The sequence below is a fragment of the Acinetobacter sp. 766875 genome (assembly GCF_000582055.1).
In the GTDB taxonomy this organism is placed as follows: Bacteria; Pseudomonadota; Gammaproteobacteria; order Pseudomonadales; family Moraxellaceae; genus Acinetobacter; species Acinetobacter nosocomialis.
The window spans coordinates 1-56,682 of record NZ_JEXX01000014.1 but is presented as its reverse complement, the minus strand read 5'-3'; the positions used below and the strand labels follow the sequence as shown (position 1 = coordinate 56,682).

General features: G+C 40.5%; 64 protein-coding genes, 1 tRNA gene and 3 pseudogenes (1 of these 68 only partly in view). 17 read left to right on the top strand and 51 right to left on the bottom strand.

From position 1 onward, the window contains the following. Window positions 1-25, bottom strand: a tRNA-Ser gene (locus J576_RS12700); it reaches 66 nt to the left of the window's first position. A 261-nt stretch (window positions 26-286) separates the two neighbouring features. On the opposite strand from J576_RS12700, the gene rnr reads away from it, so the two are divergent. The 4 genes from rnr (at window position 287) to J576_RS12680 (ending at window position 5,588) form a co-directional block, all read left to right on the top strand. Then, complete coding sequence (gene rnr / locus J576_RS12695; RefSeq protein WP_002049749.1) at window positions 287-2,707, top strand: ribonuclease R; 2,421 nt, start codon at window positions 287-289, stop codon at window positions 2,705-2,707. 133 nt (window positions 2,708-2,840) lie between these two features. Next, on the top strand, window positions 2,841-4,895 hold the full coding sequence (locus J576_RS12690) for a M3 family metallopeptidase (RefSeq protein WP_025467792.1): 2,055 nt from the start codon (window positions 2,841-2,843) through the stop codon (window positions 4,893-4,895). A gap of 40 nt (window positions 4,896-4,935) precedes the next feature. Then, window positions 4,936-5,145 (top strand): YheV family putative zinc ribbon protein, encoded by a 210-nt coding sequence (locus tag J576_RS12685; RefSeq protein WP_002049754.1) that lies wholly within the window; start codon window positions 4,936-4,938, stop codon window positions 5,143-5,145. Window positions 5,146-5,156: 11 nt separating this feature from the next. Next, entirely contained in the window at window positions 5,157-5,588 is a 432-nt protein-coding gene (locus J576_RS12680; protein WP_002049742.1) for a hypothetical protein, read from the top strand. 147 nt (window positions 5,589-5,735) lie between these two features. On the opposite strand, the gene J576_RS12675 is transcribed toward J576_RS12680, so the two are convergent. From J576_RS12675 to J576_RS12655, 5 genes are all read right to left on the bottom strand, one after another. After that, window positions 5,736-7,931: a TRAP transporter large permease subunit gene (locus tag J576_RS12675; RefSeq protein WP_025467793.1), complete on the bottom strand. Its 2,196-nt coding sequence runs from the start codon at window positions 7,929-7,931 to the stop codon at window positions 5,736-5,738. 187 nt (window positions 7,932-8,118) lie between these two features. Continuing rightward, entirely contained in the window at window positions 8,119-8,685 is a 567-nt protein-coding gene (gene rrtA, locus J576_RS12670; RefSeq protein ID WP_002049725.1) for a rhombosortase, read from the bottom strand. 83 nt (window positions 8,686-8,768) lie between these two features. Next, window positions 8,769-9,854, bottom strand: a complete 1,086-nt coding sequence (locus J576_RS12665; RefSeq protein ID WP_002049690.1) for a hypothetical protein — start codon at window positions 9,852-9,854, stop codon at window positions 8,769-8,771. A gap of 767 nt (window positions 9,855-10,621) precedes the next feature. Continuing rightward, window positions 10,622-11,011 carry a hypothetical protein gene (locus J576_RS12660; RefSeq protein ID WP_025467795.1) on the bottom strand — a complete coding sequence of 130 codons (390 nt, stop codon included), beginning with the start codon at window positions 11,009-11,011 and terminating at the stop codon, window positions 10,622-10,624. A 6-nt stretch (window positions 11,012-11,017) separates the two neighbouring features. Beyond that, window positions 11,018-11,275, bottom strand: a complete 258-nt coding sequence (locus J576_RS12655; RefSeq protein ID WP_002049719.1) for an FAD assembly factor SdhE — start codon at window positions 11,273-11,275, stop codon at window positions 11,018-11,020. Window positions 11,276-11,464: 189 nt separating this feature from the next. Between J576_RS12655 and J576_RS12650 the strand changes: the two genes are divergently transcribed. Next, window positions 11,465-12,637, top strand: a complete 1,173-nt coding sequence (locus J576_RS12650) for an acyl-CoA dehydrogenase family protein (RefSeq protein ID WP_002049748.1) — start codon at window positions 11,465-11,467, stop codon at window positions 12,635-12,637. 48 nt (window positions 12,638-12,685) lie between these two features. Here J576_RS12650 and J576_RS12645 read toward each other — a convergent pair whose 3' ends face one another. The 30 genes and pseudogenes from J576_RS12645 to J576_RS12500 form a co-directional block, all read right to left on the bottom strand. Beyond that, entirely contained in the window at window positions 12,686-14,176 is a 1,491-nt protein-coding gene (locus J576_RS12645; protein WP_002049727.1) for a flavin-containing monooxygenase, read from the bottom strand. A 181-nt stretch (window positions 14,177-14,357) separates the two neighbouring features. After that, a complete protein-coding gene (gene rplQ / locus J576_RS12640) occupies window positions 14,358-14,735 on the bottom strand; it encodes a 50S ribosomal protein L17 (RefSeq protein WP_002049717.1) in 378 nt (125 codons plus the stop codon). An 18-nt stretch (window positions 14,736-14,753) separates the two neighbouring features. Continuing rightward, on the bottom strand, window positions 14,754-15,761 hold the full coding sequence (locus J576_RS12635) for a DNA-directed RNA polymerase subunit alpha (RefSeq protein ID WP_002049752.1): 1,008 nt from the start codon (window positions 15,759-15,761) through the stop codon (window positions 14,754-14,756). Window positions 15,762-15,778: 17 nt separating this feature from the next. After that, window positions 15,779-16,405, bottom strand: coding sequence for a 30S ribosomal protein S4 (gene rpsD, locus J576_RS12630; RefSeq protein ID WP_002049716.1), 627 nt, complete (start codon window positions 16,403-16,405; stop codon window positions 15,779-15,781). A 12-nt stretch (window positions 16,406-16,417) separates the two neighbouring features. Continuing rightward, a complete protein-coding gene (rpsK, locus tag J576_RS12625) occupies window positions 16,418-16,804 on the bottom strand; it encodes a 30S ribosomal protein S11 (RefSeq protein WP_001040166.1) in 387 nt (128 codons plus the stop codon). A gap of 19 nt (window positions 16,805-16,823) precedes the next feature. Beyond that, complete coding sequence (gene rpsM / locus J576_RS12620) at window positions 16,824-17,180, bottom strand: 30S ribosomal protein S13 (RefSeq protein WP_000090816.1); 357 nt, start codon at window positions 17,178-17,180, stop codon at window positions 16,824-16,826. 107 nt (window positions 17,181-17,287) lie between these two features. Then, window positions 17,288-17,404, bottom strand: coding sequence for a 50S ribosomal protein L36 (rpmJ, locus tag J576_RS12615; RefSeq protein ID WP_000867907.1), 117 nt, complete (start codon window positions 17,402-17,404; stop codon window positions 17,288-17,290). Window positions 17,405-17,424: 20 nt separating this feature from the next. Then, complete coding sequence (gene secY, locus J576_RS12610) at window positions 17,425-18,744, bottom strand: preprotein translocase subunit SecY (RefSeq protein WP_170318186.1); 1,320 nt, start codon at window positions 18,742-18,744, stop codon at window positions 17,425-17,427. A 45-nt stretch (window positions 18,745-18,789) separates the two neighbouring features. After that, window positions 18,790-19,230: a 50S ribosomal protein L15 gene (rplO, locus tag J576_RS12605; RefSeq protein ID WP_002049750.1), complete on the bottom strand. Its 441-nt coding sequence runs from the start codon at window positions 19,228-19,230 to the stop codon at window positions 18,790-18,792. Window positions 19,231-19,233: 3 nt separating this feature from the next. Next, entirely contained in the window at window positions 19,234-19,410 is a 177-nt protein-coding gene (gene rpmD / locus J576_RS12600; RefSeq protein ID WP_000849088.1) for a 50S ribosomal protein L30, read from the bottom strand. Between the two features lie 6 nt (window positions 19,411-19,416). Beyond that, window positions 19,417-19,914 (bottom strand): 30S ribosomal protein S5, encoded by a 498-nt coding sequence (rpsE, locus tag J576_RS12595; protein ID WP_001141025.1) that lies wholly within the window; start codon window positions 19,912-19,914, stop codon window positions 19,417-19,419. Between the two features lie 2 nt (window positions 19,915-19,916). Beyond that, window positions 19,917-20,267 carry a 50S ribosomal protein L18 gene (gene rplR / locus J576_RS12590; RefSeq protein ID WP_002049741.1) on the bottom strand — a complete coding sequence of 117 codons (351 nt, stop codon included), beginning with the start codon at window positions 20,265-20,267 and terminating at the stop codon, window positions 19,917-19,919. 14 nt (window positions 20,268-20,281) lie between these two features. Beyond that, window positions 20,282-20,815 carry a 50S ribosomal protein L6 gene (gene rplF / locus J576_RS12585; protein ID WP_002049709.1) on the bottom strand — a complete coding sequence of 178 codons (534 nt, stop codon included), beginning with the start codon at window positions 20,813-20,815 and terminating at the stop codon, window positions 20,282-20,284. A 13-nt stretch (window positions 20,816-20,828) separates the two neighbouring features. Then, window positions 20,829-21,224, bottom strand: a complete 396-nt coding sequence (gene rpsH / locus J576_RS12580; RefSeq protein ID WP_002049732.1) for a 30S ribosomal protein S8 — start codon at window positions 21,222-21,224, stop codon at window positions 20,829-20,831. Window positions 21,225-21,235: 11 nt separating this feature from the next. Continuing rightward, a complete protein-coding gene (gene rpsN / locus J576_RS12575) occupies window positions 21,236-21,541 on the bottom strand; it encodes a 30S ribosomal protein S14 (protein WP_002049689.1) in 306 nt (101 codons plus the stop codon). Between the two features lie 9 nt (window positions 21,542-21,550). Beyond that, the gene (rplE, locus tag J576_RS12570; protein WP_002049698.1) at window positions 21,551-22,087 is read right to left on the bottom strand and encodes a 50S ribosomal protein L5; all 537 of its coding nucleotides are present in this window, start codon (window positions 22,085-22,087) and stop codon (window positions 21,551-21,553) included. A gap of 15 nt (window positions 22,088-22,102) precedes the next feature. Then, the gene (gene rplX, locus J576_RS12565) at window positions 22,103-22,420 is read right to left on the bottom strand and encodes a 50S ribosomal protein L24 (RefSeq protein ID WP_002049703.1); all 318 of its coding nucleotides are present in this window, start codon (window positions 22,418-22,420) and stop codon (window positions 22,103-22,105) included. Between the two features lie 9 nt (window positions 22,421-22,429). Further along, entirely contained in the window at window positions 22,430-22,798 is a 369-nt protein-coding gene (rplN, locus tag J576_RS12560) for a 50S ribosomal protein L14 (protein ID WP_001982634.1), read from the bottom strand. A 92-nt stretch (window positions 22,799-22,890) separates the two neighbouring features. After that, window positions 22,891-23,148, bottom strand: coding sequence for a 30S ribosomal protein S17 (gene rpsQ, locus J576_RS12555; protein WP_001291845.1), 258 nt, complete (start codon window positions 23,146-23,148; stop codon window positions 22,891-22,893). Then, complete coding sequence (rpmC, locus tag J576_RS12550) at window positions 23,145-23,342, bottom strand: 50S ribosomal protein L29 (RefSeq protein ID WP_000849928.1); 198 nt, start codon at window positions 23,340-23,342, stop codon at window positions 23,145-23,147. The genes rpsQ and rpmC overlap by 4 nt, the downstream gene beginning before the upstream one ends. Beyond that, the gene (rplP, locus tag J576_RS12545; protein ID WP_002049688.1) at window positions 23,342-23,755 is read right to left on the bottom strand and encodes a 50S ribosomal protein L16; all 414 of its coding nucleotides are present in this window, start codon (window positions 23,753-23,755) and stop codon (window positions 23,342-23,344) included. The genes rpmC and rplP overlap by 1 nt, the downstream gene beginning before the upstream one ends. Continuing rightward, window positions 23,695-24,511, bottom strand: a pseudogene (gene rpsC / locus J576_RS12540) (30S ribosomal protein S3). The gene rplP and the pseudogene rpsC overlap by 61 nt, the downstream one beginning before the upstream one ends. Window position 24,512: 1 nt before the next feature. Next, window positions 24,513-24,842 carry a 50S ribosomal protein L22 gene (gene rplV, locus J576_RS12535; RefSeq protein WP_001982638.1) on the bottom strand — a complete coding sequence of 110 codons (330 nt, stop codon included), beginning with the start codon at window positions 24,840-24,842 and terminating at the stop codon, window positions 24,513-24,515. A gap of 11 nt (window positions 24,843-24,853) precedes the next feature. Next, entirely contained in the window at window positions 24,854-25,129 is a 276-nt protein-coding gene (rpsS, locus tag J576_RS12530) for a 30S ribosomal protein S19 (RefSeq protein ID WP_001138119.1), read from the bottom strand. A gap of 13 nt (window positions 25,130-25,142) precedes the next feature. Next, window positions 25,143-25,967 (bottom strand): 50S ribosomal protein L2, encoded by an 825-nt coding sequence (rplB, locus tag J576_RS12525; RefSeq protein ID WP_002049686.1) that lies wholly within the window; start codon window positions 25,965-25,967, stop codon window positions 25,143-25,145. 11 nt (window positions 25,968-25,978) lie between these two features. Further along, the gene (gene rplW, locus J576_RS12520; protein WP_002049693.1) at window positions 25,979-26,299 is read right to left on the bottom strand and encodes a 50S ribosomal protein L23; all 321 of its coding nucleotides are present in this window, start codon (window positions 26,297-26,299) and stop codon (window positions 25,979-25,981) included. Then, the gene (gene rplD / locus J576_RS12515) at window positions 26,296-26,898 is read right to left on the bottom strand and encodes a 50S ribosomal protein L4 (protein ID WP_002049755.1); all 603 of its coding nucleotides are present in this window, start codon (window positions 26,896-26,898) and stop codon (window positions 26,296-26,298) included. The genes rplW and rplD overlap by 4 nt, the downstream gene beginning before the upstream one ends. 11 nt (window positions 26,899-26,909) lie before the next feature. Next, a complete protein-coding gene (rplC, locus tag J576_RS12510; protein ID WP_002049740.1) occupies window positions 26,910-27,548 on the bottom strand; it encodes a 50S ribosomal protein L3 in 639 nt (212 codons plus the stop codon). Between the two features lie 57 nt (window positions 27,549-27,605). Further along, on the bottom strand, window positions 27,606-27,917 hold the full coding sequence (rpsJ, locus tag J576_RS12505) for a 30S ribosomal protein S10 (RefSeq protein ID WP_000070912.1): 312 nt from the start codon (window positions 27,915-27,917) through the stop codon (window positions 27,606-27,608). Between the two features lie 252 nt (window positions 27,918-28,169). Then, complete coding sequence (locus J576_RS12500; RefSeq protein ID WP_002049697.1) at window positions 28,170-28,898, bottom strand: type 1 glutamine amidotransferase; 729 nt, start codon at window positions 28,896-28,898, stop codon at window positions 28,170-28,172. A gap of 168 nt (window positions 28,899-29,066) precedes the next feature. Between J576_RS12500 and J576_RS12495 the strand changes: the two genes are divergently transcribed. From J576_RS12495 to J576_RS12470, 7 genes and pseudogenes are all read left to right on the top strand, one after another. Next, entirely contained in the window at window positions 29,067-30,257 is a 1,191-nt protein-coding gene (locus tag J576_RS12495) for a PLP-dependent transferase (protein WP_002049687.1), read from the top strand. 43 nt (window positions 30,258-30,300) lie between these two features. Beyond that, on the top strand, window positions 30,301-31,836 hold the full coding sequence (locus J576_RS12490; RefSeq protein WP_002049743.1) for a helicase HerA-like domain-containing protein: 1,536 nt from the start codon (window positions 30,301-30,303) through the stop codon (window positions 31,834-31,836). Continuing rightward, window positions 31,826-31,977: pseudogene (locus J576_RS20645) on the top strand (hypothetical protein). Before J576_RS12490 ends, J576_RS20645 begins: the two are co-directional and overlap by 11 nt. Window positions 31,978-31,979: 2 nt before the next feature. Continuing rightward, window positions 31,980-32,744 (top strand): globin domain-containing protein, encoded by a 765-nt coding sequence (locus J576_RS12485; RefSeq protein ID WP_033855615.1) that lies wholly within the window; start codon window positions 31,980-31,982, stop codon window positions 32,742-32,744. 86 nt (window positions 32,745-32,830) lie between these two features. Then, entirely contained in the window at window positions 32,831-33,268 is a 438-nt protein-coding gene (locus tag J576_RS12480; RefSeq protein ID WP_001176606.1) for an RrF2 family transcriptional regulator, read from the top strand. A 108-nt stretch (window positions 33,269-33,376) separates the two neighbouring features. After that, complete coding sequence (gene yihA, locus J576_RS12475; protein WP_001254456.1) at window positions 33,377-34,153, top strand: ribosome biogenesis GTP-binding protein YihA/YsxC; 777 nt, start codon at window positions 33,377-33,379, stop codon at window positions 34,151-34,153. 123 nt (window positions 34,154-34,276) lie between these two features. Next, window positions 34,277-35,227, top strand: a complete 951-nt coding sequence (locus J576_RS12470) for a metal-dependent hydrolase (protein WP_079378128.1) — start codon at window positions 34,277-34,279, stop codon at window positions 35,225-35,227. A gap of 44 nt (window positions 35,228-35,271) precedes the next feature. Here the strand turns inward: J576_RS12470 and J576_RS12465 are convergent, their stop codons facing one another. After that, a complete protein-coding gene (locus tag J576_RS12465) occupies window positions 35,272-36,537 on the bottom strand; it encodes a dicarboxylate/amino acid:cation symporter (RefSeq protein ID WP_031951088.1) in 1,266 nt (421 codons plus the stop codon). A gap of 108 nt (window positions 36,538-36,645) precedes the next feature. Continuing rightward, window positions 36,646-37,518, bottom strand: a complete 873-nt coding sequence (locus J576_RS12460; protein ID WP_002049736.1) for an acyl-CoA thioesterase — start codon at window positions 37,516-37,518, stop codon at window positions 36,646-36,648. Window positions 37,519-37,793: 275 nt separating this feature from the next. On the opposite strand from J576_RS12460, the gene plsB reads away from it, so the two are divergent. After that, window positions 37,794-40,367: a glycerol-3-phosphate 1-O-acyltransferase PlsB gene (gene plsB, locus J576_RS12455; RefSeq protein ID WP_002049695.1), complete on the top strand. Its 2,574-nt coding sequence runs from the start codon at window positions 37,794-37,796 to the stop codon at window positions 40,365-40,367. A gap of 42 nt (window positions 40,368-40,409) precedes the next feature. On the opposite strand, the gene adeT2 is transcribed toward plsB, so the two are convergent. Beyond that, window positions 40,410-41,396: a putative multidrug efflux protein AdeT2 gene (gene adeT2 / locus J576_RS12450; RefSeq protein WP_025467798.1), complete on the bottom strand. Its 987-nt coding sequence runs from the start codon at window positions 41,394-41,396 to the stop codon at window positions 40,410-40,412. Between the two features lie 79 nt (window positions 41,397-41,475). Continuing rightward, window positions 41,476-42,291: an NAD-dependent epimerase/dehydratase family protein gene (locus J576_RS12445; protein WP_002049691.1), complete on the bottom strand. Its 816-nt coding sequence runs from the start codon at window positions 42,289-42,291 to the stop codon at window positions 41,476-41,478. A gap of 20 nt (window positions 42,292-42,311) precedes the next feature. Here J576_RS12445 and recG point away from each other — a divergent pair, with 20 nt between their 5' ends. Continuing rightward, a complete protein-coding gene (recG, locus tag J576_RS12440) occupies window positions 42,312-44,357 on the top strand; it encodes an ATP-dependent DNA helicase RecG (protein WP_033855614.1) in 2,046 nt (681 codons plus the stop codon). Continuing rightward, window positions 44,350-44,985 carry a ComF family protein gene (locus J576_RS12435; RefSeq protein ID WP_002049745.1) on the top strand — a complete coding sequence of 212 codons (636 nt, stop codon included), beginning with the start codon at window positions 44,350-44,352 and terminating at the stop codon, window positions 44,983-44,985. Before recG ends, J576_RS12435 begins: the two co-directional genes overlap by 8 nt. 2 nt (window positions 44,986-44,987) lie before the next feature. Here J576_RS12435 and J576_RS12430 read toward each other — a convergent pair whose 3' ends face one another. Together J576_RS12430 and J576_RS12425 are read right to left on the bottom strand one after the other, a co-directional pair. Next, complete coding sequence (locus tag J576_RS12430; protein ID WP_002049701.1) at window positions 44,988-45,389, bottom strand: NUDIX hydrolase; 402 nt, start codon at window positions 45,387-45,389, stop codon at window positions 44,988-44,990. A gap of 14 nt (window positions 45,390-45,403) precedes the next feature. Beyond that, window positions 45,404-45,985 (bottom strand): LOG family protein, encoded by a 582-nt coding sequence (locus J576_RS12425; RefSeq protein WP_002049746.1) that lies wholly within the window; start codon window positions 45,983-45,985, stop codon window positions 45,404-45,406. Between the two features lie 157 nt (window positions 45,986-46,142). Here J576_RS12425 and J576_RS12420 point away from each other — a divergent pair, with 157 nt between their 5' ends. Next, a complete protein-coding gene (locus tag J576_RS12420; RefSeq protein ID WP_002049699.1) occupies window positions 46,143-47,156 on the top strand; it encodes a CorA family divalent cation transporter in 1,014 nt (337 codons plus the stop codon). Window positions 47,157-47,229: 73 nt separating this feature from the next. On the opposite strand, the gene J576_RS12415 is transcribed toward J576_RS12420, so the two are convergent. From J576_RS12415 to dxs, 9 genes and pseudogenes are all read right to left on the bottom strand, one after another. Then, complete coding sequence (locus J576_RS12415) at window positions 47,230-47,517, bottom strand: STAS domain-containing protein (RefSeq protein ID WP_000250997.1); 288 nt, start codon at window positions 47,515-47,517, stop codon at window positions 47,230-47,232. 11 nt (window positions 47,518-47,528) lie between these two features. Continuing rightward, complete coding sequence (locus J576_RS12410; protein ID WP_002049753.1) at window positions 47,529-48,170, bottom strand: MlaC/ttg2D family ABC transporter substrate-binding protein; 642 nt, start codon at window positions 48,168-48,170, stop codon at window positions 47,529-47,531. Between the two features lie 26 nt (window positions 48,171-48,196). Next, window positions 48,197-48,880, bottom strand: a complete 684-nt coding sequence (gene mlaD, locus J576_RS12405) for an outer membrane lipid asymmetry maintenance protein MlaD (protein WP_002049738.1) — start codon at window positions 48,878-48,880, stop codon at window positions 48,197-48,199. Then, window positions 48,880-49,656, bottom strand: a complete 777-nt coding sequence (gene mlaE, locus J576_RS12400) for a lipid asymmetry maintenance ABC transporter permease subunit MlaE (RefSeq protein ID WP_001091949.1) — start codon at window positions 49,654-49,656, stop codon at window positions 48,880-48,882. The genes mlaD and mlaE overlap by 1 nt, the downstream gene beginning before the upstream one ends. After that, complete coding sequence (locus J576_RS12395; RefSeq protein ID WP_031951089.1) at window positions 49,653-50,471, bottom strand: ABC transporter ATP-binding protein; 819 nt, start codon at window positions 50,469-50,471, stop codon at window positions 49,653-49,655. Before J576_RS12395 ends, mlaE begins: the two co-directional genes overlap by 4 nt. Window positions 50,472-50,596: 125 nt before the next feature. Beyond that, window positions 50,597-50,737 (bottom strand): hypothetical protein, encoded by a 141-nt coding sequence (locus tag J576_RS20205; RefSeq protein ID WP_162181823.1) that lies wholly within the window; start codon window positions 50,735-50,737, stop codon window positions 50,597-50,599. 137 nt (window positions 50,738-50,874) lie between these two features. Next, on the bottom strand, window positions 50,875-52,728 hold the full coding sequence (locus J576_RS12385) for a DEAD/DEAH box helicase (RefSeq protein ID WP_016804170.1): 1,854 nt from the start codon (window positions 52,726-52,728) through the stop codon (window positions 50,875-50,877). Window positions 52,729-53,150: 422 nt separating this feature from the next. Continuing rightward, window positions 53,151-53,981 carry an inositol monophosphatase family protein gene (locus J576_RS12380; RefSeq protein WP_002052337.1) on the bottom strand — a complete coding sequence of 277 codons (831 nt, stop codon included), beginning with the start codon at window positions 53,979-53,981 and terminating at the stop codon, window positions 53,151-53,153. Window positions 53,982-54,102: 121 nt separating this feature from the next. Next, window positions 54,103-56,008 (bottom strand): annotated as a pseudogene (gene dxs / locus J576_RS12375) (1-deoxy-D-xylulose-5-phosphate synthase). A 303-nt stretch (window positions 56,009-56,311) separates the two neighbouring features. On the opposite strand from dxs, the gene ribA reads away from it, so the two are divergent. After that, window positions 56,312-56,682, top strand: a 371-nt coding sequence (gene ribA, locus J576_RS12370) for a GTP cyclohydrolase II RibA (RefSeq protein WP_033855613.1), incomplete at its 3' end; no start/stop codon positions are given.

Genomic DNA, 56,682 nt, shown 5'->3' with positions numbered 1-56,682 from the left:
ATTTCAGCCACTCATCCACCTCACCGGAACGAGCCGCCATAATACAAACTAAAACCTTATTGTTCAAGTCATCATACTGAAATTTTCTTATTTTTTCGTTCAATGAATTATTTTTTAAGCAATTCCCTTATTATTTTCGTCTTTTTCGATCAAACGCTTGTTAAGATAGATATTATTTCTTCATTAAAATACAGTAGCGCATAACACATTATTGCAAACCTAAACGTGCAGTTCGGGTCTGCATGACTTATGCTAAACTTATCTGCCAAGCGTGAAACCAAAAGACATGACAAAAAACTGGGCTGATCCCGAAGCGAAAGCTGAAGCTGAACGTTATGACAATCCTATTCCAAGCCGTACTCTAATATTAGATACGTTGGAACAATTGCAAACGCCGCAATCTCATGCAGAACTTGTTGACCATTTTCATATTCAAGACCAAAAAAGTATCGAAGCTTTAAGCCATCGCTTAAGTGCAATGGTTCGTGATGGCCAAATCATGAAAGAAGGGTTCAAGTTTCAGTTAGTGGCAGACCAACCAACCTATGAAGCCACTGTCTATATTAATAGTAAAGGTTTAGGCACTGCACATATTGATGGCCAAGATGATCTTTTGCTTCCTGAGCGCGAGTTACGTTTAGTCTTTAACGGCGATCGCGTCCGAGTTCGGCAGACCTCAGTAGACCGAAAAGGTAAACCGTGGGGTTTCATTACCGAGGTTCTCCAACACCGTGTAAAACAGTTAATTGGTAAATTGTCGATACACGAGGGTGAATACTTTATTCAACCCAATAATCCAAATCAGCATCAACCTATCCCATTAGAAAAAGAATTAGTTGCACATGCCAAAGCAAATGTTGGCGATATGCTTCGTGTTGCTATCGATACCTATCCAACCCGCGAAGAGTTTGCTACGGCGCATATTATTCAATCTATGGCCGATAAAGCGGATACAGAAATTATTATCCCACAAACCATTCTTGAGTTTGGCTTGCCTTATGAATTCCCAGATGAAGTTATAAAAGAAGCAGAAAGTTTTAAGGAACCTTCTGCACAAGACCGTGAAGGTCGAGTTGATTTAAGAGATTTAGCACTCGTCACAATCGATGGTGAAGATGCTCGAGATTTCGATGATGCTGTGTATGCAGAAAAACGTCCTGGTGGCGGTTATCGCGTTGTTGTAGCAATTGCTGATGTAAGCCACTATGTACGCCTAGGCTCAGCACTAAATGAAGAAGCAGAAGAACGTGGTACTTCAGTTTACTTCCCTCATTTTGTTTTACCAATGCTACCAGAAGCATTATCAAATGGATTGTGCTCACTTAACCCACACGTAGATCGTTTATGTATGGTCTGTGACTTGAAGCTCTCACGTACGGGCCGCGTAACTGGTTATGAGTTTTATCCATCGGTAATGCATTCAAAAGCGCGTTTGACCTATACACAGGTGGCGCAATACTTTGACGGTGCAACTGACGCAATTCCAAAAGATCGTGATATTCACAAATCGCTAAATACGCTTTTCCAGCTTTATCAGATTTTGAAAAATTTACGTGCTGATCGTCATGCAATGGAGTTTGAAACCATTGAAACGTACATGACTTTTGATGAGCTGGGCGGAATTAAAGAAATTTTGCCACGTACACGTAATGAAGCACACAAACTGATTGAAGAATGTATGTTGCTTGCTAACGTTGCTGCGGCTGAATATGCATTAGAACATGATATTCCAATGTTATATCGCGTACACGAAGCGCCTGAGTTCTCACGTATTCAGAAAGTAAAAGACTTTGTAAAACTTCTTGGCTTACCGTTCCCCGACCAACCAACTCAAGCAGATTATCAAAAAGTTATTGAGGCAACTAAAGACCGCATTGATGCGCCAAGCATTCATGCAGTGTTATTACGCTCAATGATGCAAGCTTACTATGGTGCAAAAAATGCCGGTCACTATGGTTTAGCTTATGAAGCTTATACACACTTCACTTCACCAATTCGCCGCTACCCAGATTTATTGTTACATCGTGCCATTAAAGCGCATCTTAAACAAAAGCCTTATCCGCTTTCTGGTGCGGCTTTAGATGATGCTGGTGAACATTTCTCTCAAACCGAGCGTCGTGCTGATGAAGCATCTCGTAGTGTAACGACTTGGTTAAAGTGCCACTATATGCAACAGCACTTAGGTGATGAGTTCATTGGTATTGTAAGTGCTGTCACTGAATTTGGTCTATTCGTTACTCTTAAAGATCTCTATGTTGATGGCATGATTCATATTAGCCAACTCGGCGATGATTTCTTTATTTATGATCAAGCGAGTCAAAACCTTATTGGACAAAATCGTGGTCAGGTTTTCGGTTTAGGCGATGAAGTTAAAATTCAGGTTGCTGGTGTAAATCTAGAAGAACGTAAGATCGATTTCCAACTTATTCAGCAAGTGACACATGCTGGACGAGTAGTTCGCAGTCGTGCCCCACGCACAACCAGAACAGCGGCACAAGCAACTGAAGAAGTTTTTGGCAAACCATCTACTCCTTCGAATGATGGTGAAAAACCTGTCCGTAAAAAGAAGGAAAAAGGTAAACCTAGTTCATATAGTAAAAAGTCTGGCAAAAAAACCTCTACGAAAACAGAAGCCAAGCCAGAAAAAGTAAAGAAAAAAGCGAAACCCAAAAAGAAAAAGTCGAATGCCAAGTCTAAGGCTGACTAATTCATAGATGTTTCTATTCCCTTTTATTAAGCTCCCAAGCATGGGGGCTTAATACTTTTAAAACGTTTATTTTCAAATTAAGCTTGATTTCCTGCCTAACAATACCTACATCTAATACTATGTTTAAAAAATAATGTGGCTATTAGCAATGACTTTACAGCAAGCGACTCTACCTACTCCCCGCTTTGACCAAATTACATTAGATAATTTAAAACAAGATATTCAACAAGCGATTCAAGCAGGACAAGAGTTCTTAAATACCCTTACGGCTGCACCATCCGAGACAGATCAGCAACTTGCCGTGCTTGAACAAATTGATGCACTTGAAAATAACCTCAGTGAATCATGGGGAGTGTTGTCACATTTAAATGCTGTGATGAGTAATGCTGAAACTAGAGGGGTCTACCAGTCGCTCTTACCTGCTTTAAGTGAATATTACACTCAGCTTGGCCAACATACGGCGCTGTACCAGACTTATCAACACATTCATGATGGTCAGAGCTATTCAACGTTAAGCCCCGCAAAACAAAGTGCGATCCGCCTTGCATTACGTGACTTTAAACTTTCTGGCGTTGCTTTAGAAGGTGAAGAGAAAAAACGCTATGCAGAAATTTCTGCACGTCTTTCACAGCTTTCTTCGGACTTCTCAAACCATGTACTTGATGCGACACAGGCTTATTTTAAACCACTGACAGAAGATCAGCTAAAAGGTCTCCCAGAAAGTAATGTTGAGTTATTAAAACAGTACGGCAAACAGCGTGAGCTTGATCAAGCAGTAGCAACTTTAGATTTCCCAGCTTATTTTGCCATTATGACCTATGCCGATGACCGTGCTTTGCGAGAAGAGCTTTATAAAGCTTATGTCACTCGTGCATCAGATCAATCTGAACAAACAGAATTTGATAACAGCAAGATTATGGAAGAAATCTTGAGCCTTCGCCAAGAGATGGCAAAACTACTTGGTTTCAATAACTACGCTGAATATTCTCTTGCTAGTAAAATGGCTCCAGATGTTAAAACTGTTCATGACTTTTTAGCCGACTTAGCTGAGCATGCACGTACCCCTGCTCTCCAAGAAGTTGCTGAGCTACAAGCCATTGCCAAACAAGATGGGATTGATGAACTCAAACCTTGGGATACCACTTACTATTCTGAAAAGCTTAAACAACAACAGTTCAATTTGTCACAAGAAGCATTAAAGCCTTATTTCCCTGCTCCGAAAGTCATTCAGGGTTTATTCCAGATTGTGCAGCGCCTATACGGTATTAATATTGTTGAACGTGAAGCTCCAGTTTGGCATCCAGATGCACGTTATTTTGAGTTAGAAGACCAAGGCCAAGTGATTGGTGGGTTCTACTTTGATTTATATGCACGTACAGGTAAACGCGGCGGTGCATGGATGAGTGGCTTCCGCTCACGTATGCAAACTGTTCATGGTTTACAAAAACCAATTTGCTATATGGTGTGTAACTTCACACCACCTGTAGGTAACCAGCCTGCCTTATTAACTCATGATGAAGTCATCACCTTATTCCACGAATTTGGCCATGGCTTACACCATATGCTCACTGAAGTAGATAATATTTCGGTTGCAGGTACTCACGGCGTTGCTTGGGATGCAGTCGAGTTACCAAGTCAGTTTATGGAGTTTTGGTCATGGGATAAAGAAAGTCTGGATGTTTTAAGTGAGCATATTGAGAGCAAGCAGACCTTACCTCAAGAGTTACTTGATGCTTTATTAAATGCACGTTTCTTCCAGTCTGGTATGCAAACTTTACGTCAGCTTGAATTTGCATTGTTTGATTTAACCATTCATACCAAAACACCTGCATTAAATAGTGAGCAAATTCAACAGACTTTAGATGCTATTCGTAAACAATATGCAGTGGTTCCAACTGTTGAATACAATCGTTTCCAACATAGCTTTAGTCATATTTTTGCAGGCGGCTACGCAGCGGGTTACTACTCTTACAAATGGGCGGAAGTTTTAGCAAGTGACGCATTTGACCGTTTCGAAAATGAAGGTATTTTCAATACTCAAACAGGTAAAGAATTCCGCCAAGCAATTTTAGCTGTAGGTGGAAAAGACACTGCTCTTGAAGCATTTGTGAATTTCCGCGGTCGTGAGCCAAAAATTGATGCATTGTTACGTCATCAAGGTTGGACGAATGACAATAAAACCGCTTAAACTATGGACCTAAATTGATCGTGTGGTTAGGGTGATAAAGATGAAAAAACGTTTCATTGCTGGAGCTAAATGTCCAAAATGTGAAGCCATAGATCGGATTGTCATGCTAACCACCGCTGAAGACGAATGGATTGAATGTATCGAATGCGGATATAGCGAAAATCGACCGACTCATGTTGATGAGCCCGAAACGCCTGCTATACCTGATGAAGTTGGAGTAATACAGTTCAAGCCTCGTCGTTCTGACTAAAGGTCTTAGACATGCCACTACAAAGAAAACAAAACTCAAAATTATTGTGGATTTTAATTGGGGGCTTAAGCATTCTCGTAGTGCTTTTTTTCGCAGCACAATGGTTTTTCAAAAAAACTGAATCGTCAGCGCCAATGGTTGATCCTCAACCAGCCTCGACACGTGTACCTCAAAAAACGACACAACCATCTGCAAGTTCGGAGCCTGTAGCTCAAACACACACTGCTAATTCGCAGCAACTTGTAAATGAAGATGTGCTCAAACAGCCTGTCCCTGAGCAAGAGTCTTTAGCAAAAGAAGAAGTTTCTAAACTTAATGACATTCATCAGCAGCTGCAAGATCAGGAAGCAACACTAAAAGCCCAGCATGCCGATGCAGACCAACTCATTAAGTTAAAAGAAGAGCAAGTAAAACTCCTTGAAGCTCAGGTTAAACAGCAATAGTATTTATTTAAATCTCATTATGATGCAAAAAGCTAGTTCACTCTGAACTAGCTTTCTATTTATTAAGAATTTTTATATCAAAATAACTACCACATAAAAAAACACCCTCCTTAAAGAGAGTGTTTTTATTGAGCTTACATATTTAGATTATTGGTACCAACCAAATAGTTTGAGTACTAATGGAGCATAAGTAACTAATACCAATGATGAGAACAAAACAATAATTGGTAATAACCAACGTTCATAACGGTAATAGAAACTTGTGTACTTCTCTTTCGCTTCTGCATCGGCAGCATTCACCTCATCATCACCAACGGATAACCGCGTTAATAGATGGTTCAAGGCAACTGGTGGTGTTACATAACCAAATTCGAATGCAACCAATACAATCATCCAGAAGTGAATTGGATGAATACCATTTTCGTAGGCTACAGGTGCAATCGTTGCTGCTACTAAAATTACCGCACCAAATGGATCGGTACACATACCAATAATGGCAAGTAGTAATGCAATAAATGCGAGCGAAATATAAATATTACCCAAATGAGTCGGCAACATTTCAACAATTTCGGTACGCTCGATTAAACCCCCCACACTTGCTGACAATGCCATCAAAATAATAAGTGCACCAATATGTCCAACTGTTTCTGATGTTGCAAAACGCAATGCACCACCAAAACCAAGACGGAACTGCGAACTATGCGGATCGTGTGATTGTAAGAACGGAGATTTTTTCTCATGTTCACGAACAATTGCTTCATGAATATTTAACGCTGGTGCCTCTTTAGGCATAACCATTTTATCGTACAAGATCATCGCAATAAGCACGAGAGGCAGAATCACTGGTGCAGTAAATTCGTTCATTCCTGTATCTAATGCATATTTATAAAATGCAAGAACAACTACTGTAATTAAGATATATGGAATAACAGGTACAAAAGCACGCGCCATACCTGGAAGTGCTACTTTCGGCGAGTTCACGCGGAACTTCTCTTCTGCCAAGAAAAGAGAAACACCCAAGAAAATAAATGCTGTTAGCCAGAAGACATAAATACCATGCCCAAATAATTCATCAGATGTAACATGACGGCTGTCCAACATGGCGATTAAAACCACCAAAAGACAAGGACGCACCACTACACCTAGTGAACCAGACATTGCAGATACAGCGAGTGCATATTGGCGGCGAGCACCAGCATTCCAAACTTCTTTATAAATAATCGCACCGGCTGCGATTACGAAAATTCCAGAAGCACCCGTATAAGCAGTCGGCACAGCAGCAGCGATTAAAATTAACCAAGTTAAAGTTTCTGGGGCCAAGTTCCATGGACGAAGTACGTTTAGGAATAAATCCATAACACGTGTTTGCGTGAGCAACATACCCGCCCAAATAAATAAGGCAAGGTTTAAGAAAATGCCCGAGAATTCTACCAACTGACCTAGGTAAATCCCTTGGCCCATTGGATAGTCCATAAAGAATGTAAAAGCTATACCTGTAATCACAGCCATATACGCATACAAAGGTACACATAATAAAGCTAGGCCAATATTGCCACCCTCACGTTTTGGCGCAGGGGAAACAAATAGCTGATAAAGGCTAATTAAGGTCAGAATGACAAACAAGATCATCCATAACCAATAAATAATGATTGTTTCATGAGTTGGAGAAACCCCTGAATTAATCACAGAACGGTACTGGCTAATTACTGAAGAACTGAGCAAGGCATTACCAAGCAACATAAAGAAGGCATACACTTTGTAGTCCAGCTTTGTTGCAGGGTTACGTAAACCAATATGGTGGAACTTCAACGATGCAGTAATCGCTGAAATCAAAACCATAAAGACCAGCAAAATTGCGCGATTTTCTGTACCAAATTTAAATATACCAAAGAAACCCGTTTCAATCGTACGGTATGTACGTACCCCTGGATGTGCTTCAATATATTTAATGGTTTTATCGTAAGCCAAATATTTATCTTCACATTGCTGCTGTGCTGCTAGTAAGGATGCACGGACATCACTTTCTGAAGCTGCACCAAAGAAGCTTGCGAAATCATCAGATGCATTTGCTTTCATTTGCTCTTTTACTTGAGCATCAATATTTGGGTGTCGATCACAAGATGGTTTTTCAGGCTCAGCACGCAAAAACGAATATTGCATGCCTGAAGCAGGGTCACCATAAAGGCTTTCCCCGATACGTAATAATTGTCCGTGGATCATTTCCCCGGTACCAATTATGAGCGTCATTAATAACAAAATGAGGATCACGAATGTTGAGATCCATTCGTTCCATACATAACCCAGCAGACCTAATCCAGATCTTTTTTCTTGATATTCTTGCATAAATATTCCAATTTTGTTCTCTCAAATCCCTCATAACAAAGGCTTTGAGTCATGCAATTTCCTTGGTCAGGGGTATCGTCCATTCCCCTTCTACCAATCCCTTTATTCAACGATCAAATTTGCATCAAACTTTATCAATAAAGAATGACTAAAATCTCTTTTTTAACAGTTTGTATTGTCAATCTTTCTATTTGAATCTTTGTATTAGCCAATAGCATCCTCCAAAGATTGCACCGCCTATCACCCCATATAAATGAGCTTCAGTTAAAACAGGACTTCCAATCAGCTGTGCTGTGCCTGTTTGACCAAATGTATTTTCCCAAATTAGCTTGGCGATAATTAAACCTAAAACCAGTAATGCAAAATTCCGTTCTTTACGGTATTGCAAATAAACTAAAGCAACAGCCGTATACAGCCCATGGAGCACTCCAGATAGACCGGCATATGCATCGATATAAGGCAAATAAAAATAGAAAACCAAACTAATAAAAGGCGGCAGAAGAAAAAGAAGACTTAAAATATGCCACACTTTGGTATGCGGAAATATGAAGGGCAAACATGCAAATGCCATCATATTTAATAGAAAATGAATCCAGCCGACATGTACCCAGTGTGCTGTCCACAAACGCCAAAATTCACCAAGTAAGCTTTCGCGCCAATAAATAAAATAGTCTGGAAATACCTGTAGACATGCAGAAACAGAAATGCACCCTGCGACCAAAAGCACTTTTTTATTGAGTACATGATCTTTCATAGCACACTCCTTTTAAAACTGAACTCCTTACGATTAATACGAAAATCAGTAGTAACGCAAGGAGTGAGTTTCTTCAGATCTTTTTACTGTGCAGGTGCAGTTGTTGAGTCAGCTGGAACTTCTGATGCAGCCCCACCATCAAATAACTCATCCAATTCTGCTGAACCTTCGTTTTTCTCATCCCAGAAATGAGACATACCACCATCGCCTGTACGAACACCGGTATGCTCAGTCCAGTAACGGTCAGAAATGCCACGAACGATTAAACCAGCCATACTATCAATTAACTTAAAGTTCGGATTAACTGGTTTATCATCTGCTTGAGATGCTGCATATGTTTTTAATGCGTCACGGATTTTTGCATCGTCACCACTCGCCTGAGCAGCTACAGCATAGAGTGCGTGAGACAAACGAACACCTTTTTGTTCACCAATTTGGACTGACTGTTTTAAAGTCTCATACGGATCAGGCTTACCTTCGTTAGCCCCTGGTAATAAAGTCCAGATCACCGCACGTGTTGCATTTGGTGCACCCCAGAACTTTTGGTTATCAAGGCAGACCATGCCACGCTCTACAATAGCAGCGATATCTTTCGGAACATTGACAGAACCACCTGAGTTAATATCATTCGTCACCGCTTGAAGACCGCTGATCATTCCAAGTAGATATACAGTCTGATCAGTATCACTACGCATAGTTGGACATGAGTCACCTAAATGGTACTTATATTTAGATTCCCAACGATCAGCGAATAATTTATAGCCGGTATATTGGCGTTCAGCAGCAATAGCAGCCCAACGCTTCTGCGCAATACGTGCATCTTGAGCTTCTGTAACCTGTCCTGCTTTTGAAGCGCGCAAGTAACGTAACTCCTGTTCTAATGCTTGGTTTTCCGCGCATACACCTGAGGCAGCATACATTAAGACAGCGACACGAGTAGGATCTGCACCCATACCCTTAGTCGACATGATTGCAGGAGTTAAGGCACTACCAGTATTACAAACCATTTCCGCATCTTGCATTGCTAAAATAGGTGGAACAACGTGCTTTTCCGTAAAACCTAAAGCAACATTTGCTCCACTTTTCACGACGTATGAACAACCTGATAAAACTGAAGCTGCAAGAAAACTCATCGCCAAACCTTGGCTTATTTTTTGGACTTTAGACATCTTCCTGTCCTCAATGTAATTTGTTTTTTCCTTTTCAGATGTACATTAGCAGATGCATATCTTGAATAAAAGAGTAATTACTCTAATTGTAGCGCTTATACTTTGACACACTTCACAGCAGATAAAATTGACAGTTTTTCAGGGAAACAAAAATTTTAGGCAAAAAAAAGTAGCATTGCGACGGTTCAGCACATGCTACTTATTAACTGGGATAAGCTTTTAACAGCTTATATTATTGTTGTTCTATATAATCCTTGAGTAAAGTTCCTGCTCTTCCTACTACTACAGCCATAACAACTGCAATTAACAGAAACATCCACATTGAAATCTCCATGAGAGACCTCCTTACTACATTCGCACCCAGTAAAACTGGACACTTGATGAAATTAATCGATTAACCAATTAAACTATTGACTGACCGACGACCTTTGCATCCTCTGTCTCTTAACTTTGCTATAATTAGCTTTATTAAGATGTTCCCTGAGTAAAGTTCCTGCTCTTCCTATCACCACTGCCAGAATGATGGCAATGACCAAGAACGACCATGTTGGCATCTCCATTTGAGACCTCCGACACACTTTACGTTGGTGTTTGTACTTTAACCGATAGAATAATAACCATATTGAGAAATTGTCCGACAATTAACTTTCTTGCTCTTTTTTCTGTATTTTAACTAGACAATTTAAATTTCCTGAAAAGAAATAAATATTAATTATTTGATTTTTAATGCTTTTAAATAAATATACAAATGTAGAATTGTCTAACAATTAATAAAATTTTTCTAAGGTTTTAAGTTGTTTCCACTGAGATAGAGGCATTTGATCAAACCAAATAACAGAAGTTAATGTCTTATGCCCTTCAAAATAGACCACTATGAAAATCTGATAATCAATTATTTTTAAAATCTCTACCCGAGAAATTGTTTGTTCTGAATGAAAGCTAAGTGACCATAATTTTTGATCTAAATGAGCAATTTGAGCGAGCTGTGGCCGCTTTAAAAAGAAAATAAAACTTATGAATAGTAAACTGACCGTAACCAACCACCATAGTATTGGTAGGAGTTGATAAAATAGAACTGCCAAACTTAAGCCAATAAAAAACTGAAATATAATCGCAAAACGGCTATATTTCAGTTTGAAATTCAAATGGTTGATCAAAACTAATCAGCCATGAACATAATGCTTTAATTTATGGATAAAATCACGTAACTCTGTACGTGGCGGTTCAGATACTTCCATAAACCAATCAAGTAAATCAGGATCTTCCTGCTCTACCAATTCAGCAAATAATGCTTTTTCTGCTGGATCTGCCTTTAAATAATAATTTTTCACATACGGGTCAAAATAGACATCAATTTCCTTTAAACCGCGGCGTGCGCGATAAACTACTTTACGTTCTTCCAAGGTCATTTCTTCAGACATTTATTTCCCCATCTGCGTTGATAGTGCGCCTAGTTTACCTGATCACATAAGAAAGTTCGCTAAAAATCTCAAATTGACCAAACTTATCACTTCATAGCTATAAATGAGCATTCATCACATTGTTAGACCTAGTAAGCTTCCCGTATGTTTAGACTTATAACATCAAGCCAAAACCAAGGAAGAAATACAATGCAATCTGGTGCTATTCGTCCCATTCCAAATATGTTACCTCGCCGTCTATTAAATGAAGAACATGAAGCTTTCCGAGAAACTGTACGCAAGTTTTATGAAAAAGAAGTTGTACCAAATACTGAAAAATATGAAAAACAACAACATGTTGACCGAGATCTTTGGAATAAAGCTGGTGCCTTAGGCTTACTGTGCACAACCATGCCTGAACAATACGGTGGCTCAGGTGTTGACCGCCTATACAGTATGATTCTTATTGAAGAACAAGCCTATGCAATGGACTCAAGTACAGGTTTTTCACTGCATTCCGATATTGTCGCGAACTATATCAATAACTTTGGAAACGAAGAACAAAAGCAAAAATGGCTCCCTAAAATGGCGACTGGTGAAACAGTAACCGCGATTGCCATGACCGAGCCAGGAACAGGATCCGATTTACAAGCTGTGAGAACGACTGCTGTTCTTGATGGCGATGAATATGTCATTAATGGTTCAAAAATATTTATTACCAATGGTTATTTGTGCGATATGGCTATCGTTGTTTGTAAAACAGGCAACAGTGATAAAGGCTCTGCCAATTTATCACTTATTATTGTTGAAGCTGATCGTGCAGGTTTTACTAAAGGTAAGCCACTCAACAAAATTGGCATGAAAGGCCAAGATACATGTGAACTTTTCTTCGACAACGTCCGTGTTCCTAAAGAAAATCTTTTAGGCATGGAAGGTATGGGCTTTATTATGCTCATGAAAGAATTAGCATGGGAGCGTATGTTGGTGGCAATTATCTGCCAAGCTGGTGCAGAAGCAGCGTTTGCTCATACTGTTCAATATACAAAAGATCGTAAAGCATTTGGCAAGCCAATTAGTGCTTTCCAGAATACACGTTTCAAACTCGCAGAATTACGTACAGAAATTGATTTCTGCCGTACCTATTTAGATCGTTGTATGGAATTACAACTCGATGAAAAATTGAGTGTTGAAGCAGCTGCAGCTGCAAAATATAAAATTTCAGATATGTTCTCAAAAGTTGTAGATGAATGTCTTCAATTACATGGTGGTTATGGCTATATGCTGGAATATCCAATTGCTCGCGCTTACATCGATCACCGAGCAAACCGTATCTATGCAGGTACCAATGAAATTATGAAAGAACTAATCTCTAGAACTCTTTAATCTTCACGATAAAAAGGAGGCTTATAGCCTCCTTTTTATATTTGAATATCAAGATACTAATTTGGGTTTACGTGTAGTAACTTCTGAATGCTTATGAAAGCGTAGAACACCATCATCAAATTTTGCATTTTTTAATGATTTTCGGTCTTCAAGATAATTATTAGTTACCTGCCATGGTGCTTGTTTACCTTGTTTAGGAATCACGTCAGCAGCACGACTAATATAACCAGATGATAAGCTACCCATGACTGTGTCCTCTTCCATCACAGTCTTATCACCAGATGGGATGACTTCATCATAATTATTCTTATCCATATAGTTTAATAAACGACAGATATAATCTGCTGCAATATCAACTTTTAATGTCCACGAAGCATTTACATAGCCAATAATCATCGCCATATTTGGTACATCGCTGAGCATCACGCCGTTATAAAGCATGTGTTCAGATGATTTAACTGGCTCTCCATCAATAGTTGCCTCCACACCGCCCATGATTTGAACCTGTAAACCAGTTGCAGAAACAATGATATCTGCATCAAGATGTTTACCTGATTTTAATTGAATACCGGTCTCAGTAAATTTTTCAATTTGATCAGTTTCAACACTCGCCTTACCTTCACGAAGAATTTTAAATAAATCACCATCAGGTACCACACACAAACGCTGATCCCAAGGGTTATATGAAGGTGTAAAATGTTTCATATCTACTTTACCCTTAAGCTGCATTTCAATTGCTTTTAAGAGTAAACGACGAACTGTCTTCGGATGCTTTTGAGACAATGCATAAATTGCCCGTTGCATACCAATATTACGTGCACGTGTAAATTTATAAGCCGCCTCTTCAGACATAAATCTACGTGTTTTTTCATAGATGAAATCAATAGACGGAACAGAAGCAATATAAGTCGGTGAACGTTGTAGCATCGTCACATGACCTGCGCCACCTTTTGACATAGCTGGTACTAAAGTAATTGCAGTAGCTCCACTACCAATAATTACTACTTTCTTACCCGTGTAGTCTAAATTCTCTGGCCAATGCTGCGGATGAATAAGTTGACCTTTGAAAACATCTTGATTTGGGAATGTCGGCGCATAGCCTTGATCATAATTATAATAACCTGTACAACCTACAACAAAGTTGGCTACCCAAGTCTGCTGTTTTTTATTACTGTCTTCGACAACAACATTCCACTTCTTAGATGAAGAATCATAATTTGCAGAAAGTACACGATGACCAAAATGAATTTTTTCTTTTAATTTAAATTCATCAATAACTTCGCCTAAATATCCTTTAATAGAAGCTCCATCAGCCAATACATTTGCTTTACGCCATGGTTTAAAGTTGAAACCAAAAGTTGACATATCTGAGTCTGAACGAATACCAGGATAACGAAAGAGGTCCCAAGTCCCACCAAAAGATTCACGACGCTCTAAAATTTCAAACTGACGTTGTGGAGAATTTTTAGATAAATGGGCAGCCATTCCGATTCCTGAAATGCCGGCACCAATGATTAGAATATCAACTTGCTTTTCCATTTTATTTTTATACCCATTGTTGAGAATATGACTTTATTAAAGCACAATTTTGACAATACACAATGTCAAGTTTGACCGTTTATCCGTTTTTTTATGTCACTTGAGGACAATTTTTAAATTTTCCATTTTTCAAAACATAAAAAAGACCGGCATAAAGCCGGCCTTTTTCGAATAATATCAATTATTCAGCTGAAGTGTTCACTTCACGATCTACAAGCTCAACGTAAGCCATCGGTGCTGCATCACCAGCACGGAAGCCCGCTTTAAGAACACGTAGATAACCGCCGTTACGTTCTTTGTAACGAGGGCCGAGTACGGTAAATAATTTACCAACAGTTGCAGCATTACGAGTACGAGCAAATGCTAAACGACGATTTGCTACAGTATCGTTTTTTGCTAGAGTGATTAAAGGCTCAGCAACACGACGTAATTCTTTAGCTTTAGGAACAGTTGTTTTGATCAACTCGTGTTCAAATAAAGAATTAGCCAAGTTTTGGAACATCGCTTTACGATGGCTGCTTGTACGGCCTAATTTCACACCACTATTACGATGACGCATGGTGATAGTCCTACTTAATTAACGGCTACGATAGGCAAAACGGTCGTCCATACGAAGACTAGCTGGTGGCCAGTTTTCAAGACGCATACCGAGTTGTAAGCCTTTCGAAGCCAAAACATCTTTGATCTCTGTTAACGATTTTTTACCAAGGTTAGGAGTTTTTAACAACTCAACTTCAGTACGTTGAACGAGATCACCAATGTAGTAAATATTTTCTGCTTTCAAACAGTTAGCAGAACGAACAGTAAGCTCTAGATCATCTACTGGGCGAAGCAAGATTGGGTCAACTTCTTCACGAGGCTCTTGAGCAACTGGAGTTTGGTCTTTCTGAAGATCAACAAAAATTGCAATTTGTTGTTGCAAGATTGTTGCCGCTTTACGGATTGCTTCTTCAGGATCAACCGTTCCATTTGTTTCAAGGTCGATTACCAGCTTATCTAAATCGGTACGTTGTTCAACACGCGCATTTTCAACGGTGTAAGAAACACGTTTAATTGGGCTATAAGAAGCATCTAATTGCAAACGACCTACAGGACGTGTTTCACCTTCAGGGAAACGAGAATCAGAAGTTTCATAACCACGACCTTGAGCAACTTTCAAGCGCATTTTTAATGAACCTGAAGCACTCAAAGTACCGATTAAATGATCTGGGTTAACCACTTCAACATTATGAGGTAAACGAAGGTCGGCAGCAGTAATATCGCCAGGACCTTGTTTTTCTAATGTTAAATAAGCTTCATTTTGATCGAACAGCTTAATAGACAATCCTTTTAGGTTCAGCAAGAGCTCGACGATGTCCTGCTGCAAGCCTTCTAAAGTACTGTACTCGTGCTCGACACCTTCTATCTCTACTTCAACCACAGCAGCGCCAGGTAAAGAAGACAATAGAATGCGACGTAAAGCATTACCTAGAGTATGGCCAAAACCACGCTCTAAAGGTTCTAGAATCACTTTTGCCGAGGTCCCGCTTACCGCTTCGACCTTGATCGCTTGCGGAGTGAGAAACTCGTTTGCAGTACGCGTCATTATTGCTACCTCAAGGATTATTTAGAATACAATTCTACAATCAAGCTTTCGTTGATTTCAGCAGGTAAATCAGAACGATCTGGTGCAGCTTTAAACGTACCTTCAAGTTTAGAATGATCAACATCAATCCAAGCTGGAATACCACGTTGAGCAGCTAATTCAATCGCGTTTTTGATACGCAATTGTTGTTTAGCACCTTCGTGAACCGCAATTACATCACCCGCTTTAACTTGAATAGATGCGATGTTTACACGACGACCATTCAAAGTAATGCTACGGTGACTTACTAACTGACGAGCTTCTGCACGTGTAGAACCAAAACCCATGCGATAAACAACGTTATCAAGACGGCTTTCAAGCAATTTCAACAAGTTCTCACCAGTTGCGCCTTTTACACGAGCTGCTTCTTTATAGTAGTTACTAAATTGACGCTCTAACACACCGTAAATACGACGGACTTTTTGTTTTTCACGTAATTGTAGTGAATACTCAGATTGCTTACCACCGCGAGCCTGACCGTGTTGACCAGGTGCTTTGTTAGCTTTTTTTGTTTTGACGTCAAATGGTTTAACGCCAGATTTAAGTTGCAGGTCTGTCCCTTCGCGGCGAGAGAGTTTGCATTTTGGACCAATATAACGAGCCATGAATGTTTCTCCTTACACGCGACGTTTTTTAGGTGGACGGCAACCGTTGTGAGGAATTGGAGTCACATCGGTAATGCTGTTAATCTTATAACCCACTGCGCCTAATGCACGAACCGCAGACTCACGACCTGGACCAGGACCTTTTACAAGGACGTCAAGGTTTTTCAAACCGTAATCTAAAGCTGCTTTACCAGCAACTTCAGCAGCTACCTGAGCAGCAAACGGAGTTGATTTACGTGAACCACGGAAGCCTTGTCCACCTGAGGTGGCCCAAGCCAATGCATTACCTTGACGATCGGTAATCGTAACAATGGTGTTATTAAAAGACGCGTGAATGTGTGCAACACCTTCAGAGACGGTACGAGTGACCTTCTTGCGTGTGCGAGTATCTTTAGCCATCTTTTAGCTTCCAGAAATCTTACTTTTTAATCGGTTTGCGCGGACCTTTACGGGTACGTGCGTTAGTTTTGGTGCGTTGACCACGGACAGGCAAGCTGCGACGATGACGAAGGCCACGATAGCAACCCAAATCCATTAAACGTTTAATGTTCATGGAAATTTCGCGACGTAAGTCACCTTCGGTAGGAACCTTAGCAACTTCTGCACGAATCGCATCAAGCTGAGCATCGTCCAACTCACGAATCTTAGTAGTCTCAGTAATACCAACTGTAGCTAAGATATTCTTAGCAGTGTGGCGACCGATACCAAAGATGTAAGTGAGGGAGATAACAGCATGCTTGTTATCCGGAATGTTTACACCGGCAATACGAGCCATTCACTTTTCTCCAAAAAGGCAGTAGAGATAATCAACCGCCCCACAAAAATCTTGAGGGGCGGATATTAACCCAATTCGCCTACTGAAATCAACAGGTCTTGATTAGATTAACCTTGACGCTGCTTATGACGAGGTTCTGCGCTACAAATCACGCGAATAACCCCATTACGACGGATAACTTTACAGCTACCACAAATTTTCTTTACAGAAGCTTGTACTTTCATGATGAAACCTCTAAGTGCGCTTATCCCTTAGGATGAGCAGTCGTTTTTCTCATTAATGTTTGATTGTCATATTGATGAGATGTTAAATGCGCTTGTAGCTGAGCCATAAAGTCCATAACAACAACAACTACGATCAGTAATGAGGTACCACCCAAATAGAATGGAATACCAAAAGAACTTTGTAGAATCATTGGCATCAAACAAATGACTGTAATATAAATCGCACCAATAAACGTCAAACGATTAAGAATATGATCTAAGTAACGAGCAGTTTGCTCACCTGGGCGAATACCAGGCACATAAGCTCCGCTGCGTTTTAGATTTTCTGATACTTCCTTAGGGCTAAATACTAAAGCCGTATAAAAGTAACAGAAAAAGATAATTAACGCACCAAAGAGCACCAAATACAAAGGCTGTCCAGGCGACAATACCAAAGCTAAATCTTGTAAGCTACGTTTAATTAAACCAGCATTCGGATCTGCACTACCCACCCATTGTCCAAGACTTGCTGGGAACAATAGTAAAGAACTTGCAAAAATCGCAGGAATCACCCCAGCCATATTAATTTTTAATGGTAGATGTGTTTGCTGAGCTGTAAATATACGACGACCTTGCTGCTTCTGCGCATAGTTTACTGGAATACGACGTTGTGCTTTTTCAATAAACACAATCGCAGCCAATACACCAAGAGACAAAAGACCAAAGATAACAAGACCAATTAAACTTGTTTGACCATTATCTACAGATGACACTGATTGCATAATTAGCTTAGGCAAACCAGCTACAATACCTGCAAAAATAATCATTGAGATACCATTACCGATACCTCTTTCAGTGATTTGTTCACCTAACCACATTAAGAACATAGTTCCAGCGATAAGTGATGTAACTGCAGGTATATAGAATGCAAGTCCTGTAGACAGAGTAATACCCTGACCAATAAGGCCTGCACACATACCTACTGCCTGAACCACTGCAAGTAGTAATGTACCTTGACGCGTATATTGATTAATTTTTCGCTTACCTTGCTCCCCTTCCTTTTTCAAGGCTTCAAGAGAAGGAATCACTGTTGACATTAACTGCACAATAATAGATGCAGAAATATAAGGCATGATCCCTAAAGCAAGAATCGACATTCGCTCTAAAGCACCGCCAGAAAACATATTGAATAGCCCAAGAATAGTTCCTTGGTTTGCATGAAATAAATTTTCTAACGCAGCATTATTAATGCCTGGTACTGGAATATGCGCTCCTAGTCGAAAGACCAGCAATGCACCGATTAGAAAACTCATCCGGCGAATAATTTCACGGTATTTCACATGAAATGGCTGACCTTTCATCATGTTGACATGACCTGAAGAACTAGGAGACATAGACACTCGAGATTACTCCTCGACTTTACCGCCAGCTGCTTCAATTGCAGCTTTAGCGCCTTTAGTCAATGCAACACCTTGAACAGTGAATGCACGAGTGATTTCACCAGAAAGCACGATACGAGCACGAATTTGATCGCGACGAACAACATTCGCAGCTTTTAAAGTTTCAAGGCTAACAATGTCGCCTTCCACTTTAGTTAACTCAGACAAACGTACTTCAGCAGTTTTTAAAGCGATTTGGCTAGTGAAACCGAATTTAGGTAAACGACGATAAATCGCTGTTTGACCGCCTTCGAAACCTGGACGAACGCCACCACTTTTACGTGATTTTTGACCTTTGACACCACGTCCACCAGTCTTACCAACGCCAGAACCGATACCACGGCCTAAACGACGGTGTTCACGTTTTGCACCTTCTGCAGGTGCAAGCTCATTTAAACGCAGAGTCATGGCTTATTCCTCTACACTAACCATATAGTAGACTTTGTTGATCATACCACGGTTAGAAGGCGTATCTTGCACTTCTACAGTATGACCAATACGACGCAGACCTAAACCTTGTAAGCAAAGCTTGTGATTTTTCAAGCGATGTGAAGAAGATTTAGTCTGGGTAACTTTAATCGTTTTCATGATTGATTACCCTTGAATTTCTTCTACTGATTTACCACGTTTCGCAGCGACTTTCTCAGGAGAAGTCATATCACGCAAACCTTTAAAAGTTGCGTTTACTACGTTAGCAGCATTTGTAGAACCATAACATTTAGCAAGTACGTTATGTACACCTGCAGCTTCAAGAACGGCACGCATTGCACCACCAGCGATTACGCCAGTACCTTCTGAAGCAGGTTGCATGTATACACGGCTTGCACCATGACGAGCATTCACAGGGTGTTGTAAAGTAGTACCAGCAAGGTCTACAGTGATCATGTTGCGACGAGCAGCTTCAAGTGCTTTAGAAATAGCAGCAGGAACTTCACGTGCTTTACCACGACCAAAACCAACACGACCATTACCATCACCCACAACAGTTAATGCTGTGAAAGAGAAGATACGACCGCCCTTAACAACTTTGGCTACACGATCAACGGCAACCAGCTTTTCAACAAGACCTTCGTTTTGTTCAACTTTAGCCATGATTAGAACTCCAAGCCGTTTTCACGAGCAGCATCAGCCAAGGCTTTGATACGACCATGATATTTAAAACCAGAACGGTCAAATGCAACTTTAGTTACACCAGCTGCTTTCGCGCGTTCTGCGATTAAAGCACCTACTTTAGTAGCTGCATCTACATTACCTGTAGTACCGCTACGTAAAGATGCATCCAAAGTTGAAGCTTGCGCTAAAACTTTGCCACCATCTGCTGAAATAACTTGAGCATAGATGTGACGCGGAGTGCGGTTTACACACAAACGAGTCGCACCCAATGCACGAATGTGCAAGCGTGTGCTTTTCGCACGACGCAAACGGGATTGTTTCTTTTCGTTCATAAGAACCTCGCGCCTTATTTCTTCTTAGCTTCTTTACGAAGAATGACTTCATCCGAATAACGAACACCTTTACCTTTATATGGTTCAGGAGCACGGTACGCACGGATTTCTGCCGCTACTTGACCTAACAACTGCTTGTTTGCTGATTTCAAAATGATTTCAGTTGCAGTTGGAGTTTCCGCTGTTACACCTTCTGGTAAAGCGTAGTCAATTGGGTGTGAATAACCAAGGTTAAGGTTTACAACAGTACCTTTAACCGCAGCTTTATAACCAACACCAACTAGCTGTAACTTACGTTCGAAGCCTTCGCTAACACCTTTTACAAGGTTGTTCAATACAGCGCGAGCAGTACCAGCTTGCATCCAAGCATCTTTCGATTCTTTAACTGGAGCAAGTTGAAGTTTACCTTCTTCCTGTTTTAGCTCGACCAGCGCATGCAGGTTGAAAGACAATGTACCTTTGCTGCCTTTCACTTCGACCTGCCGGCCGTTCTGAGTAACTGCTACACCATTAGGTACAGTTACTGGGGCTTTAGCCACACGAGACATGAGGAATCACCTATTAAGAAACAAAAGCAATAACTTCACCACCAACGCCTGCAGCACGTGCAGCGCGATCAGTCATGATGCCTTTGCTTGTAGAAACAATTGCAATACCTAAACCTTGCTTAACGCTTGGAAGTTTATCTTTACCACGGTATTGGCGAAGACCTGGACGGCTTACGCGCTTAACCATTTCGATAACTGGTTTGCCTTCGAAATATTTTAAAGTAATTGTCAAAGTAGATTTTGTCTCTTCTTGAGCAACTTCTACATTTGAAATATAACCTTCTTGTTGAAGTACGTTTGCAATTGCAACTTTCAACTTAGAAGAAGGCATAGAAACAGTTTGTTTCTTAGCCATTTGTGCGTTACGAACACGTGTTAGCATGTCGGCAACGGTATCTTGCATACTCATTTAGTCGCTCCTTACCAGCTTGCCTTAACAACGCCTGGTACATCACCCTGCATTACTGTGTCACGTAATTTGTTACGGCTTAAACCGAACTTACGGAAGTAACCATGAGGACGACCAGTTAAACCACAACGGTTACGAAGACGTACCGGAGATGCATTACGTGGCAATGCTTGTAACTTTAACATCGCTTCGAAACGCTCTTCTTCACTTGCGTTTACGTTTGCAATTGTAGCTTTTAATTCAGCACGTTTTGCAGCGTATTTAGCAACTGTTTTTTCGCGTTTCAATTCGCGATTAATCATACCTTTCTTAGCCATATCGACCTCTTATTTGAACGGGAAGCCGAATGCACGCATAAGCGCACGGCCTTCGTCATCGGTGCGAGCAGTCGTAGTAATGGTAATATCCATACCACGAATACGATCAATCTTATCGAAATCGATTTCAGGGAAAACGATTTGCTCTTTCAAACCCATTGAGTAGTTACCACGACCATCAAATGATTTCGAAGAGAAACCACGGAAGTCACGGATACGAGGGATTGCGATAGAGATCAAACGGTCCAAGAATTCGTACATTTGGTCGCCACGTAAAGTAACTTTACAACCAATTGGCCAACCATCACGGATTTTGAAACCTGCGATAGATTTACGAGCAAGTGTAATTACTGGTTTTTGACCAGCAATTAATTGCATGTCGACTACAGCGCCATCTAATAATTTCTTATCAGTTGCAGCTGCGCCTACACCCATGTTTAGGGTAATTTTTGTGATGCGTGGAATTTCCATCACGTTCTTAATGCCAAGTTCTTCTTTTAACTTTGCTTTAAGTTCATCGTTGTAACGTGCTTTAAGTCTGGCCATTGCCTTTTCAACCTATTACTTCGCTACCGCCACTGATTCACCATTTGATTTATAAACGCGAGTTTTCACGCCATCAATCACTTGGTAACCAACACGGTCAGCCTTCTGGGTTGTAGCATTTAAAATTGCCACGTTTGAAATATGAAGCGAAGCTTCTTGAGTAACTACACCGCCTTCAGCGCCAGTTACACGGTTAGGCTTTTGATGCTTCTTCACTAAGTTAAGGCCTTCAACCTTAACGCGGTCTTCAGAAACAGACAACACAGTACCCTGTTTGCCTTTTTCTTTACCTGCGATCACGATAACTTGATCGCCTTTTTTAATCTTAGCCATGATTGCCTCTTATAGAACTTCAGGAGCCAATGAAATGATTTTCATGAACTGTTCAGTACGAAGTTCACGAGTCACTGGTCCGAAGATACGAGTAGCAATCGGAGCTTTGTTGTTGTTCAAAATAACTGCAGCATTATCATCAAAACGGATCACAGAACCATCTGGACGACGAATGCCGAATTTAGTACGAACTACAACCGCATTCATCACGTCACCTTTTTTAACACGTGCGCGTGGGATTGCTTCTTTTACAGTAACTTTAATAATGTCGCCAACAGAAGCATAACGACGATGTGAACCACCAAGTACTTTAATACATTGTACGCGGCGAGCACCACTGTTGTCTGCTACGTCGAGCATAGTTTCGGTTTGAATCATTGCCCTACTCCAAAACCGAGCATCACCGGTCACAATTTCGAAAGGCTCAAAGAGTACTCGAAATTGACCGATGATGCAACAAGAACGTCGAATTACTCAGCAGCTGCTTCAACTACTTCCACTAAAGTCCAAGCTTTAGTTTTAGAAATTGGGCGGCTTTCTTTAATGGTTACAACATCACCAATTTTAGCAACGTTGTTCTCATCATGAGCGTGTAACTTAGTTGAACGGCGAATTGACTTGCCATACAACGGGTGTTGAACGCGGCGTTCAATAAGAACAACAATAGATTTATCCATTTTGTCACTTACGACTTTGCCGGTTAACGTGCGGACTGTTTTTTCACTCATTGTCCGTTCCCCTGTTTTTCGGTAAGGAGTGTCTTAATACGAGCAATTGTCTTACGAGCAACTTGCACTTCGTGCGATTTACCCAACTGACCAGTTGCTTTCGCCATACGAAGACGGAATTGGTTAAGCTGCTGCTCATCAAGCAAAGCTTTCAACTCTTCTACCGATTTTTCACGTAGATCTTTAGTTTTCATTACATTACCGTCCGAGTCACGATAGTGGTTTTAAACGGAAGTTTAGCAGCAGCTAAAGCAAATGCTTCACGCGCTAATTCTTCGTTCACACCTTCAATTTCGTACAGGATCTTACCTGGTTGGATCTGGCAAACCCAGTATTCCACGCTACCCTTACCTTTACCCATACGCACTTCAAGAGGCTTTTGAGTAATTGGTTTATCCGGGAATACGCGAATAAAGATTTTACCACCACGCTTAATACGGCGGCTAATAGTACGACGTGCAGCTTCAATCTGACGCGCAGTCATACGACCACGTTCAGTTGCTTTAATTGCAATCGAACCAAATGATACTGTACTACCACGATGCGCTAGACCAGTGTTACGGCCTTTGTGCACTTTACGGAATTTGGTACGTTTAGGTTGCAACATGGATTATTCTCCCTTGTCAGCAGCACGGTCACCGCGACGACCACGACGCTCTTGACCTTCACCACGACCACGACCACGTTTAGCTGGACGATCTTCAGCAGGAGCAGGGTTCATGACTTGTTTCATGCCACCTAAGATCTCGCCACGGAAAATCCAAACTTTAACACCAATCGTACCGTAAGTTGTTTCTGCACGCATAGTTGCATAGTCAATGTCTGCACGTAATGTATGCAAAGGTACACGACCTTCACGATACCATTCTGTACGAGCAATCTCTGCACCACCTAAACGGCCAGACACTTCAACTTTGATACCTTTAGCACCAGCACGCATAGTGTTTTGAACCGCACGCTTCATAGCACGACGGAACATAACACGCTTTTCTAATTGAGAAGCAATTGCTTCAGCAACTAAACGCGCATCTAAGTCTGGGCGATCAATTTCGTTGATACTTACTTGCGCTGGAACACCCATAATGCTGGTAAGTTCGCGCTGTAATTTCTCAATATCTTCGCCTTTTTTACCGATTACGATACCAGGACGAGCTGTGCTAATAGTTACTTTAGCAGCGCCTGATGGACGTTCGATAAGAATATTGCTTACCATCGCATTCTTAAGTTTTTTAGTTAAAAACTCACGAACTTGAAGATCTTTAAGCAAGTATTCAGCGTATTGTTTCGGATTCGCATACCAGTTAGCGTTATGACGTTTCACAACACCTAGGCGGATACCGATTGGATGAACCTTCTGACCCATATCAAACCCCTACCTTAACGGTGATGTGACAAGTACGCTTAGTAATACGATCTGCACGGCCTTTAGCACGTGGCATAATACGTTTAAGGCTCATGCCTTCATCAACGTAAATCGTAGAAACTTTAAGATCGTCAACATCTAAACTGTTATTGTGTTCAGCGTTTGCAATCGCAGATTCCAATGCTTTTTTTACTAAAACAGCAGCTTTTTTATTGCTGAAGTTTAAGATGTTTAAAGCATGCGCAACAGATTTGCCGCGAATAAGATCTGCAACCAAACGTGCTTTTTGTGCCGAGATAGCGGCACCGCGTAATTTAGCAGTTACTTCCATCATGACACCTATTAACGTTTAGATTTCTTGTCAACACCGTGACCACGATAGGTACGAGTTGGCGCGAATTCACCGAGTTTATGACCAACCATATGCTCAGTAACAATTACTGGAACGTGATTACGACCATTATGAACAGAGATTGTTAAACCAACAAAATCTGGAAGGATCATCGAACGACGAGACCAAGTTTTGATCGGCTTGCGAGAGTTACTAGCAACAGCCGCTTCAACCTTAGCGAACAAGTGCGCATCGACGAATGGGCCTTTTTTCAGAGAACGAGGCATTAGTCAGATTCCTTTACTTGACGCGACGGTCGCGAATAATCATCTTAGTCGTACGCTTATTGGTACGTGTCTTGTACCCTTTAGCTTTTTGACCCCATGGGCTTACAGGTTGAATACCTTTGTTACGCCCTTCACCACCACCGTGTGGGTGGTCAATCGGGTTCATCGCCATACCACGTACGGTAGGACGAACACCACGCCAGCGTGAAGCACCAGCTTTACCCAATGAACGAAGGTTGTTTTCTTGGTTAGAAACTTCACCAATTACAGCGCGGCATTCAACATGCACTTTACGCATTTCGCCTGAACGAAGACGAATAATCGCGTAAGAACCATCACGACCCAACAACTGAACAGAAGCACCAGCAGAACGCGCTAATTGTGCACCCTTACCAATTTTAAGTTCAACGTTATGAAGTGTAGAACCGATCGGCATATTACGAAGTGGCAAGCAGTTACCTGGACGAATTGGAGCATCGTTACCAGATTGTACTTTATCGCCAGCACGTAAACCTTTAGGTGCAATGATATAACGACGCTCACCGTCAGCATATTTCAATAAAGCAATATGGGCTGTACGGTTTGGATCGTATTCAATACGCTCTACAACAGCTGGGATGCTGTCTTTGTTACGTTTGAAGTCAACGATACGGTAGTGTTGTTTATGACCACCACCAACGTGACGAGTAGTAATGTGACCGTTGTTATTACGACCACCAGTACGTTTTTTAGCTTCAACCAACGGTGCGTAAGGAGCGCCTTTGTGAAGATGGTCATGAACCACTTTCTCTACAAAGCGACGTCCTGGAGACGTTGGCTTACATTTTTGAATCGGCATAATTTTCGTCCTTATTCCGCTGCGCTTTCAGCGGTATCGCCCAAGTCAGCCATTTCAACATCTTGGCCGGCTTTCAGGGTGACGTATGCTTTTTTAACATCAGAACGACGTCCTAATGTACGACCAAAGCGCTTAGTCTTACCTTTAGTAATAGTTGTGTTAACTTTAACAACTTCTACACCAAAAAGTTTTTCAACTGCTTTTTTGATTTCAAGTTTAGTAGCATTGATGTCCACTTTAAATACTTGAACACCAACAGTATCACCTAAAACTTGTGCCTTTTCTGAGAAGACTGGTCCTTTAAGGACTTGATAGATACGTTCGTTGTTCATCCGAGTTCTACCTCAATTTTCTTAGCAGCAGCTACAGACATCACAACTTTATCAAACGCGATCAAGCTTACAGGATCGATTGCAGTTGCATCCACCACATCTACATGTGGAAGGTTACGTGCTGCAAGATATAAGTTCTCATCTACAGCGTCAGTAACGATTAATGCACGAGCAGCATTTAAGTCGTTAAGTTTTGCAAGCAATTCTTTAGTTTTTGGAGCTGCAACAGCAAACTCTTCAACTAATACAAGGCGATCTTGGCGAACAAGTTCAGCTAAGATACATTGCATTGCACCGCGGTACATCTTACGGTTTACTTTTTGAGACCAATCTTGTGGACGAGCAGCAAAAGTTTTACCACCACCAACCCAGATAGGGCTACGAATAGAACCCGCACGAGCACGACCAGTACCTTTTTGACGGAATGGTTTTTTACCACCGCCAGAAACGTCTGCACGCGATTTTTGAGCACGAGTACCTTGACGACCACCTGCTAAATAAGCAGTAACAACTTGGTGTACAAGAGCCTCGTTAAATTCACGTCCGAAAGCAACTTCAGACAATTCAACAGCAGAGCCGGAAACAGTTTTCAAATTCACGGTATTTCCCCTCAGGCCTTGATGGTAGGACGTACAATTACGTCACCGCCAGTTGCACCAGGAATTGCACCTTTAACAACTAAAACAGAACGTTCAGCGTCAATAGATACGATTTCAAGACCTTGTACTGTTACGCGTTCATCACCTAAGTGACCAGCCATTTTTTTGCCTTTGAACACGCGTCCAGGAGTTTGGTTTTGACCTGTAGAACCTAATACACGGTGAGAAACTGAGTTACCGTGAGTAGCGTCTTGGGTACGGAAGTTCCAACGTTTAACACCACCTTGGAAACCTTTACCTTTTGATTGACCAGTTACGTCAACAATTTGACCAACTGTGAACAAATCAACGCCAATAGTACCGCCAACTTCACGACCTTCAAGCTCAGCTTCAGTAACACGGAATTCTTTAACCAAGCGACCAGCAGCAACACCAGCTTTCGCGAAGTGACCTTTCTGAGCGTTAGTTACGCGAGATTCGCGACGTTCACCAGTAGTTACTTGAACAGCTTGATAACCATCAGTTTCAAGTGTTTTGATTTGCGTAATGCGGTTTGGATCGACTTCGATGACTGTAACAGGTACAGAAACACCAGCATCTGTAAAGATGCGAGTCATACCACATTTGCGACCGACTAAACCAATAGCCATGTGCATAAACCTCTAAAAAAGCGGCCTAATTAACTAATCGTTAATTAACCGAAAGCCTTAACCCAAAGCGATCTGAACATCAACACCAGCTGCAAGATCTAACTTCATCAATGCATCAACAGTTTTATCTGTAGGTTGAACGATGTCGATCAAACGTTTGTAGGTGCGGATTTCGTACTGGTCACGCGCATCTTTGTTAACGTGCGGTGAAGTAAGAACGTTGAAGCGTTCGATGCGAGTAGGCATCGGAATTGGACCACAAACTTGTGCGCCGGTACGCTTAGCGGTTTCTACGATCTCTTGAGCAGATTGATCAATCAGACGATGATCAAAAGACTTAAGACGGATACGAATTCTCTGGTTAGACATACCAGTAAACTCCAAGCCAAATATATAAAGAATCACCTTTGACGCATCTCACCTATTGGTAAGTGTCAAAGGCAGTGATAATCACCAAGGTCGTGATCGATGCCACGACTGTAATGCACATTTACTACTTTCTTCGCAGTAAATGCCCTCTTCTTGAGGGTCGCTCATTATAACGATTGTTTAAGTCTTATGCAATTCTCTTTTTCTATTTTTTGCTCAAATTCCACTTTAGCTACGTATTAATAATTCATTCTATACATTTATTACAAACTCAATTGCTTTATTTAAGAGTTGATTACCTTGTTCAAATTTCTGTGCTTCTGAAGATTGCAGTTCATGTGCAGATTGAACATATTCTCCGTCAAAAATAGATAGCTCTTCTTCATTTTCCAGTAAAAGCTGTAAAGCTGCTGGTGTCATTTCCGGATGAAATTGAAAACCTAATACATTTTTCCCAATCTGATACATTTGATTACGGCAAGCAATGCTCTCAGCCAAACGTATAGCTCCTTTAGGTATTTCAAATGTTTCACTATGCCACTGCATCACATTGATTTCTTCAGGTAACGGAAAACTTTCTTGTGGTAAGTTTGCAACTCTTTGAACTGTCGACCATCCTAGTTCTTGATAACGATTACGGCTTACTGCTGCACCCAATGCATTCGCAATTAGCTGCCCACCCAAGCAAAGACCTATTGCTGGTTTCCCTGCTGCCAAATATCGACGCAACCATCTTTTTTCTATTTTAAGCCATGGATAGTTTGCCTCGTCATTTACACTCATGGTTCCACCCATAATTAGTAGTAAGTCAACTTCTTCAATCCGAGGTAAAGCTTCTATTTCAAGTGACCGATCTACGGGAAGTGCAAAGAATTCTGTAGAGCTAATAGTGGCGTGATGCGCTTTTAAAAACGAATAGCAACTTCCAAAACCTTCGCCAGCAATATGTTGAAAATAGTGAACACGTAAATGCGACTTCATGCGCTTAAACCTATTGTTGTTAGAATGTTGGTTTGATCTTTGCAAAAATAAAGCCAAGTTTTTAGTGAATGTTACAGTAGTAACGAAACATCTTAGAATTAACCAAAAATCTGGCGAATAAATCAGTTTTCTCTTAATCTAATCTTATTATTTAAAGCATAGCGCCCCATGAAAAAGCATAACAATTTCCAAACCCGACTCATTCATGCACCACGAAAAGCACCACAATTTATTGAAACTGTGCAACCTCCCTTATTTCGTGCATCGACTATTATTTTTAAATCAACTACGCACCTTTTTGACCGTCACTGGACCGACCCTTATGATTACAGTTATGGAACGCACGGTACGCCAACCACATTTACCTTAGGCGACAATATTGCTCAAATTGAAGGTGGCTTGTACTGTTTACTTGCACCCAGCGGTTTATCTGCAATTAACTTAGTTAACTCTGCTTTTTTAGCAACAGGCGATGAAGTTTGGGTCCCGGACAATATATATGGCCCAAATCTAGAGCATCTAAACCACTTAAAAGATCAATATGGTATTAGTGTCAAAATTTATAATTCAATTGATGTATCAAGTTTTAAGCCGACTGAAAAAACCAAGCTCTTATGGTTAGAAGCAGCAGGTTCAGTGACTCTTGAATTTCCCGATCTTAAAGAACTCGTTAAAAAAGCTAAGTCACATGGAGTTGTAACTGCTTTAGATAATACTTGGGGAGCTGGACTTGCATTTAATGCTTTTGATTTCTCTGATGAGCACTTGTCGGTAGATCTAACCGTACATGCGCTAACAAAATATCCAAGTGGTGGTGGTGATATTTTAATGGGAAGTGTTGTAGCACGTGATGAAAAACTGTATCACCGCCTGTTCCGTACACATGCCATTCTAGGTATTGCTATCTCAGGAGATGATGCAGCACAAGTTCAGCGCAGCCTCGCACATATGTCACTACGGTATAAACAGCAATCAGATAATGCAAAAACCTTATTGGAATGGTTAAAGCAACAGCCTCAATTTGCACAAGTTCTACATCCAAGCGATAAAGCCTCTCCAGGTCATCAATATTGGCAAGAGATTTACACTACAGGTAAGAGTGCAGGATTAGTCAGTGTCATATTTAAACCTGACTATGATATTTCAGCAGTACGCCGTTTTTGTGACGCTCTTAAGTTATTTAAACTTGGCTTTAGCTGGGGCGGACCAGTTAGCCTCGTTATGCTTTATGATTTAAAAATGATGAGGAAACTTGAGAATACACATTTACAACAAGGTTTATTGGTTCGTTTGTGTATAGGGCTAGAAGATCCTCAAGATTTAATTCAAGATATCGAAAATGCACTAAAACATTTGTAAAACGACAACATCAATAGTGGCTCGCTCCAAGGGATAAAAATATATGGGTACACCGATTGTTATTGCAAAAAACATTAATGACACATCAAAAGAAATTGTTTTGCTTTCTCAATTTGCCAACCGACATGGTCTGATTGCAGGTGCTACGGGTACAGGTAAAACTGTCACCCTAAAAGTTCTTGCAGAAAGTTTTTCTCGAATCGGTGTTCCCGTCTTTCTTGCTGACGCAAAGGGTGATGTGTCAAGTCTTGCAAAAGCTGGCGAGGCCTCGGATAAATTTAATGAACGCTTAAAACTTCTACAAATTGATAGTGTTCCTTTTGCTGCCAATCCCGTTATTTTTTGGGATCTATTTGGTCAACAAGGCCATCCTATTCGGACCACTATTTCTGAGATTGGACCAATTTTATTAGCACGCATACTTAACCTAAATGATACTCAAGAAGGTGTTTTATCTGCTGTATTCCGCATTGCAGATGATCAAGGATTACTGTTAGTCGACTTTAAAGATCTGAAAGCTATGATCACCTTTGTGAGTGAACATGCGGCAGAATTTAAAGCCGAGTACGGCAATCTATCTCCAGCTAGTTTAGGAGCAATTCAGCGTAATTTGCTCGCTCTTGCCGACCAAGGTGGAGACCAGTTCTTTGGAGAGCCAGCTTTAAATATTCTAGACTTTATACAAACTGATGCTAATGGTCGTGGCTATATCAATATTCTTGCTGCAGACAAGCTCATGAATACACCTAAGCTATACGCCACTTTCTTGTTATGGATGCTTTCTGAATTATTTGAACAACTTCCTGAAGTTGGTGATATGGATAAACCAAAACTCGTGTTTTTCTTTGATGAAGCTCACTTGTTATTCGACAACGCCAGTCAAGCTTTACAACAAAAAATTGAACAAGTTGTACGTTTAATTCGCTCTATAGGCGTCGGTATTTACTTTATCACTCAAAACCCACTTGATTTACCAGAGAGTGTTTTGGGTCAGCTCGGTAACCGTGTGCAACATGCCCTACGCGCCTTTACCCCCAAAGATCAAAAAGCAGTAAAAACTGCTGCAGATACATTCCGTTCAAATCCTGATTTTAAAGTGGATGAGGCAATTACACAGCTAGCCGTGGGTGAGGCGCTTATTAGTTGTCTAGATGAGCAAGGTACTCCACAAATTGTTGAACGTGGCTGGGTTATGCCTCCTTACTCTTCTTTTAGCCCTATCACACCTGAAGAACGAAAAACTTTAATTGAGCAAAGTATTATTGCTGGCGTCTATGAACAAGTCGTAGACCGTGAGAGTGCATATGAAATGCTCCAAAATAAAGTCGCTGAGCGTGAACAACAAAAACAAGATGCGGAGCTTGCCAAAGAGCAAGAAGCTTTAGAGAAACAGCAAGCTAAAGAACAAGAACGTCTAGCACGTGAACAGCAGAAAGAAGAAGAACGTGCGGCAAGAGAACGAGCAAAATTGACTCAAGATATTGTTGGAACTTTTGCAAAAAGTGCCGCTCGAAGTTTAGGGGGTAGTACTGGACAAAAATTAGTACGAGGATTACTCGGTTCATTATTTGGAAAATAAAAAACAATCAAATCAATCAATTAAATTAAGGGATGTAATATCCCTTAATTTTTTTAAGGTTTTTGTAAAAAAGCTATTGCCACAATTTTCTTAAAGATGTATTTTAAATACATCTTATATAGCCAGATAATTAAGGTCTAGCCATGACTCCACAACAAATTGAACTCGTTAAATCTACTGTACCTGTATTGCGTGAACATGGTGTTACTCTGACTACATACTTTTATAAACGTATGTTGAATAACAACCCAGAATTAAAAAATGTTTTTAATCTTGATGATCAGACCAGCCTGCGCCAACCTCGTGCTCTTGCAGCAGCTGTACTCGCGTATGCTGAAAATATTGAGAATCCTACAGTGCTTGCTAAAGCGGTTGAACGCATTACCACTAAGCATGTCAGTTTAGATATTCAGCCAGATCAATATGCAATTGTGGGCGACAACTTGCTTCATTCAATTAGTGAAGTTTTAAATGTTCCATTTGAATCAGAACTCATTGAAGCGTGGAAACAAGCTTACTTACAGTTGGCAGATATCTTAATTGGTGTTGAAAAACAAAAATATGAACAACTTGAAAGCTTGAAAGGTGGATGGGCTGGCTGGCGTTCATTTGAAATTACGCAAATTGACCCACTTGAGTCTGGCAAACGTTTCACTTTAAAAGCAACTGACCATGAAGATGTACTCACCAGCCCAGCAAATGCTTTTATTTCTGTAAAAGTTCAAGTACCTAACCAACAGCTTGAACAACCAAAAGCATTTAAGTTAGCAGAGGCTCAAGAGGACAATACTTATCATTTTGATGTTCAACCAGAAGAAAACCATACAGAGTTCTCTGTTTCAAACATTTTGCTTGAGCACTATAGAGTTGGTGATCAAGTACAAGTTTCAGCTCCTTTAACGCTGTAACTTAAAAAAGCTCTGGCCTGAAAGTTTTATTCTTTAGACTTTCAGGCTAAGATGATCAACCTCTTAACCTTTAGTTTTTGGTGATCATGCAACTTAATAAATTTACCGATTATGCTTTGCGAATATTAATGTATGTCGCTCGTCCAAGTGATGCGCCGTACACGATTGCAGAAATCGCTCAAGATTTATATGTTTCGCAAAATCATCTTGTGAAGGTTGTCCATTTTATGGGTAAACAAGAGTGGATTATTACCATTCGCGGCAAAGGGGGTGGAATTCGATTAAATCCAAAAGCTTTAGATTTAAAACTTGGAACAATTGTCCGAATTTTACAAGGTGACCACCAAATTGTTGAATGCAATACACCACCTTGTGTTTTACGCTCCCATTGCGGTTTGAAAGGTATTCTTGATCAAGCTTTGGAAAGCTTTTATCAAAGTTTAGATCAATATACGTTAGGTGAAGTTTTACAACAGCCAAAATCTGCTTCAGATCACTCCCCTATCGCCTTTTTACAACTCTAGAGCCCGTAATTCTATTTATCTTTTTAAGCAAGCTTACTGAAAATTAGCAAGAATAACCAAGCTCCTTTATACTAGGCGCGAGCCCTCTCATTTAAAAAGTTATTTTTTATGCGTCGTAGTGAAAAATCGAAAGACACCAAAGCCAGACTCGCACCCAAGCAAAAGATCAGTTATGAAAAGAAACCGGATCCAGCGATTACAGCCTATGCTGTGCAATCTCTAAACTGGTTACGCCAAGCTGAATTTTTAATGAGTGCTCCGAAATTGGCACTATGTGTTGAAGATAGTGGCTACGAGATTGCGTTTGCCGGACGTTCAAATGCAGGAAAATCTAGCGCAATTAATGCATTAACAAACCAGAAACAGCTTGCACGTGCCTCCAAAAAACCTGGGCGCACGCAAATGATTAACTTTTTCAGCCTAGGTAATCCAGATCAACGCTTAGTTGACCTTCCTGGTTATGGTTATGCAGCCGTACCAGAAGATATGAAGCGTGTTTGGCAAAAAGAATTAGAAAACTATCTAATCCATCGTAAAAGCTTACAAGGTTTGGTTTTACTCATGGATATTCGCCACCCTTTACAGCACTTTGACATGATGATGCTAGAGTGGGCTTATTCCCGCCATTTATTTGTTCATATTCTTTTAACCAAAGCAGACAAACTTAACCGTGGTCCAGCAAACAAAGTTTTGCTTGAAGTTAAACAACAATTGAAAAAAATGAAGCTTGATTTCTCAATTCAGCTTTTCTCTTCATTAAACAAACTAGGCTTAGAAGAACTCGCAAGTGTAATGGCTGGACGTCTACACTTTACGCTTGAGCAACAGCCTGAATTTGACGTCGATGCGATCCCGGAAGCAAGCGATGAGGATGCAGAAGAGTAAATCGTCAAAACAGATACAATTTCTTTATTAAATTTATATTCAATTGGCCCCTATTGCTAAACACAAATGTAGGGGCTTTTTTTATACTCGTTATAACTTCATCGAGTTAAAAATCAGGACTAAATGATGAAATTGCTATCTTTTTTGAAGAATAAAGCTTTAGGTTCTTCTATTGATTATAAAATTCTTCCACGCAAGGTAAAATTTGACTGGAAAGATACCCCTGTAGACTGGATTCCAAACCAACCGTTTGCAAGTTATTTTATTAATGAAATTAATAATATCTTGCCTGCTGGAGAGTTCTGGTTCTGTCGACTCTATAATAAGGTTTTACCTCGTATTACCGATGAAAAACTTAAACAGGATGTCCAAGCATTTATTCGCCAAGAAGCAATGCACGCAAATGCACACACTTCTGCCAATAAAGAATATTTAAGCGCACGTAATATTGATATCCAGAGAAATCTGGACATTATGAATTATCTATTTACCACTGCTTTGGCAGATAAACCTTTTGATAAAGAAGTTCCTCAGTTCTTGCAGGAACAATGGGATTTATTTCGTTTAGGTGTTATCGCAACTGTTGAGCATATGACCTGTGTACTCGGTAAATATGCGCTTTATAACAACCGTTGGGAAGAATTAGGCGCAGATCCAGAAATGGTAGATCTGGTTAAATGGCATGGTTCTGAAGAAATTGAACATCGCACCGTAGCCTTTGACTTATATCGTCATCTTGGTGGTGGTTACATCCCACGTTACTATTTAAGCCTTGCTGTTATTACCCTTGTCCTTGGATTATGGGTAGACGGCGCTGCGCATATTATGAAGCAAGATCCTCGGTTTGCCGATGCGGCCAAATCTAAATTTTTTCCAGTTTGGGTTGCTGTAGAGTGGTACAAGATTAGCCGTAAAGATAATCAGGTATTACCAAATCCATTTTGGCTTATTGCTCAGCAAATTGACTATCTCATGCCTTGGTACGATCCAGTTAAAGAAGGTAGCACTGAAGATGCGGTAAGTTATTTATCTCAATCTCCAGCAGCAAAAAGAGCCGAGCTACAAGCCGCTTAAAAATAAAAAAGCAGGATTTAAAATCCTGCTTTTTTATTTAGCGCTTAGAAACTGATATCTTTCTCTTTAGTATATCGATCTACAACTACACTAATCATCATATCGCCCTGCACATTTACCACCGTTCTTACTGTATCAAGTAAACGGTCGATTGGAAGTAAAATCGCAATTGCTTCAGCAGGCAAACCCACAGACTGTAATACCATAATCATGGTAACCATACCCGCACTTGGAATTCCTGGTGCACCAAGTGATGCAATCATCGCTGTTAAGCACACAACAATTTGCTGGGTCAGATTTAAGTCTAGTCCCACTAAATTTGCAACAAAGAGCGCAGCGGCAGCCTCATATAAAGCTGTACCATCCATGTTAAGTTGAGAACCTAATGGAATCACAAAACCTGCCGTTTGAGGACGAACACCTAAGTTTTCCTGTGTGCATTTCATGCTCAGCGGCATTGTTGCAGAGCTCGAACTTGTTGCAAACGCAGTAATTAAGGCTGTACGTGTACCTTTGAAAAAAGTCCAAGGACTCATACGACCAACAATCCAGAGCAGTAATGGCAAAACAACAGCACCATGGAAAATAGTGGTTCCAGTTACAACAACAGCAAACTCTGCCAAGCGGCTTAATACTGAAATATCTTCTGTAGCCATTAATTTAGCAAGTAATGCAAAAATTCCTAATGGCGCCAACTTCATGACCCATCCCACTAGCATCATCATCATTTCAAAAAACTGATGACTTAATAATCGGATACTCTTAAAGCGTTCACCACCTTGAACCAATGCAAAACCCACAAATAGTGCAAACACCACAACAGCTAAAACGTTTCCATCACTAAATGCTTTAAAGGGATTAATTAACGTATTTTGAATAAAGTTAGTAAAGAAAGTTGCTGGGTTTAAACTATCTGGTGCTTGATAGTTTTGCATTGATGCCTGAAAAATTGAAATATCTACACCTCGCCCCACCTCAAATAAATGAGCACAGCCAATACCCAAGATTAAGGCTAATGTGGTGGTGGTGATAAAACATAAAAACGTAATTTTCCAAACAGGACCTAGCTGCCCTCCTGCCTGTAAATTTGAAACTCCAACAACAATAGAGCTGAAAATTAACGGCACCAACAACATTTTAAGTAGCCCAATAAAGACACTACTTAATATGCCTAACCCGTATAAGCTATGCTTTACAAAAGCAGTATCAGGATACATGGTAAGCACGAAGCCAAAGGCTAAACCTAAAATGGCAGCAATCAGAATTTGTGTATTTAAGTTCATATCAGCATTATTTTTTTCAGTAGGCAATCCTTTTGCAAATATGACATGAGCTTGCTTTTCATTCGAGCAATTTTTTGTCACATCCTTTCAATTAAAATAAAAAAGCCATCTTATGAGATGGCTTTATAAATAAGTTTATTGCGTTTCAATTTCCCGCAAACGAATTAAACCCTCTTGTACCGTACTACATACAAGTTGGCCATTTTGCCACATACGACCAAAATTCAAACCACGAGAAGCTGCACTAACTGTTGCTTCCATGTCATAGAGCATCCATTCATCAGCGCGAAGTGGGCGATGGAAATAAATGGCATGATCAATACTGGCACACTGTAAACTTGGAGAAATATAGCTTAGACCATGTGGTCTTAAAGCCGTAGTCATCAAAGTAAAGTCTGAATAAAACGCCACAATTGCTTGGTGTAAAGCGATATCATCAAGTTGTTTTGGAATACGGTCATGGGTACGGATATAGTGCGCATTATATGGCGCTTCCGGTTGTGGTTGAAATGGATTGACTGGATCAATCGGTCGTATTTCAACATGACGTTCACGCATGAAACTTGCACGAACATTTTCCGGTACAAAATTAAGAATACCTTCTTTCAGTTCATTTTCCGACTTTAAGGTCTCAGGAGCTGGATATTCTGGTTCTGAGTGTTGGTAGTTCAAGCCTTCTTCAGGATTGGCGAAAGATACCATTGCAGAGAAAATAACTCGTCCATGTTGGACTGCCCGAACCTGACGACTGACAAAGCTTTTTCCATCACGCAAGCGATCTACTTCATAAATGATTGGAGCATTAATATCGCCACCATATAAAAAGTAAGCGTGCATAGAATGCGCAGGACGATCAGTTGTATAAGAAGCTGCACGTAAAGCCTGCCCTAAAACCTGACCTCCAAAAACACGTTTACCGACCAAATTACGGCTAATTCCACGGTAAATATTTTCTTCAAGCTTTTCTAAAGTGAGCAGCTCAACCAGTTCTTGGGTTAACGCATTCATGAGAGATACCTTCATATTGCAGGCAAAATTGGTATTAAAGGACAGATGTGTAGAATCTATTGTGCCATAAAAAACTATTTGTACATGGAACAATCAGTCAACTTCTGACGAACATTACCCTTAAAGTAGCTAAAAATACGATTTTTAACGATAAAAAATGCCAAAAGCATTATAATTTATAAGAAAGTAGCATATTGTTTTTTTTAATAAATGCCTCAAAATAATTACCCTCTGCATTTGGTGCTGGGATTTGTCTTTAAGAAGTAGGAGTTCTTATGTCCAAGAGTGGGTTTGGTCAAATGTATCGTCGGCTTTCAAGTAAGCTACTTGACCTCGTGGTAACACCACATGTTCTTGGGGAAGTTCCTACTGAACCAGTATCAGAAACATCGGAAACTGAAGCAAAGACTGAGCGCCAAAAGGTAGTGTGCTACGTCTTGCAAAATCATTCTCGCAGTAATGCGTTAGTGGTGGATGGGGAAACTCGCCGTTTAAATTTAAAGCCAGCGTTAGATCCATTAGTCATCGGTACTCATCAGGAAAAAGCTTCAGTTTTATTTTTACAGCACAATGATGAAAATAACCTATTAAATCCCCCTCCTCATGCTTTTCCACCTCGTTTAATTAAACTGATTGAAGTTTTACAAGCAAATCCTGAGCTCGATATAGAACTGGTTCCAGTAACCGTTTTATGGGGCCGCTCTCCAGATAAAGAAGACTCTTGGTTTAAGCTATTGTTCTCAGACACATGGGCAACACCAAGTACCGTTAAACAGCTTGTAAATATTGGTTTACATGGTCGTCAATCTTATTTAGAGTTCCATGAACCACAGTCTTTGCGTGACCTCGTTGAATATGCTCAACAGCATTATCCGAACCTTTCACCAGCGACTTATATTGTGAGCACTTTAAATGACTACCTTGACCGCCAACGTGAAGTTGTTTTAGGCCCTGACTTATCAGATCGCCGCAATGTCATGCAGTCGGTATTAAAGTCTCGTGATGTTCAAGAAGCTATTCGACGCGAAAGTATTCGTGGCAAAATCAGCATGCTTGAAGCAGAGCGCCGTGCGATTGGTTATGTCAACGAAATCGTATCTGACTATTCTCACTCAGCAGTACGTTTTGCAGATTTAGCATTAACACGCTTATGGACTCAGCTTTATGACGGGGTAGAAGTTCATAACTTCAGCACTGTTCGTGAGCTCGCAAAAGACTATGAAATTGTGTACACACCATGTCACCGTAGCCATATTGACTACTTATTACTGTCTTATGTGATCTATAAACGTGGTTTGATGGTTCCGTATATTGCTGCGGGCGACAACTTAAACTTACCTTTCGTTGGTCAGCTTTTACGTGGTGGCGGTGCCTTCTTTATTCGCCGCTCTTTCCGTGGTAATGGCCTTTATACTTCGGTATTTAAAGAATATTTATATAGTATTCTTTCTCGCAACACACCACTTGAATACTTTATTGAAGGTGGACGTTCACGTACAGGTCGTTTATTACCACCGAAAACTGGCATGCTTGCAATGACCGTTCATAGCCATTTACGTGGCCGTGCCAAGCCGATTGTATTTGTACCAACTTATATTGGTTATGAACGTCTTATGGAAGGTTCGACCTATGTAGGCGAAATGCAAGGTAAGCCAAAAGAAGCTGAGTCTATTTTTGGTATTTTAAAAACACTTCGAAAAATTGAACGCATTTTCGGTAAGGTACACGTTAACTTTGGTGAACCTGTTTTTCTAGATGACTTGCTTAAACAGCACAATGCAGAAAATGTCTACATTGAAAAGAATGACGACCCAGTACCACCCGCTGTTTCAGAAGCAGTGAATAGCTCTGCAAATGCAATTTTAGAGAATATTAACCGTGCGGTAGTGATTAACCCGGTTTCTTTACTTTCAATTATTTTACTTGCAACGCCAAAACATACGCTTGATGAAGAAATCTGTATTAAACAGCTTGAAGCTTATCGCAATTTGGCATCAAATTTCCCTTATGATGCACGTACAGAAGTAACGCCTTTATCTGGTAAGGAAATTATTGCTTACGGCTTAAAACTTAAACTCATTAAGCGTGTACAGCATGCTCTTGGTGACATTATTGCGATTGAAGATAACCAAGCCGTTCTCCTCACTTATTTCCGTAATAACATTTTGCATGCTTTCGTTTTACCTTCATTGGTTGCATCTCTTGTTGAGCATAACGGAAAAATTAGTCGTACTGATTTAAGTAATGTCATCTATACACTTTACCCGTTCTTAAAAGCTGAACTATTCCTTAAATGGAAAAGTAGTGAACTTAAAGAACAGATTGAACAATATGCAGATGCATTAGTTCAATCAAAACTTATTGAGCAAGATGATGAAGGTAACTTGATTAGCTCTGCACCAAATACTGAAGAGCACAATCAGCTTGTTGTATTGGCAACACCTGTTAAACAAAGTCTTGAGCGTTATTACATGACGTTAGCTTTAATCACACAGCGTGGTTCAGGCAATATTTCAACAAAACAAGTTGAAGAGCTAAGTCATTTGTTAGGCCAACGTTTATCTGTACTTTACGAATTTAATTCTCCAGAGTTCTTTGACAAAGCATTGTTCCAAAGCTTTATCAAAGTCTTAACTCAACAAAATTACATTCGAACAAATGACCAAGGCCAAATCGAGTTTGATGATAATTTCCGTCAAATGGCAGCAGGCGCACAGTTAGTACTTGATGAAGTAACGTTACAGATGTTGCAACACATCACCACCTTTACTGATGAAGAGTTAAAAGAAGCCCTTGAAGCAATGGCATCTCAACAAGCTAAACGCCGTTTAAAACGTAAGAAATCTTAAATTTTTAGTCAAAATAAAAGGCAACTCTGGTTGCCTTTTATTTTATCGACGCATAGAACATTCAAAGTAACGTGGATCATCGATACAACGTAAGCGTTTCATTAGCTCAACAAAGTATGCATCATAATATCCAGAGCGAACATATTGATTACGTATTTTGGCCACCATAATGTCATAGCTCTGCTTTTCGTAAAAAGAAACATCTACCCAATAATAGGCAGGTAAATGATTTTCCCACTGCATTGCTCTATTCGTTAGTAATTGACTATTTTGCACAAACCAAGCCCGAATTTTTCGTCCAAAATTGGCAGGATAAGCTTGAGGTTTAATAATTAGATTTACCCCAAAATAAGCCAATGGAAAATTAATCACCTGAGTGTCTGGCCCAAAATCTTTCTGTAAGTTATAAGGTAAAAGACCATAAATCGGTGCAGGCATAATATCGATTTTATTTTGCTGGAACTGGGCAATTGCATTGGATAAGTCAACATAGACTGGCTGCGCCCCTACACTGCTCACCAAAGCCTGCTGTGGCGGATTATTAGCCAAGACTCCGACTCGCTGGCCTCTAAGCTGTGCAACTTTTGATATTTTTTTGTTTTTCATGACCATGTAAGCTGTTCCTACTGGAATCATACCGACCACTTCATAGTCTTGATTAATAAGTTTTTTCTCAATTGTAGGATGGTTTAAAAGCTGCAATAAATTTCGAGCGGTTCGGTTATTAGGTATAAGACCAATACCCGAACTGCTCCCCATAAAATGATTGTACTGATAAGTATTAAAGTTACTTGCTGCTAGCCCCGAACATTTCCCCTCATCAAAAGCTTGTATAGCTTGCTGCTCTTTTTGATAACTGACGACCTTGAACTTGACTTGATATTGCTGAGCATATAATCGAATGTCGTTTAAACGACGCGTTATATCCCCTTGGGTACCCATAGGATCATATGTACACCACACCTGATCTTGAGCCCAACTCGCAACTGACATTACGCTCAAAATAAGAGCTAAACAAAATTTCTTCACTTGCAACCTTTTTTTCTTTATCGGCAATTTGATTGCCTCTTCTGGTATTTCTATTGTTATTTAAAGTTTAGTCTAAATTTTAATTTGTACCATGAGCATTTAAACATAATAAATAGTCATTAAAGCAAATTGGGTGCTCAAGCTGAAAACCTGTTTCAAATAAATGTTTCGCATATATTTTTTTACCTGAAACATGAGCTGAATCTAAAGTAAGAAGTGGTAAATCCAACTGACTTTGGAACCACAGTAAAACTTCATGTAAAGGTACAGGAGCATTATTTGCAACAAGATAACTCTTATGCGGTTTTTCAAAATCGGCTAAAAATGCTAAAAATCTTGCCAAATCATCAATATGAATACGATTACTATAGTGAATATTTGGATAGGTCTGTGTGTTTTCAGCCATGCGTTTTAATCGGTCAATCGAAGTACCATAAATCCCTGTAGGACGTACAATCACGCACTGAGCTGGAAAGTATTTCTGCCAAAGCAATTCCATATTATGCAGGATATGTCCTTGAGCGTCATTCGGGTGAATCTCACTATCATCATTAATAGTTTCACCAGAGTTTTCACCATATACACGTGTAGATGACACGACAATGAGTCTTTTGACTGGATGTAATTTTAACGCCTGACGAATAGGTTCAATACTATCAACGTAAGTATGTTGATAACCTTGAACTGTACTATCGTCTGGAGAAAGTAAAATATACACTACCTCTACAGGCGCAATTTCACTTAAATCAAGTGTAAAAATATCCTGTACGAGGTGTTTCCCGTAAGGATCTGTTTTTTCGCTACGGCTGATTGTGGTAATTTGATGTCCTGTCTCAAATAGTTGTTTAGCAACACGCTGAGATGTTTTACCATAACCGATAAATAATATATGCATAGAGAACTCGTTGAGGGGACATGACTTCAGTCCATCAGTTACAAGGCGTTGGATCGGCTTCAGCAGCCCTACTCGAAAAACTAAATATTTTTACCACAGATGATTTACTGTTTCATCTGCCCCGTGATTATGAAGATCGCAGTACCATTATTCCTATGAATCAATTGGTGGTTGGTCGTAGTTATTTACTCGAGGGTGAAGTCAAATCTGTTGATTTCCCTCCAGGTAAACGTAAATCTATGGCCGCATTAATACAAGATGAATTTGGTAAGGTGACTTTACGCTTTTATCATATTTATAAAAATTTAACCGACAAAATAAAACCTGGTAACCGTTTACGTATTTTTGGTGAAGTTCGCGTAGGTGCACGAGGACTTGAGCTTTATCATCCAGAAATTCAGCTCATTAATGAGCATACGCCTCTACCCAAAACGCAGCTCACGGCAATTTACCCAAGTACTGATGGTTTAACGCAACCTAAGTTACTTGAATATGTTAAACAGGCGTTGAAGCATCATAGTGATGCTCTACCTGAGCTGCTTCCTAAACAATATACAAATGGATACGCACTCAAAGAAGCCCTACATTACATTCATGAGCCACCTGTCGATGCCAATATGATTCAATTGGCCCAAGGGTCTCATCCTGCTCAGCAACGCCTTATTTTTGAAGAGTTGGTCGCACATCAAATTAGCCTTCTCACGCGACGTGCTTATATTCGTCAAATTGCCTCACCTGCTTTTCCGAGTAGTAAAGTACTTGCAAAAAAACTGTTAGAAGCTCTTCCCTTTCAAATGACCAACGCACAAAAGCGTGTATCAAAAGAAATTTTAAGCGACTTAAAACAACACCAACCGATGTTACGCTTGGTACAAGGTGATGTAGGTGCAGGTAAAACTTTAGTTGCGGCAGTTGCGGCATGTCACGCCTTAGAAGCAGATTGGCAAGTTGCCTTAATGGCACCTACCGAAATTTTAGCAGAGCAGCATTATTTAAATTTTAAGCGCTGGTTTGAAGCTTTAGGTATTACAGTAGCTTGGCTGTCAGGCAAACAAAAAGGTAAAGCACGAACACAAGCTGAACAACAAATCAAAGAGGGCCATGCCGAGCTTATTGTAGGTACGCATGCTTTGTTTCAAGATAATGTTGAGTTTGCCAAATTAGGACTCGTGATTATTGATGAGCAGCACCGCTTTGGGGTGGATCAACGATTAGCCTTACGCAACAAAGGCGCAGAACAACTCACACCACATCAACTCGTCATGACTGCAACGCCAATTCCTAGAACATTAGCAATGAGTGCTTATGGCGATTTGGATACATCGATTATTGATGAATTGCCGCCAGGCCGAACTCCAATTCAGACCGTCACAATTCCGCTAGATCGTCGTGAAGAAGTGCTAAATCGAATTGCTACAAATTGCCGAGAAGGTAAACAAGCCTACTGGGTATGTACTCTGGTTGAACAGTCCGAAACTTTAGATGCTCAAGCTGCCGAAGCCACTTATCAAGAAATGAAAGAGCGCTTTCCTGAACTTAATATTGGTTTGGTTCATGGCAAAATGAAAGCTGATGAAAAGCAATCTGTCATGCAAGCATTTAAAAACAACGAACTACAGCTCTTAATTGCGACAACTGTTATTGAAGTTGGGGTAGATGTACCTAATGCCTCTATTATGGTCATTGAAAATGCTGAACGACTAGGACTTTCACAGCTACACCAATTACGAGGTCGAGTCGGACGAGGTGCAAAGGCTAGTTTTTGTGTTCTTCTCTATAAACCTCCACTTTCACAAAATGGGCAAGAAAGACTTTCAATTTTAAGAGAAAGTAACGACGGCTTTGTCATTGCTGAAAAAGACCTTGAATTACGAGGTCCGGGTGAGTTATTAGGAACAAAACAGACAGGTGATATGGGCTTCCGTGTCGCACGTTTAGAACGAGATGATCATTTACTGAGTCAAGCGCATTACGTTGCACAACAAGTTCTAAAAGATTACCCTGAGCAAGCTGACGCCCTCTTGAAACGCTGGCTGCCTGAAGCACCTCGATACGCTTATGTTTAAGTTGTTCAACCCTCAATATCTTTTTCAGTTATTGTCCCCTTGCCTATTATGTGAAATAGGAACACGGGAAAAATATTCACTTTGTAAAGAATGTTGGGAACAACTACCGTGGCTTAAGCAAACAGTTCAGCGCAATGATCAATCTGTTCTTGTGGCTTGCCACTACGCATATCCAATTAACCGCATAATTCAGCAGTACAAATATGAACAAAAATTACACTATCAAACCTTACTTGCCGAGGTCTTACAGCAAATAAAATTTCCTAAGGTACAAGCCATAGTACCTATGCCTATTTCTAAACAACGCTTAACTGAACGTGGTTTTAATCAATCATTATTGCTCGCCAAACTTTTAAGTAAACAATTAAAAATACCTGTTTGGCAGCCTGTGCAGCGCCTAAATGAACGCTCTCAAAAAGGATTGTCTCGACTCGAAAGATTTGAAAATATTGAACAGCAATTTGTTGCGATAACTCAAGAAAAACGGCGTTACCGTCGTGTGCTGATTATTGATGATGTAATCATAACAGGAAGTTCAATTCACGCTTTAAGTCAGGCGCTAAAACAGCTAGGGTGCACATCTATTTATGCAAGTTGCCTAGCTGCTGCTTCATCTACATCATATTAAAATTATAGAGTTGTAGATAAGTTCTGCTCACACCACGGAATTACAATTTCTTTGGTTAATGGCGCAAGTTTTGTCTCGGAATCATTAAATTTTATCCACTTCATTTCAGCAATTTCGGCTGCAATTTGTGGAGACTGTTTCAAACGAACTAAATATAAATGACTAATCAGCGCATGATCCGGTTCATTGGCTGCTGCTGTCTCAAAACGGCCTATAAACCGCTCTATTACACACGGGCTACCTATTTCTTCCAAGATTTCACGTTGTATAGCAGTTTCCGGAGCCTCATTCGGCTCCAGTTTACCGCCTACTTGCATAAAAGCCTGTGTATTACGCTTTCTAACAAGCAATAATTCATTTTGTTCATTTAAGATCACCGCAGCGGCGACCGTAATTGTTTTCACCTATCTAACCTCATTTATGGTTGAACATCCGCATTTGTCCATTTCGGAGCAGGCGGCTGATATTGTTCAAATTGCTGAAGAATATCCTCAATTTTATCCGAAGCGATCAATTTATCGGCAAACCTTGCTTGGCTAAAACCTTTATCTACAGTTCCTTGAACCATTTTAAGCAAATCTTCATAAAAGCCCGCTACATTTAGAAAAGCACACGGCTTTTGATGAATACCTAATTGTGCCCATGTCCATTGTTCAAAGATTTCTTCCAATGTACCTGCCCCACCTGGTAAAGCAATAAAACCGTCCGATAGATCTGCCATTTTGGTCTTACGCTCATGCATATTCTCGACGACATATAGTCTTGTCAGCCCGGGATGAGCTAACTCGCGATCGACTAAAGCACGAGGAATGACGCCAATGACTTGTCCACCGGCTTGTAAAGCACTATCAGCGACAACGCCCATTAAACCCGAACGACCACCACCATAAACAAGAGTTTTACCTTGTTTAGCAATAGTTTGACCGGTTAATTGAGCAATTTGTTGAAAGATTGGGTCTGAACCTAAGGATGAACCACAGAAAATACAAATTGAATTCATAGTATAAAAACCGTTTTATTGAACTGTCATGCTGACAAACTAGACTATCGACAGAGTTTTTTTTTGCAAAATAGCGTATTGGCAAGTGTTTTTCGGCAAATCCTTGTCTAAAATACACCCATCAATTTCCATCAGACTGCGTGAGGAAAAAAGACACATGCTTGAAGCCTTTTATGCCACAGAACGCGGAAGTCTGGAAGATGCCACCATCAACGGTGGATTTGATCTACATCCCGAATTAGTATGGCTTGATCTAATTGCACCCTCTCAAGAAGAACAACAATGGGTCTTAGATGCCTACGATCAGAACTTACCTACACTAAAGTCGCTAGAAGACATTTCATCTTCTGCTCGATTCTACCGTGATGATGACGGCATTTTGCATATCAGCACCTATTTTTTAACGAAAAATAAAAATTATCAGGTTGATGGAGATGCGGAAGATTCATCCCATATGCTTGCCATGGTGCAAACCGTAGCATTCATTTTACATAAAGATCGCTTATTTACTTTGCGTGGTGAGAAGCTAGTTGCATTTCGTGCATTTCGTGCGCGAGCTCGTCGTAATGACTATGAAATGGATTACAAAGATCCAACTTGGATTTTATTGGGCTTGCTTGAAGCAAAACTGGATGAGCTTGCGGATATCTTAGAAGATATCCACAAGGATCTAGAAAAATACTCTACTGAGGTGCTCAACAACCATCAACGTGAGAAGATTTTAGACCTTGATGACATGATTACCCGCTTGGCTCAACAAGAAGATATGCTTGGAAAAGCTCAACTGTGTTTAATTGATTTACGAAGAGTCTTAACGTTTTTATCTCGTCCACGTGCCTTAGGCAGTCATATCTACGATGCAGATATCCGAGAGCTCAGTGAAGACGTTCGTTCACTTGTAGAACATGATGCTTTCTTATTCCAAAAAGTACGATTCTTGCTTGATACAACGTCTGGGTTCATTAACACTGAGCAAAACGATACGATTCGTCGATTCTCGATTTTACCAAGTATGTTAGCGCCACCAATGCTGATCGCGAGTATCTATGGTATGAACACTGAAGTATTGCCTTTTGCTCATGGTAAAAGTAGTTTTATCGCAGTCTTATTAATCATTATTGGCTTTTTTATTGGCCCTATCATTTATTTCCGCTGGAAAAAGTGGATTTAAAGCCTGTCCATATTCACTAATCCTTTAGATAAAAAAAGCACCTAAATTTAGGTGCTTTTTTATCTTTGCATAATCAGACCAAATGTAGATCTTCTTGCAAATGGCAAGCTTGAATGATTTTCAGCATCTTCTCTGGAACATTTTTAAAATGTAATCCAGACTTCTGTGGCGTCTGACGTAACCATTGAACTAACACCGCCAATGCTAACGTATTACCATGCTCAAGCTGTTTTAAATCAACAATTAGAGGAAAGCTAGTCTGCTTTTTAATAATTGCCAATCCAGCTTGATATTGTTGTTCAGCATTTTCAAAATCGATTTTGCCTGAAACAACTAACTCTTGGTTAAGATACTGAACCACTCTTCACCTACTTATTTTTGTTTGTTCTGATTAACAGCAGCATCTGCATCAGGTTGGAACGTAGCAATTGCTTTATTTAAATCGCCACCATTACGCTTAACAGTTGCAGCAAACTGGTTGCGGAACTGTAATCCTAAATCAATACCAGAAACATTGATGTTACGGATTTTCCACTGCGAACCTTTGTCAGCCAACTGGAACGACACAGGAATTTTATCGCCATTGTGGTTGAAGTCTAAAGTTACAACAGGGTTTTTGCCTGCAGTCGCTTTATAAGGACGCATGGTGTAAGTCTGGTTTGTATACTTAGCAAATGCACTACCGTAATTCTCAATTAATGTATTACGGAAGTTTGTTTCAAACTGAGCACGCTGTGCAGCCGTACTATACTGATTTGTCGCATAAGTACCCATCACAATACGAGTGAACGCTTGTGAGTCAACATACGGATCTAAATTTTGACGTATGATTGATTTAACTAAAGCAGGGTTGTTTTGCAACTTGGCATGATCTGTTTTTAAACGAGCAATCAAACCATCAGCAACACGCTTAATAAAATCAGGTGGTGCTTCTGAAGGTGCAGCAAAAGCTGTACCAGCAATCATAGTAGACAAAACACTTGCTGTCAGGGTTTGTTTAAACAACTTATTCACCTGGAACCACTCCTTCAAATAATCTCTTACTCAACAAATGACGGCTGTGCGCTGCTGTCAGTACTTGCAGGAGCTTTTTCTTCTGCTGAGGATGATGAACCAGCGGCAACTTTACCTGCGCCACCACCAGTAATAAATTTACTAATTAAATCTTCTAAATCCATCGTTCCTTGAGTATTAGAAATTGTATCGCCACGTTTAAGGTAGTTAAGACCACCACCCGGTACGATTTTTAAATATTTCTCACCCAATAAACCATTGGTTGCAACCATTATATAAGCATCTTCATCAATACTGGTGATGGATGACATGTTACTGATCAGTTGCTGTTCCATTGTTTTTTGTTGCGCTGGAGTCGCTTGCGTATAATCAGAACTATAACGTAATTCGTCTAAAGCATTTTTTTGAACTTCTTTTAACTGTTCAGCATTAAAACTTGTCAGTTTTCCATCAAGATCAAAAGTTACTGTAGCTAAACGTGTAACCGGATCAAGCGTGATTGAATCAACACGACCAATTGTTACACCGCTCATCGTTACTTTAGCACGTGGTTTAAGTCCGTTAACATTATCAAACTGAGCTTTCATAGTGTAACCTTCGCTCAAGTTTGTACCCACCAAACCACTTACTTTCATCGCTAAAAAGAATAAAGCAATACCGAAGATAATGACAAAGATACCTACGGCCAGCTCACTAGTACGTGATTTCATTAAATCCCTCCGAACATGACCGCAGTCAACACGAAATCAAAACCTAAAACACATAATGAAGAATATACAACCGTCCGGGTCATTGCCGTTGCAATGCCTTCAGGTGTTGGATCACATGCATACCCTTGGAAAACAGCAATCCATGTACAAAGTAAAGCAAATACAATGCTCTTAATGATGCCATTTACAACGTCATGGCCAAATTGAACATTATTTTGCATACCACTCCAGAAGGAGCCTTCATCAACGCCAAGAAAGTCAACACCAACCAATTTACCGCCAACGATACCAATCGCAGCAAAGATAACAGTTAACATTGGCAAACTGACTATGCCAGCCCAAAGACGTGGTGATACGATTTGCTTTAAAGGGTCAACACCAATCATTTCCATACTGGCAAGCTGTTCACTTTGTTTCATTGAACCAATTTCAGCAGTTAATGCAGAACCTGCTCGTCCAGCAAATAGTAAAGCAGCAACAACTGGTGCAAGCTCACGCAGCAAGGTTAAAGACACCATAGTGCCTAGCATTGATTCACTACCAACATTGACCAATATTGAGTAGCCTTGCAATCCGAGTACCAGACCAATAAATAAACCTGATACCGTGATAATAAGTAAAGACATTACCCCTACACGATGCATTTGATAGACGAAACGTCCAAAACCGCCTGCTGAAGGTAATGAAAAAATAATTTGTAAGAGCATCAGTGCCGCAACACCAATCCCTCGAATCCGCTCAATAACGAGTCTACCTAACCAGGCAATCGTATTCATGGACGAACCTCGTTATCTAAATAAGCTTGGTGGCTAAACTGGTACTCAACCGGACCTTCTGCAGAACCGGTTAAGAACTGTTTTACAAAGGGAGAAGTATATTTTTGCAATTCTTCTGGTGTTCCTTCCCCTTGAATTTTTCCTTCTGCCACAACATAAATGTAATCGGCAATAGATAGGGTTTCAGGAACATCATGCGAAACAATAATAGTGGTTAAATCCAAAGCTTCTCGCAATGAACGTATGAGACGTGTTAAAACACCTTTTACAATCGGGTCCTGCCCTGCAAAAGGTTCGTCATACATAATTAAATCTGGATCAAGCGCAATTGCACGAGCTAAAGCAACTCGTCGATTCATACCACCCGATAGCTCAGTAGGCATAAGCTGTTCTGTTCCACGCAGGCCAACAGACTCAAGCTTTAAAGCGACCAGTTCAGCAATCAGATTTTCAGAAAGCTTTGTATGTGCACGAATTGGAAAAGCGACATTTTCATACACCGACATATCGGTAAATAAAGCACCACTTTGGAATAGCATTCCCATACGCGCACGCGCTGCAAACAATTCCTGACGTGACATTTGAGCAATATCTTTACCATCAAGCAAAACTTCACCATGATCAGGAAGAAGCTGCCCACCAATCAGACGTAATAGAGTCGTTTTACCTGTACCAGATGGTCCCATGATGGCCGTAATCTGGCCTCGACGTATATTTAAACTAATATTGTCATAAATGACGCGTTCCCCTCGATTAAAACTCAAATTTTTCACTTCAATGAGTGACTGAGTCGAGAGAGGAGTTTTATTATTCATAATGGCAATCATTCCTGCACTTTTATGCCCGCATACTATAACACTGAATTTTGAGAATCTTGTTGTAATTTTGACAAAAGCGAAACAAGCTCATTCATCAATATGAGCTAGATTTTGAAAGAAATTTACTGATTGAGAACTTGAAACTGATCTACGAAATGGCCAGTTAATAAAGCATAGGCAAAATAGATTCCATTACACAAAGCGAGTGCAATAAAAAGGTATGGCAAACCATGTTGAAGTAATAATTTACTCAACCATGCCAAAGAAGTCTCTTTTCGCTTACTTTTACGCATTATTACAATAAATGTTGAACTATTTCACACTTTGTTATTTTATAACAAAACTGAAAAATAAAAAAGGCCAGTATGTTAACTGGCCTTTTTTTTAAATCTTTTTAAGATTAACGGTCGAATTTACGACGACGTTCACCACGAGATTCTTGATTAAAATGTTCTTCACGAACTGCGCGACGTGGACGATCTTCACCACCAAAACTACGTTTTGGACGGTCACCGAAACCACCTTCACGACGTGGACGATCTTCGCCACCGAAACTACGTTGTGGACGGTCACCAAAACCGTTTTCACGACGAGGTTTATAATCTACGCGATTACCACGGTTGTCATCATTTGAATCAAAACGAGGCTTATCGTTAAAACCACCTTCACGACGTGGGCGATCAGAGTTGAACTCACGACGTGGACGGTCTTCACCACCAAAGCTACGTTTTGGACGATCTTCAAAACCACCTTCACGACGTGGACGGTCAGAGTTGAACTCACGACGCGGACGATCTTCACCACCGAAGCTACGTTTTGGACGATCTTCAAAACCACCTTCACGACGTGGACGGTCAGAGTTGAACTCGCGACGCGGACGATCTTCACCACCGAATGGGCGATCACCACGTGGTTTATCATCAAAGCTACGACGCGGACGGTCATCACGACCACCTTCACGGCGTTTGAAGTTACTTTCGCCTTCAAAACGACGACCACCGCCGAAACCGCCACCACGACGACCATCACGACCACCGTTGCCGCCACGACCACGACCACCGCCATCACGACCTGAACGAGCAGGAGGTGGAGATGGCTCTAAACCTTCAATTTCAGAAACACTTAAACGTGCTTCTAAATATTCTTCAAGTGCACGAATCTTACCGCGCTCACGATAAGTCGCTAAAGTAATTGCCTGACCTGTACGACCCGCACGACCTGTACGACCAATACGGTGTACGTAGTCTTCATGCTTCATCGGTAAGCCGAAGTTAATTACGTGTGAAATTGTTGGAACGTCAAGACCACGAGCAGCAACGTCAGTTGCAACTAAGATTTTTGCACGACCTTCACGGATACTACGTAAACGACGGTTACGAACTGTTTGTGGCATTGCACCGTGAAGTGCAACAACTGAATGACCTGCTTCAGCAAGTTCTTCGGCCAACATATCAGTGTCTTCTTGAGTGCTTGCAAAAACTACAGCTTGATCTAAGTTTTCATCACTTAACCAATGTGTAAGTAATTTTTTCTTATGCTCAAAACCATCAGTCCAATGCAATGTTTGCGTAATATCTGTATTGGTTGAATGACCTGTTTCAATTGCAATACGCATTGGATCTTTCATCATGCATGCTGCAAGACGAATAATACGATCAGCAAATGTTGCAGAGAACATTAATGTTTGTTTACGGTTAGCCGCTAATTCGCTGATTGCCTCTAAGTCTTCAGAGAAACCTAGGTCAAGCATACGGTCCGCTTCATCAACGATTAAAGCATCTACTTGGTCTAATTTAATTTGACGACGGTTTACCAAGTCAAGTAAACGACCTGGAGTTGCAACAACAACTTGCGCGCCTTTTAACTGTTGAATTTGTTTAGCAAACGGCATACCACCCATAATGGCAGCAATACGAACACCTTTCATGTGACGTACAAATGCGATTGCATCTTGGCTTACTTGTTGTGCTAATTCACGAGTAGGAGAAATTACCAAAATATTTGGTTGAGTTACAGCTTTCATGCGTTCTTTGAACGGAACGAAAGTTTCTTGACCTGCCAAGTTATTTAATGTCGGCAACAAGAATGCAGCAGTTTTACCAGAACCAGTCTGGCTAGAAACTAAAAGGTCTTTACCTTCTAAAGCTGCAGGAATAGATTGTTCTTGCACAGGAGTCGGGGTAGTAAAACCTAAACCTTCAAGCGCTTGTTGTAAGGTTTCATGCAAAGAAAATTCGGCAAAAGTTTTGCTCATAGAGAGTTTCACCCTAATGGGTGCTCCATTTTTAATAAGTACAAAATAGACATCGGCACAAAGCGGCAAAGCAAAATTAGCTGAACCTTATTATTCAGCGGCAATCCGAGTAACGACGATGTGGATTAAACGCACGCTTGATTACGGCCGAACCTGAAGAATCGCTGAGCGATCGGGGCGCAAGAAATGGTCCTCTCTATGGACAGCGTGCGCTTACAATGAATAGAACAGAATGTTCAGGTAATGAACGGAAATTTAAGTGCGTGGGCGGATTATAGCAGAAAGAATTTAAAAGTCATGTGTTTTAATCAACTTTATCGTTATTTCTATTATTATTTCTATTATTATTTCTATTTTACCGATCATTAAAAAATTAAAACCCTCTATAAAAAGAGGGTTTTAACTCACAAAGCGTTTCTCAATTATTTTGCAGCTTTATCCCAAGCAGGAACTACTGTTTGCATTAATGGTTTTAGCATTTTAAGTGAACAAGCAAGCACTTGACCATTTTCAAGTGAATCATTTCCACCACGAGCATCAACCACTACACCGCCTGCTTCTTTAATAATAAGTTCACCAGCAGCGATATCCCATGGTTTTAAACCAAGTTCAAAGAAACCATCGAAACGACCAGCAGCAACATAAGCTAAATCTAGAGCGGCTGAACCACCACGACGGATTTGAGCACCCGCTTGAGTAACAGCTAATAATGAAGCAAAGTGCTGCTCTGCATAAGATACGATTTCACCAGCACGTTTAGCACGATAAGGATGGCCTACTGCCAAGAACGTATTTTCTAAGCTATCTTTTACATTTACACGAATACGGCGTTGGTTCATCACCGCACCACGACCGCGACTTGCAGAGAACAATTCGTCACGTACAGGGTCATAAATTACGCCGTGCTGAGTAACGCCTTTGTGTTGAACTGCAATAGAAATACAGAAATGAGGGAAACCATTAATAAAGTTTTGCGTGCCATCAAGTGGATCAATGACCCAGCACCAGTCTGCATCATGGCCTTTGCCTTCTTGCAAACCGAACTCTTCACCTAAGAAGCTATGGTTTTTATAACTTTTACGTAATGTATCAATCGTTAATTGTTCTAAATAACGATCTACACGTGTTACAGGACCATCAATGCCTTTTTCTTCAACTTGCAAATCGAGTTTATGACGATTTTGATGCGCTTTTAAAAGCTCTTGACCAACTGTTTGAGCCGCACGCGCAGCCATCACCACCATAGGTTCCATTGAACACCCACTACAATACAAATTTGAAGATTTTGACAAAGAATAATGCATAAAAGCGCATACATTTTAGCAAATGAATGCGCTTTATGGGAAAAAATGTTTCAAAAATTTTATTAACGGATTAAACGACCTGATTTTGCTTAAGCCAAGCTCTCTCAATTGAGTTCAAGATACCTTTCGCATCTAAACCACAATCTTGCAGCATTTGATTATGTGAAGCCTGATGCAAGAATAAGTCTGGCAAACCTAAGTTAATGATAGGTTTAACAATTTGCTCTTGTGCCATAAACTCATTTACTGCACTACCTGCTCCACCCATAATCGCATGTTCTTCAACTGTCACGAATAAATGAGTATGTTCAGCCAAGTCTCGAATCATTTGCTCATCAAGCGGTTTTACAAAGCGCATATTTACAACACGCACACCAACATCGTGTTTTTGTGCAAGTTGCTCGGCAGCTTCTATAGCAACCATGACACGGCTACCAAACGCTAAAATTGTAATTTGCTCATCACTGTTTGCTTTAATTTCTGCAACAATTTCAGCTTTACCTAATTCAAGAACCGTCATTTCTTTTTGAATTTCGACACCCACACCTGCACCACGTGGATAACGTACTGCGGCAGGACCATTATAGGCATAGGCTGTATGAAGCATTTGACGACATTCATTTTCGTCTTTTGGCGCCATAATCACCATATTCGGTACAGTACGCATATAAGCATAGTCATATGCACCTGCGTGTGTTGGGCCATCTTCACCCACTAGACCGGCACGATCAATACCGAAAGTTACATCAAGATTTTGCAATGCAACATCATGAATAAGTTGATCATAACCACGCTGCAAGAATGTCGAATAAATTGCAACAACAGGTTTTTAGCCCTTCAAAAGCCATACCAGCTGCAAGTGTTACGGCATGCTGCTCTGCAATCGCGACATCAAAGAAACGTTGGGGGAATTGCTTAGCAAACTTAACCATGCCCGAGCCTTCACACATAGCAGGCGTGATCGCAAGCAACCGCTCATCTTGAGCAGCTTCATCGCATAACCATTCACCAAAAACATCCGAATACTTTGGTGGGGCTTTCCCGCCTGAAGTGGCATTAATTTTACCAATCGCATGGTAAGTAATCGGGTCAGCTTCAGCAGGAGCAAAGCCTTTGCCTTTTTTAGTATAAACGTGAACTAAACGTGGACCTTTACGCTTTTTAAGCGCATTGAACACTTGAACCAACTGATTGACATCGTGCCCATCAAATGGTCCAAAATAATCAAAACCAATTGCTTTAAATAGGTTATCTGCTGCATCGGTTGCTGATTGGTGTAATCGAGAGTTATAAGTCCATTTTGGATGTGGCTGGATATAAGCTTCACCATGTTCATTTACATTGACTAAATGACCTTTTTCCCAAATTGCAGCTAAATGCTTAGCGAAGCCACCAGTACTGCAAGAAATGGACATGTCATTGTCATTGAGTACAACAATCAAGTCAGCATCATGTGCAACCGCATCATTCATAGCCTCAAATGCCATGCCTGCTGTCATTGCACCATCACCTACGATACAAACAACTTCACATGGGTCATTTTGATAACGGCGTGCAAGTGACATACCTAGGCCAGCTGAAATCGCTGTTGACGAATGCCCTACCCCAAAGGTATCAAAAACCGATTCTTCTCTGGCAGGGAAAGCTGCTAATCCATTTTTTGAACGGATAGTTGTAATTTGTTCACGGCGACCAGTCAGGATTTTATGTGGATATGCTTGATGTCCTACATCCCAAACTAACCGGTCATTTGGTGTATTAAAACAATAATGCAGCGCAACCGTCAGCTCAACCACGCCGAGGTTAGCACCGAAATGGCCACCACTCTGGCCTGCTGCATATAAAATATATTGACGCAACTCATCAGCCACTTGAACCAGTTGGCTATGCTCGAGCTGACGTAATTGTTGAGGATGATCAATTGCATCTAACAATGGCGTAACAGGGCGTTGAGTTGGAATTTCGGTATACAACATATGTGGCAAAGCCTTTATAAGCCTGGCAAATCCTAAGCTGGGTCAAAATGGGTCGATCATACAATCGAATGAAGTCACCTTCAATCAGCCACATTTGCGAACGAGATCATGCAAAGCAGTCTCTCATACATTATGGGTATGGTTGGCAGATTATCCTGAATAATCTGACTATTTATCAACTATTATCGTCTTCTTTATACAAAAAAGAAAACCTTAGTGTGCAAAATGATTATGACAATTCGACCAATCTCCCAGCATTACGCTATACTTTAAACCGTTTTCGGTTAAAAGATGAGTTAATCTGTGCCTATAGAGTTCATTGCAACATCAAAACTCCCGACCGCTTTTGGTGAATTCAATATTTCTGTGTTTCTAGATCCCGTTACAGGTGAAGAACATGTGGCACTTTCTAAAGGGTTAGAAAATCCGCCAACAGGCCCTGTTTTGGTTCGTGTACATTCTGAATGCTTAACAGGTGATGCTTTTGCATCATTAAAATGTGATTGTGGCCCACAATTACAAGCCACTCAAAAACTCATCAATGAAGCAGGACAAGGTGTAATTTTATATTTACGCCAAGAAGGTCGTGGAATTGGTTTAACCAATAAAATTCGTGCCTATGCTTTGCAAGATCAGGGTCACGATACAGTAGATGCCAATTTACTATTGAATTT

Excerpts from the sequence above, each read along its gene's own strand:
- rnr (WP_002049749.1), top strand. The coding sequence starts at position 287 with ATGACAAAAAACTGGGCTGATCCCGAAGCGAAAGCTGAAGCTGAACGT.
- J576_RS12690 (WP_025467792.1), top strand. The coding sequence starts at position 2,841 with ATGTGGCTATTAGCAATGACTTTACAGCAAGCGACTCTACCTACTCCC.
- J576_RS12685 (WP_002049754.1), top strand. The coding sequence starts at position 4,936 with ATGAAAAAACGTTTCATTGCTGGAGCTAAATGTCCAAAATGTGAAGCC.
- J576_RS12680 (WP_002049742.1), top strand. The coding sequence starts at position 5,157 with ATGCCACTACAAAGAAAACAAAACTCAAAATTATTGTGGATTTTAATT.
- J576_RS12675 (WP_025467793.1), bottom strand. The coding sequence starts at position 7,931 with ATGCAAGAATATCAAGAAAAAAGATCTGGATTAGGTCTGCTGGGTTAT.
- rrtA (WP_002049725.1), bottom strand. The coding sequence starts at position 8,685 with ATGAAAGATCATGTACTCAATAAAAAAGTGCTTTTGGTCGCAGGGTGC.
- J576_RS12665 (WP_002049690.1), bottom strand. The coding sequence starts at position 9,854 with ATGTCTAAAGTCCAAAAAATAAGCCAAGGTTTGGCGATGAGTTTTCTT.
- J576_RS12655 (WP_002049719.1), bottom strand. The coding sequence starts at position 11,275 with ATGTCTGAAGAAATGACCTTGGAAGAACGTAAAGTAGTTTATCGCGCA.
- J576_RS12650 (WP_002049748.1), top strand. The coding sequence starts at position 11,465 with ATGCAATCTGGTGCTATTCGTCCCATTCCAAATATGTTACCTCGCCGT.
- J576_RS12645 (WP_002049727.1), bottom strand. The coding sequence starts at position 14,176 with ATGGAAAAGCAAGTTGATATTCTAATCATTGGTGCCGGCATTTCAGGA.
- rplQ (WP_002049717.1), bottom strand. The coding sequence starts at position 14,735 with ATGCGTCATCGTAATAGTGGTGTGAAATTAGGCCGTACAAGCAGCCAT.
- J576_RS12635 (WP_002049752.1), bottom strand. The coding sequence starts at position 15,761 with ATGACGCGTACTGCAAACGAGTTTCTCACTCCGCAAGCGATCAAGGTC.
- rpsD (WP_002049716.1), bottom strand. The coding sequence starts at position 16,405 with ATGGCTCGTTATATTGGTCCAAAATGCAAACTCTCTCGCCGCGAAGGG.
- rpsK (WP_001040166.1), bottom strand. The coding sequence starts at position 16,804 with ATGGCTAAAGATACTCGCACACGCAAGAAGGTCACTCGTACCGTCTCT.
- rpsM (WP_000090816.1), bottom strand. The coding sequence starts at position 17,180 with ATGGCTCGTATTGCCGGTGTAAACATTCCGGATAACAAGCATGCTGTT.
- rpmJ (WP_000867907.1), bottom strand. The coding sequence starts at position 17,404 with ATGAAAGTACAAGCTTCTGTAAAGAAAATTTGTGGTAGCTGTAAAGTT.
- secY (WP_170318186.1), bottom strand. The coding sequence starts at position 18,744 with ATGAAAGGTCAGCCATTTCATGTGAAATACCGTGAAATTATTCGCCGG.
- rplO (WP_002049750.1), bottom strand. The coding sequence starts at position 19,230 with ATGACTCTGCGTTTAAATGAGCTTGCACCTGCAGAAGGTGCAAAACGT.
- rpmD (WP_000849088.1), bottom strand. The coding sequence starts at position 19,410 with ATGAAAACGATTAAAGTTACCCAGACTAAATCTTCTTCACATCGCTTG.
- rpsE (WP_001141025.1), bottom strand. The coding sequence starts at position 19,914 with ATGGCTAAAGTTGAACAAAACGAAGGTCTTGTTGAAAAGCTGGTTGCC.
- rplR (WP_002049741.1), bottom strand. The coding sequence starts at position 20,267 with ATGAACGAAAAGAAACAATCCCGTTTGCGTCGTGCGAAAAGCACACGC.
- rplF (WP_002049709.1), bottom strand. The coding sequence starts at position 20,815 with ATGTCTCGTGTGGCTAAAGCCCCAGTAACTGTACCTAATGGTGTAGCA.
- rpsH (WP_002049732.1), bottom strand. The coding sequence starts at position 21,224 with ATGAGTATGCAAGATACCGTTGCCGACATGCTAACACGTGTTCGTAAC.
- rpsN (WP_002049689.1), bottom strand. The coding sequence starts at position 21,541 with ATGGCTAAGAAAGGTATGATTAATCGCGAATTGAAACGCGAAAAAACA.
- rplE (WP_002049698.1), bottom strand. The coding sequence starts at position 22,087 with ATGGCCAGACTTAAAGCACGTTACAACGATGAACTTAAAGCAAAGTTA.
- rplX (WP_002049703.1), bottom strand. The coding sequence starts at position 22,420 with ATGGCTAAGATTAAAAAAGGCGATCAAGTTATCGTGATCGCAGGTAAA.
- rplN (WP_001982634.1), bottom strand. The coding sequence starts at position 22,798 with ATGATTCAAACCGAAACTATGCTCGACGTAGCAGACAACAGTGGTGCT.
- rpsQ (WP_001291845.1), bottom strand. The coding sequence starts at position 23,148 with ATGAGTGAAAAAACAGTCCGCACGTTAACCGGCAAAGTCGTAAGTGAC.
- rpmC (WP_000849928.1), bottom strand. The coding sequence starts at position 23,342 with ATGAAAACTAAAGATCTACGTGAAAAATCGGTAGAAGAGTTGAAAGCT.
- rplP (WP_002049688.1), bottom strand. The coding sequence starts at position 23,755 with ATGTTGCAACCTAAACGTACCAAATTCCGTAAAGTGCACAAAGGCCGT.
- rplV (WP_001982638.1), bottom strand. The coding sequence starts at position 24,842 with ATGGAAGTAACTGCTAAATTACGCGGTGCCGCTATCTCGGCACAAAAA.
- rpsS (WP_001138119.1), bottom strand. The coding sequence starts at position 25,129 with ATGCCTCGTTCTCTGAAAAAAGGCCCATTCGTCGATGCGCACTTGTTC.
- rplB (WP_002049686.1), bottom strand. The coding sequence starts at position 25,967 with ATGCCGATTCAAAAATGTAAGCCAACGTCTCCAGGACGTCGCTTTGTA.
- rplW (WP_002049693.1), bottom strand. The coding sequence starts at position 26,299 with ATGAACAACGAACGTATCTATCAAGTCCTTAAAGGACCAGTCTTCTCA.
- rplC (WP_002049740.1), bottom strand. The coding sequence starts at position 27,548 with ATGGCTATTGGTTTAGTCGGTCGCAAATGTGGTATGACTCGCATCTTT.
- rpsJ (WP_000070912.1), bottom strand. The coding sequence starts at position 27,917 with ATGTCTAACCAGAGAATTCGTATCCGTCTTAAGTCTTTTGATCATCGT.
- J576_RS12500 (WP_002049697.1), bottom strand. The coding sequence starts at position 28,898 with ATGAAGTCGCATTTACGTGTTCACTATTTTCAACATATTGCTGGCGAA.
- J576_RS12495 (WP_002049687.1), top strand. The coding sequence starts at position 29,067 with ATGAAAAAGCATAACAATTTCCAAACCCGACTCATTCATGCACCACGA.
- J576_RS12490 (WP_002049743.1), top strand. The coding sequence starts at position 30,301 with ATGGGTACACCGATTGTTATTGCAAAAAACATTAATGACACATCAAAA.
- J576_RS12485 (WP_033855615.1), top strand. The coding sequence starts at position 31,980 with ATGACTCCACAACAAATTGAACTCGTTAAATCTACTGTACCTGTATTG.
- J576_RS12480 (WP_001176606.1), top strand. The coding sequence starts at position 32,831 with ATGCAACTTAATAAATTTACCGATTATGCTTTGCGAATATTAATGTAT.
- yihA (WP_001254456.1), top strand. The coding sequence starts at position 33,377 with ATGCGTCGTAGTGAAAAATCGAAAGACACCAAAGCCAGACTCGCACCC.
- J576_RS12470 (WP_079378128.1), top strand. The coding sequence starts at position 34,277 with ATGATGAAATTGCTATCTTTTTTGAAGAATAAAGCTTTAGGTTCTTCT.
- J576_RS12460 (WP_002049736.1), bottom strand. The coding sequence starts at position 37,518 with ATGAATGCGTTAACCCAAGAACTGGTTGAGCTGCTCACTTTAGAAAAG.
- plsB (WP_002049695.1), top strand. The coding sequence starts at position 37,794 with ATGTCCAAGAGTGGGTTTGGTCAAATGTATCGTCGGCTTTCAAGTAAG.
- J576_RS12445 (WP_002049691.1), bottom strand. The coding sequence starts at position 42,291 with ATGCATATATTATTTATCGGTTATGGTAAAACATCTCAGCGTGTTGCT.
- recG (WP_033855614.1), top strand. The coding sequence starts at position 42,312 with ATGACTTCAGTCCATCAGTTACAAGGCGTTGGATCGGCTTCAGCAGCC.
- J576_RS12435 (WP_002049745.1), top strand. The coding sequence starts at position 44,350 with ATGTTTAAGTTGTTCAACCCTCAATATCTTTTTCAGTTATTGTCCCCT.
- J576_RS12425 (WP_002049746.1), bottom strand. The coding sequence starts at position 45,985 with ATGAATTCAATTTGTATTTTCTGTGGTTCATCCTTAGGTTCAGACCCA.
- J576_RS12420 (WP_002049699.1), top strand. The coding sequence starts at position 46,143 with ATGCTTGAAGCCTTTTATGCCACAGAACGCGGAAGTCTGGAAGATGCC.
- mlaD (WP_002049738.1), bottom strand. The coding sequence starts at position 48,880 with ATGAAATCACGTACTAGTGAGCTGGCCGTAGGTATCTTTGTCATTATC.
- mlaE (WP_001091949.1), bottom strand. The coding sequence starts at position 49,656 with ATGAATACGATTGCCTGGTTAGGTAGACTCGTTATTGAGCGGATTCGA.
- J576_RS12395 (WP_031951089.1), bottom strand. The coding sequence starts at position 50,471 with ATGAATAATAAAACTCCTCTCTCGACTCAGTCACTCATTGAAGTGAAA.
- J576_RS12385 (WP_016804170.1), bottom strand. The coding sequence starts at position 52,728 with ATGAGCAAAACTTTTGCCGAATTTTCTTTGCATGAAACCTTACAACAA.
- J576_RS12380 (WP_002052337.1), bottom strand. The coding sequence starts at position 53,981 with ATGGAACCTATGGTGGTGATGGCTGCGCGTGCGGCTCAAACAGTTGGT.